The sequence below is a fragment of the Spirillospora sp. CA-108201 genome (assembly GCF_050936235.1).
Taxonomy (GTDB): Bacteria; Actinomycetota; Actinomycetes; order Streptosporangiales; family Streptosporangiaceae; genus Spirillospora.
Map to the genome: position 1 here is coordinate 4,712,063 of NZ_JBNJNE010000001.1, position 56,636 is coordinate 4,768,698.

At 73.5% G+C, this 56,636-nt stretch carries 54 protein-coding genes (2 of these 54 running past the window's edge); 24 read left to right on the plus strand and 30 right to left on the minus strand.

The features are described from left to right. Both ACQEU6_RS22710 and ACQEU6_RS22715 read left to right on the plus strand, forming a co-directional pair. A protein-coding gene (locus tag ACQEU6_RS22710; protein WP_499334742.1) for a glycosyltransferase family 4 protein crosses the window boundary here: on the plus strand, positions 1-1,113 show its 3' portion. It extends 3 nt beyond the left edge of the window; the window shows 1,113 of its 1,116 coding nt (coding positions 4-1,116); its start codon lies beyond the left edge, outside the window; it ends in the stop codon at positions 1,111-1,113. Further along, entirely contained in the window at positions 1,110-1,895 is a 786-nt protein-coding gene (locus tag ACQEU6_RS22715) for a hypothetical protein (RefSeq protein ID WP_499334744.1), read from the plus strand. Before ACQEU6_RS22710 ends, ACQEU6_RS22715 begins: the two co-directional genes overlap by 4 nt. Here the strand turns inward: ACQEU6_RS22715 and ACQEU6_RS22720 are convergent. The 5 genes from ACQEU6_RS22720 to ACQEU6_RS22740 all read right to left on the minus strand — a co-directional run bounded on the left by ACQEU6_RS22720 (position 1,886) and on the right by ACQEU6_RS22740 (position 6,724). Further along, complete coding sequence (locus tag ACQEU6_RS22720; RefSeq protein ID WP_499334746.1) at positions 1,886-3,157, minus strand: serine hydrolase domain-containing protein; 1,272 nt, start codon at positions 3,155-3,157, stop codon at positions 1,886-1,888. The two genes, ACQEU6_RS22715 and ACQEU6_RS22720, sit on opposite strands and share 10 nt — an antisense overlap. Before the next feature lie 105 nt (positions 3,158-3,262). Next, entirely contained in the window at positions 3,263-3,784 is a 522-nt protein-coding gene (locus tag ACQEU6_RS22725) for a YceI family protein (RefSeq protein ID WP_499334748.1), read from the minus strand. A 22-nt stretch (positions 3,785-3,806) separates the two neighbouring features. Next, entirely contained in the window at positions 3,807-4,664 is an 858-nt protein-coding gene (locus ACQEU6_RS22730; RefSeq protein ID WP_499334749.1) for a VanW family protein, read from the minus strand. Positions 4,665-4,689: 25 nt separating this feature from the next. Next, positions 4,690-5,067 (minus strand): DUF6158 family protein, encoded by a 378-nt coding sequence (locus ACQEU6_RS22735; protein WP_499334751.1) that lies wholly within the window; start codon positions 5,065-5,067, stop codon positions 4,690-4,692. A gap of 34 nt (positions 5,068-5,101) precedes the next feature. Then, the gene (locus ACQEU6_RS22740) at positions 5,102-6,724 is read right to left on the minus strand and encodes a bifunctional phosphatase PAP2/diacylglycerol kinase family protein (RefSeq protein WP_499334753.1); all 1,623 of its coding nucleotides are present in this window, start codon (positions 6,722-6,724) and stop codon (positions 5,102-5,104) included. 179 nt (positions 6,725-6,903) lie between these two features. Between ACQEU6_RS22740 and ACQEU6_RS22745 the strand changes: the two genes are divergently transcribed. The 3 genes from ACQEU6_RS22745 (at position 6,904) to ACQEU6_RS22755 (ending at position 9,294) form a co-directional block, all read left to right on the plus strand. After that, on the plus strand, positions 6,904-7,806 hold the full coding sequence (locus ACQEU6_RS22745; protein WP_499334755.1) for an ABC transporter permease: 903 nt from the start codon (positions 6,904-6,906) through the stop codon (positions 7,804-7,806). Beyond that, complete coding sequence (locus ACQEU6_RS22750; protein WP_499334757.1) at positions 7,799-8,590, plus strand: ABC transporter ATP-binding protein; 792 nt, start codon at positions 7,799-7,801, stop codon at positions 8,588-8,590. Before ACQEU6_RS22745 ends, ACQEU6_RS22750 begins: the two co-directional genes overlap by 8 nt. A gap of 182 nt (positions 8,591-8,772) precedes the next feature. After that, the gene (locus ACQEU6_RS22755; RefSeq protein ID WP_499340316.1) at positions 8,773-9,294 is read left to right on the plus strand and encodes a YbhB/YbcL family Raf kinase inhibitor-like protein; all 522 of its coding nucleotides are present in this window, start codon (positions 8,773-8,775) and stop codon (positions 9,292-9,294) included. A 51-nt stretch (positions 9,295-9,345) separates the two neighbouring features. On the opposite strand, the gene ACQEU6_RS22760 is transcribed toward ACQEU6_RS22755, so the two are convergent. Beyond that, a complete protein-coding gene (locus ACQEU6_RS22760) occupies positions 9,346-9,849 on the minus strand; it encodes a MarR family winged helix-turn-helix transcriptional regulator (protein WP_499334758.1) in 504 nt (167 codons plus the stop codon). A gap of 116 nt (positions 9,850-9,965) precedes the next feature. On the opposite strand from ACQEU6_RS22760, the gene ACQEU6_RS22765 reads away from it, so the two are divergent. After that, positions 9,966-10,496 (plus strand): hypothetical protein, encoded by a 531-nt coding sequence (locus ACQEU6_RS22765; RefSeq protein WP_499334759.1) that lies wholly within the window; start codon positions 9,966-9,968, stop codon positions 10,494-10,496. Between the two features lie 61 nt (positions 10,497-10,557). Here ACQEU6_RS22765 and ACQEU6_RS22770 read toward each other — a convergent pair whose 3' ends face one another. Then, on the minus strand, positions 10,558-11,532 hold the full coding sequence (locus ACQEU6_RS22770) for an ArsR/SmtB family transcription factor (protein WP_499334761.1): 975 nt from the start codon (positions 11,530-11,532) through the stop codon (positions 10,558-10,560). Between the two features lie 59 nt (positions 11,533-11,591). Here ACQEU6_RS22770 and ACQEU6_RS22775 point away from each other — a divergent pair, with 59 nt between their 5' ends. Further along, entirely contained in the window at positions 11,592-12,785 is a 1,194-nt protein-coding gene (locus tag ACQEU6_RS22775; RefSeq protein WP_499334763.1) for an MFS transporter, read from the plus strand. A gap of 46 nt (positions 12,786-12,831) precedes the next feature. Here ACQEU6_RS22775 and ACQEU6_RS22780 read toward each other — a convergent pair whose 3' ends face one another. Further along, positions 12,832-14,148 (minus strand): KamA family radical SAM protein, encoded by a 1,317-nt coding sequence (locus tag ACQEU6_RS22780; RefSeq protein WP_499334765.1) that lies wholly within the window; start codon positions 14,146-14,148, stop codon positions 12,832-12,834. A 371-nt stretch (positions 14,149-14,519) separates the two neighbouring features. Between ACQEU6_RS22780 and ACQEU6_RS22785 the strand changes: the two genes are divergently transcribed. The 6 genes from ACQEU6_RS22785 (at position 14,520) to argS (ACQEU6_RS22810) (ending at position 20,495) form a co-directional block, all read left to right on the plus strand. Then, positions 14,520-15,245: a DUF998 domain-containing protein gene (locus ACQEU6_RS22785; RefSeq protein WP_499334766.1), complete on the plus strand. Its 726-nt coding sequence runs from the start codon at positions 14,520-14,522 to the stop codon at positions 15,243-15,245. After that, positions 15,242-16,138, plus strand: coding sequence for an alpha/beta fold hydrolase (locus ACQEU6_RS22790; protein ID WP_499334768.1), 897 nt, complete (start codon positions 15,242-15,244; stop codon positions 16,136-16,138). Before ACQEU6_RS22785 ends, ACQEU6_RS22790 begins: the two co-directional genes overlap by 4 nt. Next, a complete protein-coding gene (locus ACQEU6_RS22795; RefSeq protein ID WP_499334769.1) occupies positions 16,135-16,506 on the plus strand; it encodes a hypothetical protein in 372 nt (123 codons plus the stop codon). Before ACQEU6_RS22790 ends, ACQEU6_RS22795 begins: the two co-directional genes overlap by 4 nt. A 102-nt stretch (positions 16,507-16,608) precedes the next feature. After that, complete coding sequence (locus ACQEU6_RS22800; protein WP_499340318.1) at positions 16,609-17,022, plus strand: hypothetical protein; 414 nt, start codon at positions 16,609-16,611, stop codon at positions 17,020-17,022. 286 nt (positions 17,023-17,308) lie between these two features. Beyond that, positions 17,309-18,697 (plus strand): phosphate acyltransferase PlsX, encoded by a 1,389-nt coding sequence (gene plsX / locus ACQEU6_RS22805; RefSeq protein WP_499334771.1) that lies wholly within the window; start codon positions 17,309-17,311, stop codon positions 18,695-18,697. 52 nt (positions 18,698-18,749) lie between these two features. Next, positions 18,750-20,495, plus strand: a complete 1,746-nt coding sequence (gene argS / locus ACQEU6_RS22810; RefSeq protein WP_499334772.1) for an arginine--tRNA ligase — start codon at positions 18,750-18,752, stop codon at positions 20,493-20,495. A gap of 27 nt (positions 20,496-20,522) precedes the next feature. Here argS (ACQEU6_RS22810) and ACQEU6_RS22815 read toward each other — a convergent pair whose 3' ends face one another. After that, positions 20,523-21,545: an LLM class flavin-dependent oxidoreductase gene (locus ACQEU6_RS22815; RefSeq protein ID WP_499334774.1), complete on the minus strand. Its 1,023-nt coding sequence runs from the start codon at positions 21,543-21,545 to the stop codon at positions 20,523-20,525. Further along, positions 21,542-21,787, minus strand: a complete 246-nt coding sequence (locus tag ACQEU6_RS22820) for a DUF2630 family protein (RefSeq protein ID WP_499334775.1) — start codon at positions 21,785-21,787, stop codon at positions 21,542-21,544. Before ACQEU6_RS22820 ends, ACQEU6_RS22815 begins: the two co-directional genes overlap by 4 nt. 2 nt (positions 21,788-21,789) lie before the next feature. On the opposite strand from ACQEU6_RS22820, the gene ACQEU6_RS22825 reads away from it, so the two are divergent. After that, positions 21,790-22,800, plus strand: a complete 1,011-nt coding sequence (locus ACQEU6_RS22825) for a hypothetical protein (protein WP_499334776.1) — start codon at positions 21,790-21,792, stop codon at positions 22,798-22,800. Between the two features lie 62 nt (positions 22,801-22,862). On the opposite strand, the gene ACQEU6_RS22830 is transcribed toward ACQEU6_RS22825, so the two are convergent. Genes ACQEU6_RS22830 through ACQEU6_RS22845 form a run of 4 tightly spaced genes read right to left on the minus strand, consistent with a single transcriptional unit; the run spans position 22,863 to position 26,587 of the window. Continuing rightward, positions 22,863-23,717 (minus strand): aldehyde dehydrogenase family protein, encoded by an 855-nt coding sequence (locus ACQEU6_RS22830; RefSeq protein ID WP_499334778.1) that lies wholly within the window; start codon positions 23,715-23,717, stop codon positions 22,863-22,865. Further along, positions 23,710-25,149, minus strand: a complete 1,440-nt coding sequence (locus tag ACQEU6_RS22835; RefSeq protein WP_499334780.1) for an aldehyde dehydrogenase family protein — start codon at positions 25,147-25,149, stop codon at positions 23,710-23,712. Before ACQEU6_RS22835 ends, ACQEU6_RS22830 begins: the two co-directional genes overlap by 8 nt. A gap of 6 nt (positions 25,150-25,155) precedes the next feature. Continuing rightward, complete coding sequence (gene deoC / locus ACQEU6_RS22840; RefSeq protein WP_499334781.1) at positions 25,156-26,085, minus strand: deoxyribose-phosphate aldolase; 930 nt, start codon at positions 26,083-26,085, stop codon at positions 25,156-25,158. A 52-nt stretch (positions 26,086-26,137) separates the two neighbouring features. Then, positions 26,138-26,587 carry an ATP-binding protein gene (locus ACQEU6_RS22845; RefSeq protein WP_499334783.1) on the minus strand — a complete coding sequence of 150 codons (450 nt, stop codon included), beginning with the start codon at positions 26,585-26,587 and terminating at the stop codon, positions 26,138-26,140. A gap of 297 nt (positions 26,588-26,884) precedes the next feature. Here ACQEU6_RS22845 and ACQEU6_RS22850 point away from each other — a divergent pair, with 297 nt between their 5' ends. Further along, complete coding sequence (locus ACQEU6_RS22850; RefSeq protein ID WP_499334785.1) at positions 26,885-27,640, plus strand: XRE family transcriptional regulator; 756 nt, start codon at positions 26,885-26,887, stop codon at positions 27,638-27,640. 10 nt (positions 27,641-27,650) lie between these two features. Here ACQEU6_RS22850 and ACQEU6_RS22855 read toward each other — a convergent pair whose 3' ends face one another. Beyond that, positions 27,651-28,220, minus strand: a complete 570-nt coding sequence (locus ACQEU6_RS22855) for an SRPBCC family protein (protein WP_499334787.1) — start codon at positions 28,218-28,220, stop codon at positions 27,651-27,653. A gap of 135 nt (positions 28,221-28,355) precedes the next feature. On the opposite strand from ACQEU6_RS22855, the gene ACQEU6_RS22860 reads away from it, so the two are divergent. From ACQEU6_RS22860 to ACQEU6_RS22870, 3 genes are all read left to right on the plus strand, one after another. Then, complete coding sequence (locus ACQEU6_RS22860) at positions 28,356-29,003, plus strand: TetR/AcrR family transcriptional regulator (protein ID WP_499334789.1); 648 nt, start codon at positions 28,356-28,358, stop codon at positions 29,001-29,003. Between the two features lie 92 nt (positions 29,004-29,095). After that, complete coding sequence (locus ACQEU6_RS22865) at positions 29,096-31,057, plus strand: acyl-CoA dehydrogenase family protein (protein ID WP_499334791.1); 1,962 nt, start codon at positions 29,096-29,098, stop codon at positions 31,055-31,057. Positions 31,058-31,255: 198 nt separating this feature from the next. Next, on the plus strand, positions 31,256-32,080 hold the full coding sequence (locus ACQEU6_RS22870) for a class I SAM-dependent methyltransferase (RefSeq protein WP_499334793.1): 825 nt from the start codon (positions 31,256-31,258) through the stop codon (positions 32,078-32,080). 293 nt (positions 32,081-32,373) lie between these two features. Here ACQEU6_RS22870 and ACQEU6_RS22875 read toward each other — a convergent pair whose 3' ends face one another. The 4 genes from ACQEU6_RS22875 to ACQEU6_RS22890 form a co-directional block, all read right to left on the minus strand. Next, complete coding sequence (locus ACQEU6_RS22875; RefSeq protein WP_499334795.1) at positions 32,374-35,262, minus strand: helix-turn-helix transcriptional regulator; 2,889 nt, start codon at positions 35,260-35,262, stop codon at positions 32,374-32,376. Positions 35,263-35,304: 42 nt separating this feature from the next. Then, a complete protein-coding gene (locus ACQEU6_RS22880) occupies positions 35,305-36,336 on the minus strand; it encodes a CaiB/BaiF CoA transferase family protein (RefSeq protein WP_499334797.1) in 1,032 nt (343 codons plus the stop codon). A 320-nt stretch (positions 36,337-36,656) separates the two neighbouring features. Beyond that, positions 36,657-38,441, minus strand: coding sequence for an arginine--tRNA ligase (gene argS / locus ACQEU6_RS22885; protein WP_499334799.1), 1,785 nt, complete (start codon positions 38,439-38,441; stop codon positions 36,657-36,659). A 97-nt stretch (positions 38,442-38,538) separates the two neighbouring features. Then, positions 38,539-39,279 carry a hypothetical protein gene (locus ACQEU6_RS22890; protein WP_499334800.1) on the minus strand — a complete coding sequence of 247 codons (741 nt, stop codon included), beginning with the start codon at positions 39,277-39,279 and terminating at the stop codon, positions 38,539-38,541. Positions 39,280-39,398: 119 nt separating this feature from the next. Here ACQEU6_RS22890 and ACQEU6_RS22895 point away from each other — a divergent pair, with 119 nt between their 5' ends. Both ACQEU6_RS22895 and ACQEU6_RS22900 read left to right on the plus strand, forming a co-directional pair. Continuing rightward, entirely contained in the window at positions 39,399-39,770 is a 372-nt protein-coding gene (locus ACQEU6_RS22895; protein ID WP_499334802.1) for a hypothetical protein, read from the plus strand. A gap of 97 nt (positions 39,771-39,867) precedes the next feature. Beyond that, complete coding sequence (locus tag ACQEU6_RS22900) at positions 39,868-40,353, plus strand: YcxB family protein (protein WP_499334804.1); 486 nt, start codon at positions 39,868-39,870, stop codon at positions 40,351-40,353. On the opposite strand, the gene ACQEU6_RS22905 is transcribed toward ACQEU6_RS22900, so the two are convergent. Continuing rightward, positions 40,330-41,439 carry a DUF6183 family protein gene (locus ACQEU6_RS22905; RefSeq protein WP_499334806.1) on the minus strand — a complete coding sequence of 370 codons (1,110 nt, stop codon included), beginning with the start codon at positions 41,437-41,439 and terminating at the stop codon, positions 40,330-40,332. The two genes, ACQEU6_RS22900 and ACQEU6_RS22905, sit on opposite strands and share 24 nt — an antisense overlap. Positions 41,440-41,477: 38 nt before the next feature. Here ACQEU6_RS22905 and ACQEU6_RS22910 point away from each other — a divergent pair, with 38 nt between their 5' ends. Then, positions 41,478-42,596, plus strand: coding sequence for a hypothetical protein (locus tag ACQEU6_RS22910; RefSeq protein ID WP_499334808.1), 1,119 nt, complete (start codon positions 41,478-41,480; stop codon positions 42,594-42,596). A gap of 21 nt (positions 42,597-42,617) precedes the next feature. On the opposite strand, the gene ACQEU6_RS22915 is transcribed toward ACQEU6_RS22910, so the two are convergent. From ACQEU6_RS22915 to ACQEU6_RS22930, 4 genes are all read right to left on the minus strand, one after another. After that, positions 42,618-43,424, minus strand: a complete 807-nt coding sequence (locus ACQEU6_RS22915) for an enoyl-CoA hydratase-related protein (protein ID WP_499334810.1) — start codon at positions 43,422-43,424, stop codon at positions 42,618-42,620. A 55-nt stretch (positions 43,425-43,479) separates the two neighbouring features. Continuing rightward, positions 43,480-44,625: an acetyl-CoA C-acetyltransferase gene (locus ACQEU6_RS22920; RefSeq protein ID WP_499334811.1), complete on the minus strand. Its 1,146-nt coding sequence runs from the start codon at positions 44,623-44,625 to the stop codon at positions 43,480-43,482. Positions 44,626-44,735: 110 nt separating this feature from the next. Next, entirely contained in the window at positions 44,736-46,772 is a 2,037-nt protein-coding gene (locus ACQEU6_RS22925) for an MFS transporter (RefSeq protein ID WP_499334813.1), read from the minus strand. Between the two features lie 107 nt (positions 46,773-46,879). Further along, positions 46,880-47,281: a hypothetical protein gene (locus ACQEU6_RS22930; RefSeq protein ID WP_499334814.1), complete on the minus strand. Its 402-nt coding sequence runs from the start codon at positions 47,279-47,281 to the stop codon at positions 46,880-46,882. A gap of 104 nt (positions 47,282-47,385) precedes the next feature. Here ACQEU6_RS22930 and ACQEU6_RS22935 point away from each other — a divergent pair, with 104 nt between their 5' ends. Both ACQEU6_RS22935 and ACQEU6_RS22940 read left to right on the plus strand, forming a co-directional pair. Next, positions 47,386-47,547, plus strand: a complete 162-nt coding sequence (locus ACQEU6_RS22935; RefSeq protein ID WP_499334815.1) for a hypothetical protein — start codon at positions 47,386-47,388, stop codon at positions 47,545-47,547. Between the two features lie 440 nt (positions 47,548-47,987). Continuing rightward, on the plus strand, positions 47,988-48,614 hold the full coding sequence (locus ACQEU6_RS22940; protein ID WP_499334817.1) for a class I SAM-dependent methyltransferase: 627 nt from the start codon (positions 47,988-47,990) through the stop codon (positions 48,612-48,614). A gap of 191 nt (positions 48,615-48,805) precedes the next feature. Here ACQEU6_RS22940 and ACQEU6_RS22945 read toward each other — a convergent pair whose 3' ends face one another. The 5 genes from ACQEU6_RS22945 to pdxH all read right to left on the minus strand — a co-directional run bounded on the left by ACQEU6_RS22945 (position 48,806) and on the right by pdxH (position 55,117). Continuing rightward, positions 48,806-49,801 carry a zinc-dependent alcohol dehydrogenase family protein gene (locus tag ACQEU6_RS22945; RefSeq protein ID WP_499334818.1) on the minus strand — a complete coding sequence of 332 codons (996 nt, stop codon included), beginning with the start codon at positions 49,799-49,801 and terminating at the stop codon, positions 48,806-48,808. 4 nt (positions 49,802-49,805) lie between these two features. Then, entirely contained in the window at positions 49,806-52,133 is a 2,328-nt protein-coding gene (locus ACQEU6_RS22950) for an ATP-binding SpoIIE family protein phosphatase (RefSeq protein ID WP_499334820.1), read from the minus strand. A 186-nt stretch (positions 52,134-52,319) separates the two neighbouring features. After that, complete coding sequence (locus ACQEU6_RS22955; RefSeq protein WP_499334821.1) at positions 52,320-53,021, minus strand: iron-dependent transcriptional repressor DtxR; 702 nt, start codon at positions 53,019-53,021, stop codon at positions 52,320-52,322. Positions 53,022-53,165: 144 nt separating this feature from the next. Next, a complete protein-coding gene (locus tag ACQEU6_RS22960) occupies positions 53,166-54,461 on the minus strand; it encodes an MFS transporter (protein ID WP_499334822.1) in 1,296 nt (431 codons plus the stop codon). Continuing rightward, on the minus strand, positions 54,458-55,117 hold the full coding sequence (pdxH, locus tag ACQEU6_RS22965; protein WP_499334823.1) for a pyridoxamine 5'-phosphate oxidase: 660 nt from the start codon (positions 55,115-55,117) through the stop codon (positions 54,458-54,460). Before pdxH ends, ACQEU6_RS22960 begins: the two co-directional genes overlap by 4 nt. Before the next feature lie 172 nt (positions 55,118-55,289). On the opposite strand from pdxH, the gene ACQEU6_RS22970 reads away from it, so the two are divergent. After that, positions 55,290-56,402: a citrate synthase 2 gene (locus ACQEU6_RS22970; protein WP_499334824.1), complete on the plus strand. Its 1,113-nt coding sequence runs from the start codon at positions 55,290-55,292 to the stop codon at positions 56,400-56,402. A gap of 109 nt (positions 56,403-56,511) precedes the next feature. Here ACQEU6_RS22970 and ACQEU6_RS22975 read toward each other — a convergent pair whose 3' ends face one another. Next, on the minus strand, positions 56,512-56,636 hold the 3' portion of the coding sequence (locus tag ACQEU6_RS22975; RefSeq protein ID WP_499334826.1) for a hypothetical protein. It continues 2,764 nt past the right edge of the window; only the last 125 of its 2,889 coding nucleotides appear in the window; the start codon falls outside the window, past its right edge; the stop codon is at positions 56,512-56,514.

Sequence of the window (56,636 nt, forward strand, 5' to 3'; positions counted from 1 at the left end):
CCCCGCGTCCTGTGGATCACCGAGCACTACCCGCCGGGCCGGGGCGGCATGGCGCAGTCGTGCGACCGGATCGTGCGGGGCCTGCGGGGCGCCGGGGCGGAGGTCGACGTCGTGCACCTGACCCGGCGGTCGCGGCCGTGGGGCGTGTCGCGCGAGCACGGCGGGCGGCTCGTCACCGCGCCGCTCGGGGACGACGCCGAGCACGCGCTGCGCCGCCTGTGGACGACGGTCGGCGCGGAGAACCTGACCGGGTACACCCATGTCGCGGCGTTCGGGGGCGTCCACGCGATGCTCGCCGCGCCCGTCCTGTCCGCCCTGCTCGGCGCGCCGCTGGTGACGCTGCTGCGCGGCAACGACATCGACGTCGGCGCCTTCTCGATGCGCCGGCGCGGCGTGCTGGCGGACGCGCTGCGCGCCTCGTCCCGCGTGTGCGTCGTCGCCCGCTCGCACGCGCCGCTGGTGTCGGCGCTCGCCCCGGACGCGGCGGTCGCGTTCGTCGCCAACAGCGTCGACACGGCGCACTGGCGGATGCTTCCGTCCGAACGGGAGCGGGGCCGGGCGTGGCGGGAGGAGAACGTCGCCCCCGGGCGCCGGACGATCGGGCTCATCGGCCAGCTCAAGGTCAAGAAGGGCGTCGGCTTCTTCCTGGAGGCCCTGGCGGCGTCGCGCCGCGCCGGCGCCTTCCACCTGCTGCTCGTCGGCGAGGTCGAGGAGTCCGTGCGGGAACGGCTCGCCGGCGGCGACGTCCCGCACTCGTTCCTGCCGTTCCTGGAGCGGTACGACCTTCCGGCCGTCTACGCGAGCTGCGACCTGGTGGCGCTCCCCTCGTTCTACGACGGGATGCCGAACGTCGCCCTGGAGGCGGCGGCGCTCGGCGTCCCGCTGGTCGCCTCGGACGCGGGCGGGCTGGCGGACGTCGCCGACGACGAGATCGGGTTCACCTTCCCGGCCGGCGACCCGCACGCGTGCCGCGCGGCGGTCGACCGGGCCGCGCGGGCGGGCGGCGAGGAGCTGGCCAGGCTCGGCGCGGCGGGCGCCGAGCGGATCCGGCGCGACTTCACCCCGGCCGCCGAGACCGCGGGCTACCTGGCCGTCCTCGACGAGACGCGTTGATCGTCTGCTACGCGGCCGGCGACGGGCTGGGGCATCTCACACGGCTCCGGTCCGTCCTGCACACCCTCGGACGGGAGGGGCCGGTCACCGTCGTGACCGGGTCGCGGTTCGCGGCCGACCCGCGCGTGGCGGGCGGCTGGGACGTCGTGGAGGCCGCCGGCCCGGCGGCCCCGCGGCCGGACGAGGTGATCGTGGACGCGTTCCCGGCCGGGCTGAGGGGCGAGCTGACGGGCTTCCCCCCGGGGGCGAGGACGACGCATCTGGCGCGCCTGCTGCGCTGGGACGCCTACCGGCCCCTGCTCCCCGCGGACCCGCCCCGCTTCGACCGGACGTTCGTCCTGGAGGAGCTCGACCCCGCGCACCACGCCTACCTGCGCGCGGTCTCGGACGAGGTCGTCCCGTTGACGCTCGTCGACCCCCCGTCGGAGCCGGTCGACGCGGACGGCTGGCTCGTCGTGCACAGCGGCCCCGACGCCGAGACGCTCCAGCTCGTCGCCTACGCGCAGGACATGGCGTCGCTCGAACGGGTCCGTCCGCCGATGACGCTGGTGTCGCCCGCGAGACCGGACGGCCTGCCCCCGGACGTCGTCCACCTGGACGTCTGTCCCGCGTGGGTGCCGGGCCCGAACGTCGAGCGGATCGTCACCGCGGCGGGGTTCAACGCCGTCCGCCAGTACGCGCCCTGGCGGGAACGGCACCGGATGATGCCGTTCCCACGCAGCCTGGACGACCAGTACACACGCGCTGCCCGCGCCAGAAGCGGGCACGCGCGTCAGAAGTAGGTGGAGGTCAGGTTGCCGGTCGGCCAGGTCTTCACCGCGTTCGCGGCCTTGTGCAGCAGCGAGTCGATGTCGCCGTAGTTCGCCGCGGTGCCCTCCTGGCGCTGGTCGAACAGCACCGCCCACGACAGCCCGTCGTACCGCCGGACCAGCAGCGTGTACGTCCCGGCAAGGCTCCCGTTGTGCCAGGTGTTGCGGCCGCCCGTGACCGGGCGCACCTGCCATCCGCAGCCGTAGTACCAGCCGTCGGCGTTGACGCCCGTCTCCGGCTTGGCGAACGCCCGGGTGATGGACGCCGACGCCAGGACGGACGTCCCGCCGTCGTAGACGCCCGCGAAGCGGGTGAGGTCCATGGCGGTGGCCAGCCAGCCGCCGTGCGCGTCCATGTTCTCCAGGTTGAACGCGCCGTTGGGGAAGGGGACCTTGGTGCCGCTGTTGTCGAACACGGTGGCGCCGGTATAGGTCGAGTAGTACGGGACCTCGCCGGTGGCCTTCGTGCGGGTCCTGCCCAGGCGCATCCGCGTGATGCCCCGGGGCGCGAGCACGGTCTGACGGACGTAGTCCTCGTACTTCTTCCCGGTGACCTTCTCGATGATCCGGCCGAGCAGCAGGTACCCGTAGTTGGAGTAGGCGTACCGCGTGCCGGGCGCGTGGTCGAGCGCGCGCGCCGAGGCGTACTTCATGATGTTCGCCTGCGACACCGGGAGCGCGACGCCGAGCTCCTTGGCGATCGCCGCGTCCCGGAACATCGGGTCGGGCGAGATGTCGCGGTCCCAGCCGCCGAGGTGCTGGAGCAGCCGCAGCACCGTGACGTCCCTGAGGCGCGGGTCGGCCGTCGTGGGCAGGCCCAGCAGTGTCGACACCCGGTCGGTGAGCTTCAGCTTCCCGTCCTGGACGAGCCGGAGCACCGCCGTCGCCGTGACGGGCTTGGAGATGCTGGCGATGCGGAACGGCGAGGTCGGCTGCGTCTTGAACGCGCCGCTCTCGGCGAAGGTGTAGCCGCGCGAGAGGACGAGCTTGCCCTTGCGGACGACGGCGAGCTGCCCGCACGGGATCTGCCGCGCCATCATGAAGCTCTTGAGCGTGGCGTCGAAACCGCCGAGGCCGGCGAGCGCCTTGCCGGTCACGCCCCACGTGCGGCCCGCCGCGGCAGCCCGCGCCGTCCTGGACGACCCGGATCCGCCGGACGCGCAGCCTGCGAGCAGCGCCGGCGCGGCCACCAGGCCCGCCGCCTTACCGAAGTTCCGCCTGCTCAGCTCTGCCACCGCGGCCCCCTGAAGATCGAATGTCCGGAATGCGGCGATCATGAACTCTAGTGCATTCGATCTTCAGACGCGGGGAAACGCGGTCGGCGCCCCTGGTCGCGGGGCCTACCCGGGCAGGCGGACGTCGAACTCGATCTCGACCTCGTCGGCGAGCCGGAGCGCCCCGAAGAACGCGGAGTAGGGCTTGACGCCCCAGCGGCTCTGCTCGACGGTCACCCCGCCGCGCACCCGGTCGCCGTCCCGGACGGCCGCGAGCCGCACCGGCTTGACCCGCCCCATGATCGTCAGGTCGCCCTCGACGGCGTCCTCTCCGATCGCGGTGGAGGCGAACAGGATCCGCGGATGCCGCCGGACGTCCAGGACATTCCGCAGGTTCTTCACGATCTCGGCGCGGTCCTGGTCGGTGAGCGGCTTCACGCCGCCGGCGCCCTCCCGCACCTCCAGCCCGTCCACCTCGACGGTCACCTCGATCGACGAGGCGTCCAGGGGCTCGCGCGCCTCGACCGCCGCCGACCAGCGCGTCGCCTCGATGGTCAGGTCGTGCCCCGCGCGCCGGCCGAGCCCGCTGCGCCCCGTCCGGACGAGCAGCCGCCCGTCCTGCGGCCCGAGCTCGAAGGTTCCCTCCATGCCCTCCACCCTGCCACGCGGGTCACAGGCACTCCACCTCGGGCTGCGCGCGGTACTCGGTGTGGAACCTCTCGCGGCGCACCTCGCGCCCGCCGGCGAGCAGCGTCCGCCACACGTCGACCTCGAAGCCCTCCCGGCCCGCCATGGGAACGCACTCGCCGTCGCGGCCGGCGCCGGGCCCGAACGGCCTGAACCCGTACCGCGCGGACGTCCGCGACCGCACCTCGTACCTGCGCCGGCCCCACAGGTTCACCGTCAGCGAAGCCGCCGAGGAGGACACCTGGATCCGCACGGGCTCGCCGGTGTCGTTCCTCCAGGTGAAGTCGAGCCGCGGATAGAACACCGCGGCCTCGCGGCCCTCCGGGTACTCCGGCATCCACAGGGTGTGGGCGCGGGCCTTCCGGATGTCCAGCCCGGCCAGGAACACCGCGTTGTACAGCGTCGTGGACACCTGGCAGATGCCGCCGCCCACGTCGTTCGCCAGCCGCGAACCCATGATCGCGGGCGCGGGCACGTACCCGCGGCTCCTCGTGCGGGGCCCGACGGCGTCGTTGAACGAGAACGTCGCGCCGGGCTCGACGACCAGCCCGTCCAGGGCCCGGGCGGCGAGCTCGATGTTGCGGACGCGGGGCTCGCCCGGCGCGAACCGCGTGGTGAACGTGCTCATCAGGCGGCCGGGCGGCAGCCTCCCGGGGCCGCCGCGCCCGGCCGCGTCGCGGTGCGGCACGGTGAGCGCCGCCGACACCCCCGACAGCCCGCGGACCCTCCAGGTACGCGCCCAGCAGGAGCCCCGCCGACGCGACGGCGCCCGCCGCGACGGGCCACCACCGCCGGACGCCGCGCCGCGGCCGCCCAGGCCCGATCCGCCCCACCCGACCACACCCCCGTGGATCCAACGTGATCCCTCACGGACCCTGCCGCTCACCCGCGGCGGGCGCCCGCGTCTTTACCCGAACAGGACGAACGTCCGAACAACACCGGCCCTGCGGGACGGCGGGCGCGAGGGGCGCGAGGGGGGCGAGGGGGGCGAGGGGGGCGCGCGCCGGGCGCCCGCAGCGGGCGCGGGCCCCGGCGCGCATCCGCTCGGGGTCGATCTCGCGGGCGGGACGCCGGCGCAGGTACTCGGCCTCCAGCTCGTTCATCCGCCGCGTGTGCTCTCCGTAGGCCTGGTCGGCGGCGTGCCGGAGCGCGTCCAGCCTCGTCTCGCACAGGTGGCCGAGCTCGCGGAACAGGTCCTCGTCGCTGAGGTCCCCGGGCGCGACTCCCAGGTCACGGCTCGTCATCGTGTGATCTCCTCCTTCGTGGGCGACCCGTGCCCTACCCGGTCACCGGGGCGTGAACCGTGAACACCCGGAGCGCGCGGGGGTGCTTGCCGAAGCGCACCGCGGGCGGCAGCGTCGCCACCTCCCCGTCGCGCGCCAGCCGCAGGTCGCCGGCCGGCGAGACGACCTCCATGCGGGTCGTGCGCCACGAGCGGTACCCGGGCGTGACGCGCAGGTGGCCCGCGATGATCGCGGCGACCGCCCGGACGCGGGGCGCGCGCCCGCCGGCGGTGACCATGCGGACGTCGAGCCTCCCGTCGTCGAGGCGCTCGCGCCAGGTGGGCGCGGCGCCCCACGAGCCGAAGACGCCGTTGCCGACGAACGCCAGCCAGACCCGCTGCCGCCTGCCGTCCACCATCAGCTCGACGGGCTCGGAGTGCCGCAGCGTGCGGACGGCGGCGACCGCGAGCGCGGGCCACTTGCCGATCCGCCCCTCCAGCCGGACGCGCCGGTCGACGATCTCGGTGTAGGCGCCGATGCTCGCGGTGTTGAGGAACACCCGCTCCGCCTCGTCCCCCTCCCCGGCGGAGAGCGGGGTCACGTAGGCGACGTCGGCGCGGCCGACCCGGCGCTCCCGGTAGGCCCTGACCGCCTGCGCCGCGGTCTCCACGCCGACCGCGCGGGAGAAGTGGTCGAACGTCCCGCCGGGGACGACCAGCAGCGGGACGTCGTGTCGGAGCGCGGCCGGCGCGGCCGCGCCCACGGTGCCGTCGCCGCCGACCACGGCCAGCACGTCGGCCCGCCCGGCGGCCTCGGCGCACGCCTTGCCGACGTCCGCGCCCGGCTCCAGCCGGACGATCTCCGCCGCGGGCAGCTCGGCCTCGACCAGCGCGAGCGCGATCTCCGAGCGCCTCGGGAGGATCGCGGCGTCGGTCTCGGCCGCGGGGCCCGCGCCCAGGTTGACGACGGCCACCACGCCGCGCCCGTCCCGGGCGACGCGCACGCTCCCCTCCCCGGACGGGGCCACGCGCGCCACCGGGGGGCGGGCGGGCCACACCATCCGCGTGCCCATCCCGGCGAGCGCGCCGATCCCCAGCCCGGCCAGGACGTCGCCCGGATAGTGGGCGCCGGTGTAGATGCGGGAGAAGGCCACCGCCGCCGCCGTCGCCGCGACCGGGACGGCCACCGCCGCCGGCGCCTCCAGCGCGACGCCCGTCGCGAACGCGGCGGCCGAGGCGGAGTGCCCGGACGGGAAGGCGTGCGAGGTCGGCGGCTTCCACCGGATCCGGATCGGGGGGACGAGGTCGACGACGGGGCGCCTGCGGCGGAAGGCCTGCTTGCCGACGAGGTTCACCGCGGGGCTCGCCACGGCGATCGCGATGGCCCCGCGCAGCGCCGCCCGCCGCAGCCGCGGCCGCCCGGCGATCCCCATCGCGCCGGCGGCCGAGAACCACAGCACCCCGTGGTCGGCGAACCGCGACAGCCGCGGCAGGACGTACTCCAGCCCGCGCAGCCGCGCCGCCGCCACCTGATCGAACGCCCAGCGGTCCAGCCGGCCGAGTCGGCGCAGGAGGGCGACGCGCTGAGGCCACGCGCGATGCTCCTGGAACTGCCGCGACCGGCGACGGGTGACGGTCCGTGACGGCACGCGGGTGCGCCGCGAATGGTTGACGCGCATCTCCCGGGTATCCCCAGGGAGGCCGACATGATTCCGTAAAGATCTCAAATCGGGGGTCACATGCGGGCGAACGTCACTCTGGACTCAGCAACTGCAATAGGCTTCGCGGCATGAGTCACCCGGAACGGCTCGGAACCCCGGGTGGCGAGTCGGTCGGGACGATCGCGGAGCCTCCTCACGTGAACGGAACCCTGGCCGACTACGCCGCACGATACGGGCTGAGGCAGAGCGCTGCGCGCCCCCCGCTGCGCAAGTACATCCAGGATGTGTGGGCTCGCCGGAACTTCATCTGGGCGTTCGCATCCGCCAAGAACATCTCGATGTACACCGACTCCCGGCTGGGTCAGGTGTGGCAGCTGCTGACCCCGCTGCTGAACGCCGGGGTCTACTTCCTGATCTTCGGGATGCTGCTGAACACCAAACGCGGAGTGCCCGACTTCATTCCCTTCCTGGTGACGGGCGTCTTCCTGTTCGGGTTCACCCAGCGGTCGGTCACGTCGGGGTCCAAGTCCGTCGGCGACAACCTCTCGCTGATCAGAGCCCTGCACTTCCCGCGCGCCACGCTGCCCCTGGCGATCGCGATCGTGGAGTTGCAGCAGCTGCTGCTCGCCCTGGTCGTCCTGTTCGTGATCGTGTTCGGGTGCGGCGAGCCGCTCAGCCTCCAGATGCTGCTGTTCGTCCCGGTGATGGCGCTCCAGCTCATGTTCAACGTGGGCATCAGCATGGTCATGGCGCGGCTCGGGGCGTTCAACCGCGACATCACCCAGCTGCTGCCGTTCGTCATGCGGACCTGGCTCTACATGTCCGGCGTGATCTTCAGCCTGCCGTCGCTGATGAAGCCGGGCACCCGGTTGGCCGACTACCCGTGGCTGGGCGAGCTGCTGCAGCTCAATCCGGCGTACGTGTACGTGGAGCTGAGCCGGCACGTCCTGCTCGGCGAGTACCGGAGCTATGTCGGGGGCCTCGCGCACGCCACCTCGACGGGGCAGCTGTGGCTCTACGCGGGCATGTGGGCCGCGGTGATGCTGGTGGGCGGGTTCCTGTTCTTCTACCGTGCCGAGGAGCGCTACGGCCGTGGCTGACACGAAGGTCCGCGGGACCGCCGCCATCGACCCGACCCGGGAGCCGATCGTCGTCGTGGACGATCTGCACATCGTCTACCGGGTGTACGGCGCGGGCGGCAAGGGCAACGCCGCGAGCGCGTTCTCGCGCGTCCTGCGCCGCAAGCACCGCCCGTCGATGACCGAGGTCCACGCGATCAAGGGCCTGTCGTTCGTCGCGTACCGGGGCGAGGCGGTCGGCATCATCGGCACCAACGGCTCCGGCAAGTCGACGCTGCTGAAGGCGATCGCGGGGCTGCTGCCCCCGCACAGCGGCGGCGTCTACACCGACGGGCAGCCGTCCCTGCTGGGCGTGAACGCGGCCCTGATGAAGGACCTCACCGGCGAGCGCAACATCGTGCTCGGCTGCCTCGCCATGGGCATGACCCCGGCGGAGACCCGGTCCAAGTACAAGGAGGTCGTCGACTTCGCCGGGCTGAAGGAGGGCTTCATCCAGTACCCCATGCGGACGTACTCCTCCGGCATGGGCGCCCGCCTCCGGTTCGCGATCGCCGCGGCCAAGACCCACGACGTGCTGCTGATCGACGAGGCGCTCGCCACCGGCGACGGCAAGTTCCGGGTCAAGAGCAAGCGCCGCATCGAGGAGCTGCGCAACGACGCCGGCGCGGTGTTCCTCGTCGCGCACCAGCTCGACACGGTCAAGGACATGTGCGACCGCGTCATCTGGATCGACGAGGGCCGCATGCACATGGACGGCGACCCCGAAGAGGTCATCGCCGCCTACATCGAGGCCACCGGCAAGTAGCCCGACCGGCGAGCGGCGCGCCCGGTCCAAGCCCGTACGGGACCCGAGAGCACATTGCGGCCCCACGTCACCACGGTGACGTGGGGCCACTGCTTTGCCGCCTGGTTCGCGACGGGCCGTCACGACGTGACGCCCCCTGGTAGAGATGGGGGGTCACGATGATCCTGATGGAGGAGGTCGCCATGCCCGGCAAGCCCCCGCTTCCGCACGAGCACCTGCCCGAGGTGCCCGCGTTCGCGGTCGCCAGCGACGACATCGCCGAGGGCGAGCGGCTCGCGGACCGGCACGTGTTCGACGACTGGGGTTTCAGCGGCGGCAACGAGTCGCCGCACCTGCGCTGGTCCGGGTTCCCGGAGGCGACGAAGAGCTTCGCGGTGACCTGCTACGACCCGGACGCGCCGACCGGCAGCGGCTTCTGGCACTGGTCGCTGTTCGACATCCCGGCGGGCGTCGCGGAGCTGCCCGCGGGCGCGGGCGCCGAGGACGCCGAGGTCGGCGTGCACGCCCGCAACGACTACGGGGTCAGGGCGTTCGGCGGCGCCGCCCCGCCGCCCGGCGACCCGCACCGGTACGTCTTCACCGTCCACGCGCTGGACGTGGAGTCGCTCGGTCTCGGCCCGGACGCCTCCCCCGCCGTCGTGGGCTTCACCATCACCGCCCACACCCTGGCGCGCGCCGTGATCGTCGCCGAGTACGGCGTCTGACGCCGCGCGCTCTCCGAGGCCGTCCCGGGCTCCGGGACGGCCTCGCGCGTCTCACCCCGGCCCGCGCCCCGGCCTGAGGCGCCGGAAGCCGGGGTGGACGCCCCTGCCGAGCCCCTGCTGCTCGGCGACGCGCTCCAGCAGCGTCTTCACCTCCTGGCGCTCGTCGTGCGACAGCGCCCGGCATATCTCTCTCTCGTGCGCGGCGGCCACCTCCGCGAGCCTGGTGAGCAGGATGAAACCCTTGTCGGTCAGGTACAGCGCGTAGAGGCGCCGGTCCTCGGGGTTGCGGCGGCGCTCGATGAGCCCCCGCTCCTCCAGCTCGTCCGCGAACGGGACGAAGCGGCTCGGCGGCATGCCGAGCTCGTCGGCGAGTTCCCGCTGGCTGCGGCCGGGGGCTCCGGCCAGCATGCGCAGCAGCCCGGCCTGCGGCGGGGTCAGGTCCAGCTCCGCGATCCGCTCGGCGAACCGGCCGGCCGCGTGCGCGCCCAGCTGGGCCAGCAGGAACGCCACCCCGATCTGGACCGGAGAGCGGACCTCCCCATCGTTCATACCCATGCGTACATGATAGCCGGTTGACAACCGTTCCACTTTGTAATCATTATCGGTCGTATAGCGATGAACCGACCGAGGAGAGCTCATGACCACCGCATCCGGACGCGACGGGCGCCGAGGTGCTGCGCTACGCGCGGGAGCACGGCACCGCGATCAGGGCGGGCTCGTGGCTGCTGCCGGCCTCGGCGATCCCGCCGGCCCTGCTGGCCGCCGTCCTGTACCGCAGGCTGCGCGCCCTCGGCATCACCGCGCCGGGCTCGGCGATCACGATGGCGGGCGGGCTGCTGGCCTCGGTCGCGCTGGCGCTGAGCGCGATGACCGCCTGGACGGGCGGGCGGCTGCCGGACGGCGCGAGCCCCGCGCTCGCCCGCGCGCTCGCCGACCTGTCCTTCCTGGCCGGCGGCCCCTTCTACGGCGCGGGCTTCGCGATGCTCGTGGCCGGGGTCTCGGTGACCGGCCTGCTCGCCGGGCTGCTGCCGCGCCCGCTGACCTGGATCGGGCTGGCGCTGGCCGCCGCCGGGATGCTGTCCACGCTGTCCCTGCTGGCCGAGGGGTTCGCGCCGCTGCTGCCGGTCATCCGGTTCGGCGGCCTCCTGTGGCTGGTCGCCGCGGCCGTCCTGCTGCCCCGCACCCGCCACGGGCGCGCGTGAGCGTCCGCGCCGAGGCCGTCCCGGCCCCCTCCGGGACGGCCTCGCCCGGTCCCGGTGAGCCTCAGCCGGTGCCGACGAGGACGTCTCCCACGGCCGTCCGTCGGTAGAGGACGGAGCGGCCGCTGCGCTCGCGCGTGACGAGCCCGGACTCCCGCAGCACCGCGAGGTGGCCGCCGATCCCGCCGACGCTCATCCGGAGCCGGGCGCTCAGCCAGCTGGTCGTGGCGGGCTCGGCGAGCAGGCGCAGCAGGTCGGCCCGCGTGCGGCCCACCAGCCTGGCCAGGGCGTCCTCACCGCGCGGCTCCCGGCTCTCCCAGAGCGCCGCCACCCCCCTGGCCCGGTACATGAGCGTGTACGGCCAGTCCTGTTCGAGCGCCGCGCCGAGCTCGGCGAAGACGACGGGCACGAACGTCAGCCCGGCGCCGCCGAGGCGGTAGGTGGCGTCGCCGTGGATGTCGGCCTCGATGACGCCGTCGCGCCAGCGCACCTTGCGGGACAGGCCGTCCAGCGCCGCCGCCCAGCCGTAGGCCGCCAGGCGCCCCGCGCGGTGGACGATGTCGCGTTCCAGGATCGAGCGCAGCACCGGCCAGTCCGGCTCCAGGAGGGCGCGCCAGGCCGTCTCCAGGCCCGCGGCGAGCCGCTCGACGACGTCGGGGGCCTCCAGCACCTCCCGGACGGCGGCGTCCGGCTCCGGCAGCCCCTGGAGGTTGCGGGCGAGCTCGCGGCGCGCCTGGCCGAGCGGGGTCGCCCGCACGGTCACCAGCTGGTCGGCGACCGTCAGGTTCGGCCGGGCGGGCGGCGGGACGACGAAGTCGGCCATGTACCCGTGCGGGCGGCGCAGGAAGGCCAGGGCGCGCAGGGCCGGGTCCCCGGCCACCCGCCGGTACGCCGGGCGGACCCGCTCCGCCCAGGGGCCGAGCGGCCCGACCGGCATCCGGCCGGCCACGACGCCGAGCGCGCTGTGCACCTCGATCAGGGGGGCGACCCCGAACCGGCTGGCCGCGAGGTCGCCGGGGCCCACCACGATGCGGTACATGTTTCGCTCCTCCCCGAAACATTGTCCAGGACGGGGCGGCCGCCCGCAGAGTCGCGGTCATGACCGCTCCTTCGACGACCGCCGCGCGGTACCGCGACGTCTTCGGCGTCTCCGAGTTCCGGACCCTGTTCTCCCTCCAGACGCTCCAGGTGGCGGGCGACTCGGTCCGCACGATCGCGCTGTCGGTGCAGACGTTCGAGCGCACCGGCTCGTCCGTCGCGGCGGCGCTCGTCTTCGCCGCCGGGATGCTCCCGTACGTGGTCGGCGGCGCCCTGCTGCTCTCGCTCGCCGACCGCGTCCCGGCGCGGCGGCTGCTCACCGGCTACCACCTGCTGCGCCTGGCGGTCACGGCCGTCCTCGCGGCGGGCGGGCTCCCGCTGCCGCTGGTCATGGCGCTGCTCGTCGCCGTGGGGCTGTTCGCCCCCGTCGGCGGCGCGACCGTCCAGGCCCGGCTGCCCGTCCTGCTCCCCGGGGACGGCTACGTGCTCGGACGGTCGCTGTTCACGATGACCAGCGCGGGCGCGCAGATCGCCGGCCAGGCCGCGGGCGGGCTGCTGCTGTCGGTCCTCGCCCCGTCCGGGACGCTCTGGCTCGCCGCGGCCGGCGCCGCGCTGGCCGCGGGCCTCGCCCGCTTCCGCCTCCCGGACGCGCCGGCGGCGGCCCGGGGCGCCTCCACCGGGACGGCGCGGGCGACGTGGCGGACCAACCGGCTCCTGCTCGGCCGGCGCACGACGCGCGGGCTGCTCCTGGCCGGATGGCTGCCGATCTCCCTGTCGGTGGGGGCGGAGGGGGTCGCGGTCCCCTACGCGGGCGGGCTGGGCCGCCCGGACGCGGCCGGGCTGCTGCTGTCGGCCGCCGCGGCCGGCATGTTCGCGGGCAATCTCGTGGCGGCCCGCTGGATCCGCCCGGACCTGCGGGAGCGCCTCGCGCTGCCGCTGGCCGCGCTGACCGGCGCGCCGCTCCTGCTGTTCGCCTTCGGGCCGGGCCTGCCGGCCGCGTGCGCGCTCATGGCGGCCGGGACGTTCGGGCTGGGCTACGAGCTGGTCGTCCAGCGCCGCCTCGTGGACGCGGGGCCCGAGGAGATCCGCGGGCAGGCGATCGGCCTCTACGGCAGCGGTCTCATGACGGGCCAGGCGGCCGGGATCGGCGCGGCGGGCGCCCTGGGCGAGGCGGTGGCGCCCGGCCAGGTCATCGTGCTGTGCGGCGCCGCGACGCTGGTCGCGTGCCTGTGCCTCCGCCGGTCCCTCCCGTGAGGGGTGTGGCGTGTTCGCCCGGCGGCGGGCGAACACGCCACGACGGTCACTTCTGCCAGGGGAACCGGTCGGCGAAGGCGGGCTTGAGGTCGTCCAGCCAGACGGCCTCAGGGTCGTACTGCGCGAAGAAGGGCTTGCCGACGAGATCGGCGTCGCGGCACTGGATGAAGTGCAGCGCCATGGCCTTCTGGCCCGCGATCTCCACGACGCCGTCCACGCAGACCTTGCCGGGCGTGGCCGACATGGACGGGCCGCGGACGGTCCGCGCCAGCCCGGACACGTGCTTGTAGGCGTCGCGGAAGATCTCGTGCGCCCGGACCAGGGGCACGGCGAAGTAGTCCTGCGGTCCCGTGTCGCGCTCGACGAACATGTAGTAGGGGATGAGGCCCATCCGGGTCTGGGTGCGCCACATCGCCTCCCAGGTGGCGGCCTCGTCGTTGATCGTCCGGATCAGCGGCGCCTGGGTGCGGATGATCGCCCCGGTGTCGCGGATGCGGCGGCACGCCTCGGCGACCATGAAGGGTTCGAGTTCGCGCGGGTGGGTGAAGTGCGCCATGAAGGCCAGGTTCTTGCCCGAGGCCACGACCTGCTCGAACAGCCGCAGCATGTCGTCGGCGTCGGGGTCGGTGACGAACTTCTGCGGCCAGTAGGCCAGCGACTTGGTCCCGATCCGGATGGATTCGAGCTGGTCGAGGTCGAGCAGCGGCTCGACGTAGCGGCGCAGTACCGGCTCGCCCATGATCATGGCGTCGCCGCCGGTGAACAGGACGCTCGTCACCTCGGGGTGCGCGAGGATGTACTCGCGCAGCGCGGTGGGCTCGTCGCCGGCCATCTTGAGGTCCGCCTCGCCGACGAACTGGGCCCAGCGGAAGCAGTAGGTGCAGTAGGCGTGACAGGTCTGCCCCTGCTTGGGGAAGTACAGCACCGTCTCGTCGTACTTGTGCTGCATCCCGGGGATCTTGCCGTCCCCGAAGCTCGGGATGTTGAGCTCCATCTGGCCCGCAGGATGCGGGTTCAGACTCATCCGCACCCGGTGGGCGGCGGCCTCGACCTCGGCCTTGGGCGCCTCGCGGCTCAGCAGGTCCGACAGGAGCGCGACGTCCTCGGCGGGAAGCATGTCCTCCTGGGGGAAGACCAGCCGGTAGATCGGGTCGTCGGGCGCGGCGGACCAGTCGATGAGCTCGTCGATGACGTAGGCGTTCGTCCGGAAGGGCAGCACCGTCGCCACCGCTCGGGTCGCGAGCCGCTGCGCGGGTGTCAACCCCGCGCGAGCAGTGAGCTCGTCGAGGTGCTTCGCCGTGAAGGCGCGGAACTTGCGACCTGTGGATCGCACTGCCGGAGCCGCGTCGTTCACCAGTGTCACGTGTTGGTACTCCTTGCTGTCAGCGGGGGGAGGCGCACCCGGGCGCCGTCACGAATCGTGATCAGAAGTGCTCGGGCCACCCCCATTCAACCGTTTGGGGAGGTCTCATACCGAATTGATACCCCCTGAGCGTCACTGACAAAGCCAAGGTCAGGACGATCCCGACAAATAGCCTCGTCATCATCGTGGACGCCCCATGTCTTGTCCAACGACTACGAGTCGTCAACCATGCCCTCGGCCCTCGTCAAGTCTCCGGCCAGCGAATACTCGGTAAAGACCGACCCAGGTCACACACACGCTCGCGGTTCGGAAATACTGGGGACGGGTAGGACCGACCGGCGCACGGGAGCGTGCGCGCGTGAGGGGGCCGGGTGAACGCTGACCAGCGGGGCGGGCCGGATGCCGTCCCCCTGCGCCTGATCGTCCTCGCGGGGCTGGCCTCGGTCACCTACGCGAGCTTCGCGCTGGAGAACCTCCTCAGCCCCAAGCTGGACTTCTTCAACGGCTACGTGAGCGAGCTGTCGGCCTCCGACCAGCCGTACCACTTCGTCTACAGCGCCGGCGACCTCGTCACCGGCGTGCTGTCGATCGTGGTCGCGGCCGGGACGCTCCGCAGGCTCACCCGCAAGCCCCTCGCCACCGCCGGCTGGGTGTTCCTCGGCCTGTTCGGCGTGTGCGCCATCGGCGACGCGTCGTTCCCGCTGGACTGCGCGCCGAGCCTGGAGACCTGGTGCGCCCTCCGGGAACGCTCCGAGAACGTGTCGTTCTCCCACGAGTTCCACTCGGTGACGAGCAGCGCCGTGATCGTCTGCGGGGTGGCGGCGCTGCTGCTGCTGTCCCTGGCCGCCCGCCGGTACGGCTGGTGGCCCGCCCTGGCCCGCTGGGGCTGGCTGCTGGCGCTCGCCGAGTCCGCGGCCGCGCTCGGGACCCTGGTGGCGATGTACATGGGGCAGTGGCTCGGGGTCGTCCAGCGCGTCCAGATCGGCATCCTGTGCCTCGGGCTCCTGACCATCGCGTGGGCGCTGTACTCCGACCGGCGGGACGCGGCGCGCACGGTCGGGGACGCGACGGCCGCGCGAGAGGAGGCGTGCCTGTGAGCCGCGCGAACGACGGTGCGGACCGCGGCCCCGGCGAGACCGTGAACGTGGGCCGCGAGCAGGTGCACGTCGTCGAGTCGGGCCCGGCGGACGGGCCGCCGCTGCTGCTCAGCTCCGGGCTGGGCGGCGCCTGGTTCGACTGGGAGCCGTCCGTCGCGCTGCTCCGGAGGCGGTACCGGGTGATCGTCTACGACCGTCCGGGCCTCGGGCTCAGCCCCGCCGCGGCCGCGCCTCCGTCGCTGCGCCGCGACACCGCCGTCATGGCGGCGCTGGCGGAGCGGGCCGGGCGGCCGGTGACCGTCCTCGCGCACTCGATGGCCGCGTTCGCGGCCGAGGCGCTGGCCAGGACGCGCCACGGGCTCGTGCGGGGCCTGGTGCTGCTCGACCCGAGCTACGAGGGCGAGGCGTGGGTGCCCGTGCGGCTGGCCGCCGCGCTGGCCCCGCTCGCCGCGGCGGCGGGCGCGGTGCTCGGCGCGACGCGGCTGGCGAGGGCCGCCGGGCCGGCCGGCCGGCGGATGATCCTCAGGCGCACCAGCCGGCGGGACGAGGCCGTCCCGGAGGAGGTCGTGCGGTCGGTGTACGGGCGCGGCACGGTGCTCGGCGCGGTCCTCGCGGAGGAGCTGGCCTACCGGGAGATGGCCGCCGACCTGGCGGGGCTGCGCGAGCGCCGCCCCTTCCCGCCCGTCCCGCTGGCCGTCGTGACCGCGCTGGGCGACGTGGACGGCGACGACCGCAAGCGCGCCTGGGCCGAGGCGCACGAGCGGCTCGCCGGGATGAGCCCGCACGGCAGGCGGATCGAGCTGCCGGACGCCCTGCACATGGTCCCGCTCGACCGCCCCGACGCGGTGGCCGACGCGGTCGCGGGCCTGCGGCTGCTGGAGGGAGCGGCATGAGGCGCGTCCCCGCCGTCGTGCTCGCCGTCCTGCTCGCCGTGACGCCGTCCGGCTGCAAGGTCATGCAGAGGATCTCGGACGGGGCGTACCGCAACGCCGTCACCGACGGGGTCGTGGACGAGCTGGACGCGCAGGGCATCGAGCTGGCGGAACGCCCGGAGTGCGAGTCGCCGGGGCGCGAGACCGACTCCGTGGTGCGCGTCGACTGCACGGCCCGCACCACGACCGGGGAGCCGGTCGTCGTGGAGGGGATCGCCCACGACGCCGATACCGAGAGCCCCCGCGAGTTCTACGTCGTCACCGTCGGCGGGCGCGAGGTCCTCCGCAAGGAATGCCTCGGCCTCGGCTGCGAGCAGCCGAACGGCTGACCGGGCAACGAATCCCCATACCGAACGGAAAAATCAAACACGCAGTGCATACACTCCTGTACCGTCGGTGACGTAGCGGGTGTGAAGATTCCCAGCGTGAAGATGCCGCGCTTCAGCATCGGCCGCAAGCAGGCCCTGATCCTGGGGTCCGCCGCGCTCCTCGTGATCGCCGTCGTCGGCGGCGGGGCGTTCCTGCTGCTGTCGGGCGGCCACGAGTTGCAGTACAAGACGCAGGCCGCCCTGCGCAGCGCGCTTCCCATGACCGCCGCCGCCGAGCTGAACAAGCACGGCGTGCGGCTGGGGGCGCCGCTGCGGTGCGCCGACCTGCCGGGCTGGACGAAGAAGAAGATGCGGGTGTCCTGCACCGGCATGACCTCGGACGAGAAGCCGGTCGAGGTCATCGGCAGCGGTGAGCAGGAGTCCCGCAAGAACTACTACACGATCCTCGTGGACGGCCGCCCAGTCGTGGAGAACGCGACCTGCCTAGGCGCCGACTGCCACAAGAAGGAGGGTTAGGGCCCGTCCCGAAGTGGCCGCGGCGATGCGCGCGAACGCGTGACCTGCCCGGTGAAGCGAAGCCGGAGGCGAGCGGAACCGGGCAGATCGCGAAGCGATGCCGCGTTCGCCCAGGCCCGGTCACGCAGCGAGCCGCAAGGCGAGCGAAGAGGGCCGGGACTTTGAAACACAGTGAGGATCGCCACTCCGGGCGTGGGGCGCCAAGGCAGGCGAAAGGACGCCATACGATGCGATGAGCTGCGTTCTTGCGGCCCACCGTGTTTCCTTCCGTCCTCCTGGAGCGGCCATGACCGGCACCGGCGAGCCGTCGCGGCCCGTGGCGCCTGGCCCGGCGGAGCCCGGCCCGCCGGCGTCTTCCGGCACCGAACCGTCCGGCGGCGCGCCGCCGCGGTCCGCCCCGCCGCCGCCCCGAGGCACCGCGCCGCACCCGGCGCCGCGCCGCCCGGCGACGGTGCGCCCGCTGCCGATCGCGGTCGACACGATGGGCGGCGACCACGCCCCCGAGGAGATCATCGAGGGGGCGGTGGCGGCGGTCCGCGAGCACGGCGTCCGGCTGGTGCTGGTCGGGCGGGCGGCGCGGATCCGGCGGGAGCTGGACCTGCACGGGGTCCTCGGAACGATCCCCATCGTGCACGCCGACGAGGCCCTGGACATGGGCGAGGGCGCGCTCGCGAGCTGGCGCAAGCCCCGCTCGTCCATCGCGATCGCCTGCCACCTGATCAAGCAGGGGCGGGCGTCGGCGCTGGTCTCGGCGGGCAGCACCGCCGGGGTGGTGGCGACGTCGCGGCTGCGGCTCAAGGGCCAGCAGGGCGTGATGCGGCCCGCGATCGCCGTGGCGCTGCCGACCCGGCCGCGCCCCACGATCCTGCTCGACGCGGGCGCCACCGCGGACGTCAAGCCGGAGGGGCTCGTCCAGTTCGCCGCGCTCGGCACCGCGTACGCGCAGATCCTGCTCGGGGTGGACCGCCCGTCCGTGGGCCTGCTCAACATCGGCGCCGAGCCCGGCAAGGGCAACAAGCTCACCAAGCGGGCGCACGAACTGCTCGCGACGGGCAGCCACGGCATCGAGTTCGCCGGGAACGTGGAGGGCCACGACCTGCTGAGCGGGCGCGTCGACGTGATCGTCGCCGACGGGTTCACCGGCAACATCGCGCTCAAGACCGTGGAGGGCACGATCGCCACCGCGTTCGCGGAGATCCGCGACGCGATGACCTCCACCGCCGCCGCGCGGATGGGCGCGCTGCTCCAGCGGCGGCGCCTCCAGGACCTGCGCGACCGCCTCGACCCCGACACCTACGGCGGCGGCGTCCTGCTCGGCCTGAACGGGACGGTCGTGATCGCGCACGGCGCCTCCCGCGCCCGCGCCATCACCTCGGCCTGCGACCTGGCGCACCGGCTGGCCGCCGGGCGGATCGTCGAGCGGATCCGGGAGCAGGTCGCCGCGACCCGCACCTCCCGGTTCGGGCGCTGGACGCACGGCGAGCGCGACGGCGACAGACCCGCCGACAGACCCGCCGACAGACCCGCCGACAGACCCGCGGACAGGCCCGCCGACAGGCCCGCCGACGGGCCGGCCGACGGGCCGGGCGACGGGCCGGGCGAGAAGATCCCGGAGATCCCCTCCCCCGCCGCCGACACCGTCCCGGACCGCAAAGAGCCGCCCGCCGCGCCCTAGCCTCGCGCCAAATCGATTCCGGGCCCCGGCGCGTCGCCGATAACCTTGGAACATGCCCGATCCGCAACTCGTACTCGCCGCCCGGGTCCAGGCCGCGCTGAGCGCCGCCTTCGGACCGTCGTACGCGGACACCGACCCGGTCATCCGGCCGTCGCAGTTCGCCGACCTTCAGGCCAACGTGGCGCTGCCGCTGGCCAAGAAGCTGGGCCGCAAGCCGCGAGACGTGGCCGAGGAGATCACGACGCACCTCGACACGGCCGGCGTGGTGTCGGACGTGCAGGTCAGCGGGCCGGGGTTCATCAACCTGACGCTCAGCGACGCGTGGATCGCCGGCGAGGCGCAGCGGGCCCTGGAGGACGAGCGGCTCGCCGTCCCCCTCGCGGACAAGCCGCAGAAGGTCGTCGTCGAGTACTCGTCCCCGAACGTGGCGAAGGAGATGCACGTCGGGCACCTGCGGACCACGATCGTCGGCGACGCCATCGCGCGGATCCTGGCGTTCCTCGGGCACGAGGTCGTCCGGGACAACCACGTCGGCGACTGGGGCACCCCGTTCGGCATGCTGATCGAGCACCTGCTCGACCTCGGGGAGGACGCCGCGGCGCGGGACGACTCGTCCGTCAGCGACCTCACCGCCTTCTACCAGGCCGCGCGGGAGAAGTTCGACGGCGACGAGGCGTTCGCCGACCGGTCCCGGCGGCGGGTCGTCGCGCTCCAGGCGGGCGACGCCGAGACGCTGCGGCTCTGGAACGTCCTCGTCGAGGTGTCGAAGCGGTACTTCAACTCCGTCTACGGGCGGCTCGGCGTCACCCTCACCGACGACGACATCAAGGGCGAGAGCTACTACAACGACCTGCTGGCCCCGACCGCGCGGGAGCTGGAGGACAAGGGCATCGCGGTGATCAGCGACGGGGCGCTGTGCGCGTTCCCGCCCGGGTTCGCCGGCCGGGAGGGCGAGCCCCTCCCGGTGATCATCCGCAAGAGCGACGGCGGCTACAACTACTCCACCACCGACCTCGCGACGATCCGGTACCGGGTCGACACCGAGCACGTCGACCGGATGGTCTACGTGGTCGGGGCGCCGCAGTCGCTGCACTTCCAGATGGTGTTCGCCGTCGCGCGGATGGCGGGCTGGCTGAACGACGAGGTGAAGGCCGAGCACGCGCAGATCGGCAACGTCCTCGGCACCGACGGCAAGATCCTGCGGACCCGGGCCGGCGGCACCGTCAAGCTGTCGGAGCTGCTGGACGAGGCGGTCGAGCGGGCCGGCGCCGTGTTCGACGAGATCCAGCACGACGAGCCGTTCGACGACGCCACCCGGGCGGAGATCGTCCAGGCGGTCGGCATGGGCGCGGTGAAGTACGCCGACCTGTCGGTGGCGCGCGACAGCGAGTACACCTTCGACCTCGACCGGATGATCTCGTTCAACGGCAAGACCGGCCCGTACCTGCAGTACGCGACCGCGCGGATCCGGTCGATCTTCCGGAAGGGCGGCGTGGCCCCGCAGGACGCGACCGGCCCGATCACGCTCACCCACCCGGCCGAGCGCGCGCTGGCGCTGGAGCTGCTCGGGTTCGGCGCCGTGCTGAAGCAGGCCGGCGAGACCGCCGAGCCGCACCGGCTGGCGAGCTACGTCTACGCGGTCGCCGACGCCTACACCACGTTCTACGAGAACTGCCCGGTGCTGAAGGCCCCCGACGAGGAGACGAAGGCGTCGCGGCTGGCGCTGTGCGCGGCGACGCTGCGCACGCTCGTCACCGGCCTCGGCCTCCTCGGCGTCCCCACCCCCGAGCGCATGTGAGGCGGGCGCCGGGCGCGGCGCCCCGCGTCACGGCACGCTGGTCCCGTGCGGCGAGGGCCGACCGGCCTGCGGCGGAGCCGGCGGCCGGATCTCCCCCTGGGCGAGGCCCTGTGCCGGGCCCTGTGCGGGACTCTGCGCGGGGCCCTGACCGGGGCTCTGTGCGGGTCCGGCCCGCTCGCGGGTGACCTGCTCCCGGACCGCCGGAACGATCTCCATGGCGAACACCGGGAGCTGCTCGGGATCGCCGCCGTACAGGAACGAGTCGACGCCGTGCCCGACGGCCAGCTCGGTCAGCTCGTAGATCCACTGGCGCGGCGGGCCGTGCAGGAAGCCCCGCGACTCCCGCCCGTCGACGTCCCCTTCGAGGACGTAGACGCGGCGGATCTCGCCGGGCCCCCGGCCCGCCCGCAGCGCGGCCTCGTCGAGGCGGCGCTGCCCGTCCGCGAGCCGCTTCGGCGGGACGAGCGACGACGGCGCGATCCAGCCGTCGGCGACCCTCCCGGCGAGGTCGAGGCCGCGCGGACCGGTGACGCCGAGCCAGATCCCGATCTGGTGCGCGGGGGCCGGGCCCGCCTGCGCCGCCGCGAACCGGTAGTGCTCGCCCGCGAACCGCAGCCCGTTCTGGTCGCTCCAGTGCAGCCGGATGAGCTGCACCGCCTCCTCCAGGGCGCGGCGCGACGCCGTGCCGTCCAGGCGCGGCCCGCCGTAGGCCTCGACGCCGCCCGGCTCCATCCCCGTGCCGAGCCCGAGCTCGGCGCGGCCGCCGCTGAGCCGGTCCATCGTCGCGATCGCCTTGGCGAGCGCGGCGGGCGGTCGCAGCGGCAGGCACGCCACCGCGGGCAGCACCCGGATCCGGGACGTGCCGGCCAGCACCGCCGCCATCAGCGCGAGCGCGTCGGCGGTGTCGCGCCGGTACGGCCGGTCGTGGATGCCGAGCAGGTCGAGCCCGTACCGGTCCGCCTCCTGGGCGGTGCGGACCAGCGGGACGGAGGCGTCCGGGTCGAGGGACAGGCCGAACCGCAGCGGGCGCCTCGACCGAGACGGCGTCACTGCAGGTAGCCTTCGACCTCGTCCGGCGGCCGGACCTCCGCGCCGCCGGGGTCCTCGCCCGCCTCCAGTCTGGCCCGGCGGCGGCGCAGCAGGTCCCAGCACTGGTCGAGCGCGACCTCCAGCCGCTCCAGCCGCCGGTGCTCGTCCTCGCGGTCGAGCTCGTCGCGCTGGTACCGCTCCCGGAGCCGCCGCTCCTCCCCGACGTAGGCGTCGATGCGGGCCAGGATGTCCTTCTCGTCCATCGGTGACTCAGCGCTCGCGGCCGACGTCGGTGAGCCCGCTCAGGAACCCGCCGTCGGTCCGCGTCGAGTGCTGGAGCGAATTGGTCTTCGGCTCCACGACGGGCGGCGGCGCGGCGGACGTCCGCGACGTCGTGGTCCGCGCGGGCGTCTTGCGGGCCGACGACGTGGACTTGGCGGTCCCCGATCTGGCGGCCCCCTTCGCGGTGCCCGACCTGGTGCTCGTGGTGGTCCGCGACGACGTCGACTTGCGGGCGGCGCTGGTCTTGGACTTGGGCGCGGCCGTCTTCCTGGCCGTGCCCGATGTCTTCGCCGTGCCTGATGTCTTCGCCGTGCCCGATGTCCTCGTGCCCGATGTCCTCGTGCCCGAGGTCTTCGCCGCGCTCGTCGTCCGCGACGTGGCCGCCTTGGACGTGGACTTGCGCGCCGTGGACGTCTTCGAGGAGCCCGTCCGGGCCGACGCCGCGGTCCTGGACCGGCTCGACGCCGCCGTGGTGGACTTGCGGGCCGTGGTCCGGCTCGTGCCGGTGCGGCTCGCCGGCGTGGTCTTCCTCGCCGTCGTGGTGCGGGTCCCGGTCGTCTTGGCGGTGGTGGTGATGACCTTCGCCGCCGCGTCCATCGCCTTGGCGGCGTCGGACATGGCCTTGGTCGCGCTGGTCATCGCCTTGGTCATCGCCGTCATGGCCTTGGCCGACGTGGACGCCTTGGTCGCCACCGACTTCATCTGCGTCGCGGCGGTCTTGGCCTGGCTCGCGGCCTTGGTGACCCGGGTCGCGGCGGCCGACGACGACGCCGTCCGGCTGGACGCCGCCGGTTTCCTCGCCGCGGCGCTCCTGGTCGTGGTCGTGCGGCTGGTCGTGGACCGCGACGGCGCCTTCGCCGCCGAGGTCCGCTTCGCCGCCGGTTTCCGGGCGGCAGTGGACTTGGTCGCTGATGTGCTCTTCGTACGCGCGGCCGACCCTCGGCTCGCCGTACGCGATGCTGTCTTGGTAGGCACTGATCTCCCCCCACTGTGATCAGTTACGGGGAGATCTATTCCACACTTCGTGACCCTCTACACACGCAGCGTCATATCAGCTCAGACGCCCACCGGATGCCAGACGGTCTTGGTCTCCAGAAACGCCGTCAGGCGGGCGGTTCCCGGCTCTTCGGACCAGCTGTCGTCCCCGGGGCGCAGAACGCGCTTGAGGTTCCCGGCCGCCTTGTCCTCCAGCTCCTGGACGTGCTCGGGCGGCGCGCCGGCGAGGTCGAGGGCGTTGACGTCCATGTGGGCGGCCAGCCAGGGCGCGATCTCGGTGCGGCGTCCGGTGAGGAGGTTCACGACGCCGCCCGGCAGGTCGGACGTCGCCAGCACCTCGGCCAGGGTGACGGAGGGCAGCGGCGCCGGTTCGGACGCGACCACCACGGCGGTGTTGCCGGACACGACGACCGGGGCCAGGACGGACACCAGGCCGAGCAGCGGCGAGTCGGGCGCGACGACGGCGACGACGCCGGTGGGCTCGGGCGTGGAGAAGTTGAAGAACGGCCCGGACACGGGGTTGGCGGCCCCGGCGACGGCGCTCAGCTTGTCGGCCCAGCCCGCGTACCAGACCCAGCGGTCGACGGCGGCGTCCACGTCCGTCCCGGCGGCGCCCTTGGACGCGCCGGCCTGGCGCAGCTCGTCCACGAACTGGTCGCGGCGGCCCTCCAGCATCTCGGCGATCCGGTACAGGATCTGGCCGCGGTTGTAGGCGGTGCGCCCGGACCAGCCGGGGAAGGCCTTGCGCGCGGCGACCACGGCGTCGCGGGCGTCCTTGCGGGACGCCTGGGAGGCGTTGGCGAGGAAGCGGCCCTTGGGGTCGGTCACGGGGTAGGACCTGCCGGATTCGGACCGGGGGAAGGCGCCCCCGATGTAGAGCTTGTAGGTCTTGCGCACGGAGAGACGGTCAGGCATTGAGGTAGGCCTCCAGTCCGTGGCGTCCGCCCTCGCGGCCGAACCCCGATTCCTTGTAGCCGCCGAACGGGGAGGCCGGGTCGAACTTGTTGAACGTGTTGGCCCACACCACCCCGGCCCGGAGCCGCTGCGCCGTCCACAGGATCTGCGACCCCTTCTCGGTCCAGATGCCCGCCGACAGCCCGTACGGGGTGTTGTTGGCCTTGGTGACGGCCTCCTCCGGCGTGCGGAACGTCAGCACGGACAGGACGGGCCCGAAGATCTCCTCGCGGGCGATCCGGTGCGACTGCGCCACCCCGGTGAACAGGGTGGGCGCGAACCAGAACCCCTGGGACGGCAGCTCGCAGGGCGGCGACCAGCGCTCGGCGCCCTCGGCCTCGCCCGCGTCCGACAGCTCCCGGATCCGCGCCAGCTGCGCGGCGGAGTTGATCGCGCCGACGTCGGTGTTCTTGTCGAGGGGGTCGCCGACCCGCAGCGTCGCCATCCGCGCCTTCAGCCGCTCCAGGACCTCCTCGGCGACCGACTCCTGCACCAGCAGCCGCGACCCGGCGCAGCACACGTGGCCCTGGTTGAAGAAGATCCCGTTGACGATGCCCTCGACGGCCTGGTCGAGGGCGGCGTCCGCGTAGACGATGTTGGCGGCCTTGCCGCCGAGTTCCAGCGTCAGCCTCCTGCCGGTCCCGGCGAGGGTGCGGGCGATCTGCCGGCCGACCTCGGTGGAGCCGGTGAAGGCGACCTTGTCGACGCCCGGGTGCGATACCAGGGCGGCGCCGGTCTCCCCGGCGCCGGTGACGATGTTGACCACGCCCGGCGGCAGGTCGGCCTGGCGGCAGATGTCGGCGAACAGCAGCGCCGTCAGCGGGGTGGTCTCGGCCGGCTTGAGGACGACGGTGTTGCCGCAGGCGAGGGCGGGAGCGATCTTCCAGGCCAGCATCAGCAGCGGGAAGTTCCACGGGATGACCTGCCCCGCCACCCCGACGGGCCTCGGGTCGGGGCCGAACCCGGCGTGGCGCAGCTTGTCGGCCCAGCCCGCGTAGTAGAAGAACCAGGCCGCCGCCAGCGGCACGTCGACGTCGCGGGACTCGCGGATCGGCTTGCCGTTGTCGATCGACTCCAGCACGGCCAGCTCCCGCGACCGCTCCTGGACGATCCGCGCGATCCGGTACAGGTACTTGGCCCGCTCGGCCCCGGGCATGGGGCCCCAGACCTTGTCGTAGGCGGTCCGGGCGGCCCGCACGGCACGGTCGACGTCCGCCTCGTCCGCGCAGGCGATCTCGGCCAGGACGCTCTCGTCGGCCGGGTTGACGGACTTGAACGGCTCGCCGTGCCCGCCCGTGAACGCGCCGTCGACGAACAGCCCGTAGGAGCCGCGGATGTCGACGACGGACCGGGACTCGGGCGCCGGCGCGTACTCGAACTCGAAAGCAGCCATGATCGCTCAGTCCAGGGTGAAGTAGTCGGGACCGGAGTACACCCCGGTGGCCAGCTTGCGGCGCTGCATCAGCAGGTCGTTCAGCACCGAGGAGGCCCCGAGCCGGAACCACTCGGGCGTCAGCCAGTCCGGGCCCGCGGTCTCGTTCACCAGCACCAGGTACTTGATCGCGTCCTTGGTGGTGCGGATCCCGCCCGCGGGCTTGACCCCGACCTGCCGCCCCGTGGCGGCCCGGTAGTCGCGGACGGCCTCCAGCATCACCAGCGTCACCGGCGGCGTCGCCGCGGGCGACACCTTGCCCGTCGAGGTCTTGATGAAGTCGGCCCCGGCCCGCATCGCCAGCCAGGACGCCCGCCGCACGTTGTCGTAGGTGGCCAGCTCGCCGGTCTCCAGGATCACCTTCAGGTGCGCGGGACCGCACGCGTCCTTGACCGCGGTGATCTCGTCGCGCACCTTGGCGTAGTCGCCGGACAGGAACGCGCCCCGGTCGATCACCATGTCGATCTCGGCCGCGCCCGCCGCCACCGCCGCCCGCGTGTCCGCCAGCTTGGCCTCCATCGGCGCCCGCCCCGACGGGAACGCCGTCGCCACGCTCGCCACGCCGACCCCCGTCCCCGACAGGGCCCGCACCGCGACCTCCACCATGTCGGGGTACACGCACACCGCGGCCACCTTCGGCACCGAGGCGTCCGCCGGGTCGGGGTGCGCGGCCTTGGCGCACAGGGCGGCCACCTTCCCCGCCGTGTCCGCGCCCTCCAGCGTGGTCAGGTCCACCATCGAGATCGCCAGGTCGATCGCCGCGGCCTTCGCCGACGTCTTGATCGACCGGGTGGCGAGCCGCGCCGCCCGCTCCTCGGCGCCCACCCGGTCCACCCCGGGCAGGCCGTGCAGGAAGGCGCGCAGCTCGGCGGCGCCGTTCAGAGTCTCCGTTGACACTCCCCCAGCATCGCCGAACTGCCCCCCAGGCACAAAACGGACGCTCAGCGCCTCACACGGCGACCCGGGCCCAGACCCACTTGCCGTGCGGATCGGTGGGGACCACACCGCACTCCACCGCCAGCCGCTCGACGATCAGCAGGCCGCGTCCGCCCATGCCGTCGTCGTCGCCGGGGTCGGGGCCCGCGGCGTCCAGCGGGCGCTCGGCGGACGGCGTCCCCGCCTCCCGCCTGCGCACCGGCCGCCGGTCGCAGGCGTCCCAGACCTCCAGCAGGACGCCGTGCGCCTCCCGGGTGAACCGCACGCGGACCTCTCCCTCGCCCGCGTGCCGGACCGCGTTCGTCACCAGCTCGCTGGCGATCAGCGCCACGTCCTCGGTGATCCCGGACATGCCCCAGGAGGCGAGGCGCAGCGACAGCTGCATCCGGACCTGGGCCGGGGCCGTCCACGCCGCCAGGAACGCCGTGTCCAGCCCGTGGTCGGCCACGGAGCCGGCGGTCACCTCGCCGCCCGCCGTCCCGTGCCCCGGACCGCCGCGCCGGCGCGGTGCCGCCGCCCCGGTAACGTTTCCGTCGATTCCTCCGGCAATTCGCCCGCAATATCCGCCATGGGCCCGGAATCATCCTTCCGATCAAGGGCCCGGCCGGCGGGGCAATCGCCGTGTCCGGGCCCGCCTCGTCTCGAAGCTTCGAGAATCGGTCACCGGGGGCGGACGACTGAACACCGTTTCCGAGACGTCCAGAACGTTTCCGCGTTACCTTGGAAAACGTCCCGCCCGTCCGTCAGAGGGGTTGCCGGCGTGGCCAATGACGCATTACGGCAGGCAATGATCCGTGCGAGACTGACGGAGCACGATCTCGCCGAAGCATGTCAGGTGGACGTCAAGACGGTGGCCCGGTGGGTCGCCGAGGAAGGTCGCACGCCCCACCCGCGTCACCGCTGGGCCGCCTCGGACGCCTTGGGAGTTGATGAGGGCATGTTGTGGCCGGATGCCATCCGCAGGCACATGAAGACCGGACCGGACCGCGAGGTCGTCGCGGTGTACCCCTACCGCTCCGCCTGCCCCAGGGCCGTCTGGCGCCGCCTCATCGGCGGAGCGACCAGGGAGCTGACCTTCGCCGGCTACACCAACTACTTCCTCTGGCTGGAGATCCCGAATCTCGGCGCCGTGCTGCGCCGCAAGGCCGAACGCGGTTGCGGGATCCGGTTCCTGGTCGGAGATCCGGAAAGCGAGGTCACCCGCCGCCGGGAGGAACTCGAATCCGTTCCGCTCACCGTGAGCACCCGGATCAAGGTCACTCTCGACGAGCTGGCCAAGATCTTGAAAACGCCCGGCATCGACATGCGCTTCGGTGACGAGCACATCGCCATGAGCGTCTTCGTCTTCGACGACGAAATGCTGGTAACGCCGCATCTGGCCTTTCTCGTGGGCCACGATTCTCCGATGCTCCACATAAAGCGGCAGCAGGAGGACGGATTGTACGACCGTTTCGCCTATCACGTCGCCGAACTCTGGAACGGCGGGCGCGCCACCACCGAACTGGCGGCCTCGTAGCGCCGTCACGTCACCGGCGGCGGCCGGCCCGGGCCTCGCCCGTGGCCTTGAGGTCGCCCAGCCAGGCTTCGAGGCCCTGCCCGAGGATCTCGGTGGCCCGGGGCACGTCCGCCTCGACCTGCTCGCCGGTCCAGGTCTCCTCGGTGTGCACCCGGACGCCTCCCCTGACCCTGGTGAAGGTCCACAGGTGGACGCCCTCGTCGATGCGGACCCCGTCGCCGACCGCGGGGCCGCTCCACAGGATGCAGGCGCCGGGCCGCAGCTGCCGGACGGCGGAGGTGATGGTCAGCGTCGTGGCGGGCGTCGTCGGGGTGGGGGGCGCCGGCGTGGTCCACCGGAACCGCGACCCCGCGCGGAGCGGCCCCGGGTCGAGGCGCTTCATGGACAGGACGGGCTCCTGCCAGTCCGGCCAGCGCTCCACGTCCGCCTGGAGCTCGAAGACGGTGCTCAGCGGCGCCTTGATCAGGATGTCGCTCCGGTAGCGGATCAGGGCGGCGGGATCGACGCCCTCTCCCCGGCACTGCGGCCGGCCGCCCTGGTGGAGCGAGGCGGGCGGGAGCGAGGGGCTGCTGCTGGACATGTCTTCCCTTTCGATAGAGGGTCCTGCTTTCGCTAGAAGCTATAACCAACTGCCCGAGCGGGCGTCAACCGGTTCAGTGATACCTTCTAACTAATTCTTGGCGGTGTAGCTTCGGCGGCGGAGAGGGGGCCCGTCATGGCGGAGCCGGACAGCGGGAGCCCGCGCGAGCGCTACCGGGCGCAGGTGCGGGCGGAGATCAAGGAACGCGCCTGGGAGCAGATCGCCGCGGCGGGCGCGTCCGCGCTCTCCCTCAACGCGATCGCCAAGCGGATGGGCGTGAGCGGGCCCGCGCTCTACCGCTACTACGCCGGGCGCGACGAGCTGATCACCGAGCTCGTCCGGGACGCGTACCGGAGCCTCGCCGGCGCGCTGCGCTCCGCGTCCGAGGCGGGCGCCGACCTGGCGGGCCTCGCGCACGCCGTCCGGGGCTGGGCCCTGGCGGACCCGCACCGCTACTTCCTGATCTACGGCACCCCCGTGCCCGGCTACCGCGCCCCGGACGACACCACGGCCGTCTCCGACGAGATCATGGCGATCCTGCTCGACGCCTGCGCGGAGCCGTCCCGTGAGGAGCCCGCCACGGCGCTCGGCGCGCACCTGGAGGGCCACCGCGACTGGGCGGGCGGCCGTCCGGCCCCGCCCGCGGCCCTGCACCGCGCCCTGACCTTCTGGACCCGCTGCCACGGCGTCCTGTCCCTGGAACTCGCGGGACATTTCGCCGGCATGGGCTTCGATCCGGCGCGGCTCTTCGCGGCCGAGGTGGACGGCCTCCTGGCGCGCTGACCGCACGGCTCCCGCGCGGGCGCGACCGCGGGCGCGCCCGCCCCGTGACCGGCACGGGGTTTCCGCCTCCGACCAGTGGAAACTTCGATCACATGAGCCAGCGAACCCACGAGCACGTCGACGAGCGGACGGCCCGCAAGGTGGCCGAGGAGGCCCGCGAGAGCGAATGGCGGCTGCCGAGCTTCGGCAAGCGGCTGTTCCTCGGCGACCTGCGCCTCGATCTGATCCATCCGCATCCCCGCCCGTCGCGGGAGCAGCGGGCGAAGGGCGAGGAGTTCCTCGGCAGGCTCTCCTCGTTCTGCACCGCCGAGGTCGACCCGGTACGCATCGAGCGCGAGGCGCGCATCCCCGACGAGGTCGTGCGGGGCCTGCGCGACCTCGGCGCGCTCGGCATGAAGATCCCGGAGAAGTACGGGGGGCTCGGGCTCAGCCAGCTCTACTACGGCCGGGCGCTGATGGTCGCGGGATCGGTCAGCCCCGCGCTCGGCGCGCTGCTGTCGGCGCACCAGTCGATCGGCGTCCCGCAGCCGGTCAAGATGTTCGGGACGCCGGAGCAGAAGGACGCCTGGCTGCCGCGCTGCGCCCGGGAGGTCAGCGCGTTCCTGCTCACCGAGCCCGACGTCGGCTCCGACCCGGCGCGGCTGCGGGCCACCGCCGTCCCGGACGGCGACGACTACATCCTCAACGGCGTCAAGCTGTGGACGACCAACGGCGTCGTCGCCGACCTCGTCGTGGTGATGGCGCGCGTGCCGAAGTCGGACGGGCACCGCGGCGGCATCTCCGCCTTCATCGTGGACATGGCCGAGCCCGGCATCACCGTCGAGAACCGCAACGCGTTCATGGGGCTGCGCGGCATCGAGAACGGCGTCACGCGGTTCTACGACGTGCGCGTCCCGAAGGCGAACCTGATCGGCGCGGAGGGGGCCGGCCTGAAGATCGCGCTGACCACGCTCAACACCGGGCGGCTGTCGCTGCCCGCGATCTGCGCGGCGGGCGGCAAGTGGGCCGCCGGGATCGCGCGGCAGTGGTCGAGGGAGCGGGTGCAGTGGGGGCGGCCGGTCGGCGAGCACGAGGCCGTCGCCACCAAGATCGCGTTCATCGCGGCGACCGCGTACGCGATGGAGGCGATGCTCGACCTGTCCGGGCAGCTCGCCGACGACGAGCGGAACGACATCCGGATCGAGGCGGCCCTGGCCAAGCTGTGGTCGTCGGAGATGGCCTGCCGCGTGGCCGACGCACTGGTGCAGCTGCGCGGCGGGCGCGGCTACGAGACGGCCGAGTCGCTCGCGGCGCGCGGCGAGCGGGGCGTGCCCGCCGAGCAGCTGCTCCGCGACCTGCGCATCAACCGGATCTTCGAGGGCTCCAGCGAGATCATGCATCTGCTGATCGCCCGCGAGGCCGTGGACGCGCACCTGTCGGTGGCCGGCGACATCATCGACCCGGACGCCTCCACCGGCCGCAAGGCGCGGGCCGCGGCGAAGGCGGGCGGGTTCTACGCGCGCTGGCTGCCGACGCTCGTCACCGGCGCCGGGCACCGCCCGAACGCCTACGCCGAGTTCGGCCCGCTGGCCCCGCACCTGCGCTACGTCGAGCGGGCGTCCCGCAAGCTGGCCCGGTCGACCTTCTACGCGGCGGGGCGCTGGCAGGGCGGCCTGGAGTACCGGCAGGGATTCCTCGGCCGCATGGTCGACATCGGCGCCGAGCTGTTCGCGATGAGCGCGGTCTGCGTCCGCGCCCACGCCGACGCGTCCGGGGAGGGGCCGCTCGGCGCCATGGGCTCAAACGGCATCGGGCCGGCCACGGCGCCCGGGAAGTCCGCCCTGCTGCTCGCCGACGCGTTCTGCCGGCAGGCGCGCGTCCGCGTCGAGGAGCTGTTCGAGGGGCTGTGGCGCAACACCGACGCGATGGACGTGAAGCTCGCGCGGGCCGTCCTCGCCGGCGACTTCGCCTGGGTGGAGGAGGGCGTCCTGGACCCGTCCATCCCGGGGCCGTGGATCGCGCCGTCCGAGCCGGGCCCGAGCGAGCGGGAGGACGTGCACCGGACCATCGGCTGACCTGACGGGAGATCGGCCATGACACGCCGGGCGCTCCGCCGCCGCGCAAGGGCGTCCCGCCGCCCCGGGACGCCCGGCTTCGGCGCGGGAGTAGACTGTCCCGACCTTCGCGCCAGAGATCGAACCGCCCCGAGGGGGCGGGGGAACGGTCCGGCGAACGAGAAGCCGAACGCCAACGCACCCAGCGAGCGGGAAGTAATGCAGTCATCTGGTCAGAAGAAGTCCATCGCAGGCACCCTCCTCAGCCTCGTCGGCAGCCGTCCGAAGAAGGCCGGGCCCACGGCCGCCGGGCCCGCCCCTGACGGGGACGTCGTCCAGCCCGCCGCCGGAGAGGGCGCGCTGGAGAACCACCTGGGCGGCGACGAGGCCCGCAACTACCGCGAGTACGAGTACCAGACCGTCGCCCCGCACGTCGGCCGCTCCATGCTGGAGGTCGGCTCCGGCCTCGGGCACTTCTCCGAGCAGTTCGCCGGGCGCCTCGACTACCTCGTCGTCAGCGACAACGACCCGTACTGCGTCGGCGAGCTGCGCAAGCGCCACGACGGCAACGAGGACGTCGAGGTCATCGACCTGGCCCTGCCCGCCGACATCACGATCCGGCGCAAGGTCGACACCGTCGTGATGATGAACGTCCTGGAGCACATCAAGGACGACGTCCAGGCGCTGCGCGACCTCGCCGCCGTCACCGAGCCCGGCGGCCGCATCGTCATCTGGGTGCCCGGCTACATGCAGCTCTACGGCGACTTCGACCGCAAGGTCGGGCACGTCACCCGGTACACGCCGGCCACGCTGGAGGCGTCGGTCCGGGAGGCCGGGCTCGTCCCCGAGGTGCTCAAGCCGATCAACTTCCTGGGCGGGATCGCCTGGTGGTTCGCGGTCCGCCGCGGCGGCGCCGGCTACCCCGACCCGAAGCTCGTCAAGATCTACGACCGGACGGTCGTGCCGCTCACCCGCACCATCGAGCGCTTCGTCAAGCCGCCGTTCGGCCAGACGGTCTTCTGCGTCGCGCGCGTCCCGCGCTAGCGCCGCCCTTCTCGCGCGGACGGGGACGGATCACCTCTGGTGGCCCGTCCCCGTCGCTTTTTTCTTGACGTCCCAACGGTATGTCCCGCCTCGCCGTACCGGCCCGGGAGCGCAAGACTGTGCAGTGGCCGGAACGGGTCCCGGTCCGCCTCTCCGGGCGGAGAAGCACCGCCTGCTTCCGCGGGCCGCGCCCCCGAAAGGCCAGCCACGAAGGTTCCCGTGTGGTCCGACGGTTCGCGGTGGGGAATCCGGGAGGGGAGGTTCCCCGCCGTGAATCAGGTGCGGCGCGCGGCTCAGGCGCCGACCTTCGGGGTGGCGAACAGGGCCAGCCGGTGCGCGGTCGCGGCGGCCTCGCCGCGGCTCGCCACCTCCAGCTTGCCGAGGATGTTCGACACGTGGACGCTGGCCGTCTTCACCGAGATGAACAGCGCCTCGGCGATGTCGCGGTTGCTGCGGCCCTCGGCGACCAGCCGCAGCACCTCGAACTCGCGGGGCGTCAGCCCGAGCGGCGCGGAGGCGTCGCCGCGGCGCGGCATCCGGGTGCGGCGCAGCAGGTCGGCGACCCGCTCCGCGAGCGGCCGGGCGCCCAGCCCGTCGGTGAGCGCCGCGGCGGTGTGCAGCGCCGCCGTGGCGGCCTCGTGGTCGCCCGCCGCGAGCGCGGCCTCCCCCGCGCGGGACAGGGCCCGCGCCCGGTAGTAGGGGTTGGCGAGCCCCTCCCACGCGTCCGCGGCCTCCTCCCAGGCGGCCCGGTCGAGGATGCCGCGCGCCCGGGACAGCTCGGCGGCGAACGTGAGGCAGTGCGCGCGCTGGAGCGGGCCGCTCGACGCCAGGCCGGCGGCGCGCTTCTCCAGGCGGCCCAGGCGCTCCTCGGCATCGCCGCCGAGCTCGCCGCAGGCCGCCGCGCCGACGATGAGCGCGGGCCACGCGTAGCGGGCGTCGTCCGGCATGCCGGAGTGTTCGAGGACGGGGTCCAGCGCCGCCAGCGCCGCCTCGGGGCGGCCCTCGGCGAAGGCGATGTTCGCCTCCAGCCAGAGGGTGCTGAAGTAGTCCTGCGTCTTCATCCACTTCAGCTTGAGCTTCATGATCTCGCGCGACCTGGCCAGCCGCGCCCCGGCCGTCGCGGTGTCGCCGCGCACGAGCGCCACCCAGCCGGACAGGACGAGCAGCGAGGTGCGGGTCGTGATGGCGGGATCCTGCTCCAGGGCGTGGTTCATCACGGCCAGGGCCTCGTCCCACCGGCCGAGCGAGACCAGCGGCTCCGCCTCGTTGATGGACAGGAACGTGCCCTGCGTCCGGGCCACGCCGTACTCGCGGGCCAGCTCCGCGCCGTGGCCGGCGACCGCGGCGGCCTCCTCGTGCCGCCCGGCGCCCTCCAGGAAGTGCGACCTGATCACGTAGTAGCGGAGCAGCACGCGGTGGTTGCCGCTGCGCTCGGCGGTCTCCCCGACCTCGGTGAGGCGGTCCTCGTCCTCGTAGTCGGTGTGCGCGCAGAACAGCGTGATCAGCGCCTCGGTCTCCGCGACCGGGTCGCCGAGGGCGCGCGCGATGGCCAGGGACTCCAGCGCCGCCTCGCGGGCCTCGTCCATGGAGGTGGTGATGCGCACGTAGTTGCCCAGCGTGGACAGCGCGCGGGCGCGCAGGATGGTCGGCGGTTCGGCCGGCAGCGCCTCCACCGCGGCGCGCAGGTCCTCGATGAAGCCGGGCCGCGCCACGTGGTAGAGCATGCGGCCGCGCTGTTCGAGCAGCGCCGCCCAGCGGGCGGTGTCGCGCTCGCCGTCGGCGGCCTCGACCTCCTTCAGCGCGGCGGTGGCCAGCTTGATGCCGCGGTCGAACTCGCCGGCCAGGTCGGCGGCGTTCGCGGCGTCCTCCAGGACCGAGACGTGGTCGGCGCCGATGCGCTCCGCCGCGTCCGGGACCTTGTCCCACAACTGGAGGACGCGTTCGAGCATCGCCAGGCACTCGGCGTAGGCGACCGCCTTGCGGGCCTCCCTCGCCGCGCGCCAGGACGCGACCAGCGCCCACGTGCTGTCGTGGGCCTGCGTCCAGTGGTAGCTCAGCTCGACCCAGAGCCGCCCGGCGGGGACGAGCCCGGGCTCCTTCTCCAGCGCCTCGGCGTAGCGGGTGTGGAGGCGCGTGTACTCGCCCGGCAGCAGGTCGTCGTGGACGGCCTCGCGGATCAGGGCGTGCCGGAACGCGTAGCCGTCGCCGTCCACGACCAGGACGTTGGCGGCGACCGCGGGCCGCAGGACGCGGGTCAGCGCGGCGTCGTCGAGCCGGGACACCGCCGCCAGCAGCGCGTGCTCGATGCGGGTGCTGCCGCCGCTGGCGTCCCGCAGGACGTCCTGCGTCTCCTCGGGCAGCCGCTGGACGCCCGCCAGCAGCAGGTCGCGCAGCGACTCGGGCAGCTCGCAGGCCAGCGTGCCGTCGTCGTCGAGCAGCGCCTCGATGAACAGGGGGTTGCCCTCGCTGCGGGCCTCGATCCGCTCGACGAGGCCGGGCGGCGGGTTCTGGCCGAGCAGCTCGGTGACGAGCGCGGCGACGTCGGCGCGCGCCAGCCGGCCGATCTCCGTCCGGCGGACGCGTTCGAGCCGCTCCAGCCCGGCGAGCAGCTGGCGCAGCGGGTGGGTGCGGTGCAGCTCGTCCGACCGGTAGGTCATGACGACCAGCAGCGGCGCCGTGCCGAGGTTGCGGATCAGGAAGGCCAGCAGGTCGCGGGTGGACCGGTCCGCCCAGTGGGCGTCCTCGATGACGAGCACGACCGGGCCGCGCTCGGCGAGCCGCTCCAGCAGCGTCAGCACGACCTCGAACAGCCGGGCGCGCTCCTCGCCGGACGCGGCGTCGCTCTCCGGCTCCCCGAACTCGGGCAGCAGCCGGGCGAGGGCGCCGGTGTCGCCGCGCGGGACGAGCCCGGCGACGCCCTCGATGCCGATGTCGCGGACGAGCCCGCGCAGGACGGTGGTGAACGGCGCGAAGGGAAGGCCGTCGGAGCCGAGCTCCAGGCAGCCGCCGACCAGCGTCCTGGCCTCGGCGGCCCGGCCGAACTCCCTGATCAGGCGGGTCTTGCCGAGCCCGGCGTCACCGCCGAGCAGCACGGCGCCCGGCGCGGCGGCGAGGGCGTCCCGCAGCTGCCGCAGCTCGGCCGACCTGCCGATCAGGACGGGACTCATCGCGCGCGCGTTCACGTCACAAGCATGCCAAATAGATCGGACAATCCCACCCGAATATCACTCCGTGAGACGCCAGGTCTGGCCCCGGTGCTCGTCCAGCTCCGGGACCGGCCCCCGGGGAAGCGGGGGGTGGACGGCCGTCCGCACCGGGCCCTCGTCCTGGACCCGGCGCGCCCTGAAGTGGTCGAGTTCGAGCATCTCGGCGCGGGACAGCAGGGGCGCCACCGGGGCCCCCGCCCGCGTGAGGCGCTCGATGGCCTCCTCCCGGGTGAGCCCGGCGACCGCGGCGGCGACCGCGCCGTCCAGCTCGCCGATGCGCTGGAGCCGCTCGGCGAACGGGACGGCGGCGTGCTCGCCGATGCCGAGCGCGTGGCAGGTCGCCGCCCAGAGCCCCTCCTCGGACACGACGCCGAGAGTGATCTTCTGGCCGTCCCGGGTGGGGTAGACGCCGTAGCCGGGCACCGGCCCCACGCCCGACCGCCGGGTCGCCTCCGGGACGGTGCCGACCCAGTGCGCCAGGACGTCCGCCATGCCGAGGTCGATGACGTCGCCGACCCCCGTCTCGCGGGCCCTGAGGCAGGCGGCGGTGATCGCGAAGGCGGCCATCGTCGCGGCGGCCATGTCGGCGAGGGGAAGCTCGTCGGCCTCCGGCGACACGGCGCCCGGCGGCAGCGCGGCCGCGTGGGCGCGGTAGTTGACGTCGTGCCCCGGAACGTCCCTGAGCGGCCCCTCCGCCCCGTACCCGGACAGGGAGCAGTAGACGAGCCGCGGGTTGAGCGCCCTGAGGGCCCGGTGGCCCACGCCCAGCCGCTCGGCGACCCCGGGCCTGAAGCCCTCGACGAAGACCTCGGCGTCCCCGGCCAGCTCCGTGAGCGCCGCGAGTCCGTCCTCGGACTTCAGGTCGAGCGCGATGCCGCGCTTGTGCCGGTTGAGGACGTCGAAATGGTCGCGGAACATCCGCATCGGCTCCCCGCCGGGCGGCTCCACCTTGATCACGTCGGCGCCGAGCTGGGCGAGCAGCTGCGTCGCGTACGGCCCGGGCCGCCACATCGTCAGGTCGAGGACGCGGAGTCCGTCCAGCGGCGCCATGGCGCTCCTCTCGGTGGAGGACCCCACCGTGCCGGTCACCCCGGCCCGCGGTCAAGCGAGCGCTTGGTTCATGGGGGCGCGAGGGTGGCCGTGTCCCCCGACGTCCACGGCCACCCTCATGATCAGACGTCCGGGGCCCGGCAGAGTTCGCGCGCCCGGAAAGGACAACGGGCCGCAGACCCGCTCCGGTCGCCGTGAGGCGACCGGAGCGGAGTGCGGCCCGTCAGTTGCTCGGGAAGGCCGGGCGGGCCTCCCCGTCGTCACGTCCGCCCGGCGCCGGAGCGCCGGACGGGCGCGATCAGGTGATCAAGGTGCGTCCCTCACATCCGGTCGGGCGAGGGGATGCCGAGAAGGTCCAGGCCGGTGACCAGCGTGCGCAGCGTGACCGCGCACAGGGCCAGCCGGGACGCCCTGGTCTCCTCGTCGACGCCCTCCTTGAGCACCGGGCAGGCCTCGTAGAAGGCCGTGTAGAGCGTGGCGAGGTCGTAGAGATACCCCGCCAGCAGGTGCGGCGCCGCCGCCGCGCCCGCCTCCTCCAGCGTGACGCCGAAGTCCAGCAGGTGCAGCGCCAGGTTCCGCTCCTCCTCGGTCCCGATCACGATCGGGCCCGTGGCCGACTCCGGCGTCAGCCCGGCCTTGCGCAGGACGGACTTCATCCGGACACCGGCGTACTGCACGAAGCTGGCGGACTTGCGGGTGAACGCGATCATCCGTTCGAGGTCGAACGGATACTTGCTGCTCCGCGCCACCAGCAGGTCGGCGAACTTCACCGCGCCCATGGCGACGTCACGGATGATCGCGGCGCGGGTCGCGGCGTCGAACCGCTTGCCGCGACCGCTCTCGTCGAACTTCGCCTCGGCCCGCGCGTACGCACCGTCCAGCAGTGCGGACAGCGTGGCCGCCTCGCCGGACCGGCTCTTCAGCTTGCCGCCGGTCGCGGGGTCGGTGACCATGCCGATCTTGGCGTGTTCGAGCACGGTCCCCCCGAGCAGGAAGCCCGCCCTCTCCGCGATGGCGATCAGCAGCTCGAACTGCTCGGTCTGCTCGTCGCCCACCACGTAGACGACCCGGTCGGCGCGCAGCACGTCGACCCGGTAGACGATCGTGGCGAGATCGAAGGCGGTGTAGTTGTACCCGCCGTCGCTCTTGCGGACGATGACCGCCTTGGGCTCGCCGTCCCTGCCCTTGCGATCCGGCTGGATGACGCACAGCGCGCCCTTGCTGGGCACCGCGATGCGGTCTTGCTCCAGTTCGTCGACGACATCGGGGAGGAACCTGTTGTAGAAGCTCTCCCCCTTGACGTCGTCGGGGGTGAGCTTGACGCCCAGCCGCTCGTACAGCGCGTTGTAGGAGCGCAACGAGACGTCCACGAGGAGTTGCCAGTACCGCAGCGTCTCCTCGTCGCCCCCTTGCAGGGCGACGAGACGCCGCCGCGACCGTCCGGCGAACTCCTCGTTCGACTCGAACTCCTCGTTGGCCGCCTTGTAGAAGGCGCCCGTGTCGCTCACGAACGCGTCGAGCCCGGCATCGGTGCCCCCCTCGAAGTCGAGGAGGTGCTCGATGAGCATGCCGAACGGCGTGCCCCAGTCACCGATGTGGTTGTCCCGGATCACCTCGTGCCCCAGGAACTCCAGGATGTTGGCGACGGCGTCGCCCACGATCGTCGTCCGCAGGTGACCGACGTGCATCACCTTCGCGACGTTGGGCGAGGAGTACTCCATCACGATCCGCTGCGGCTGCCTGGCCGAGAGCACCCGCAGGCGCTCGTCGGCCGAGATCCGCAGGAGCTGCGCGGTGATCCACTCGTCGCTCAGCGTCAGGTTGATGAAGCCGGGCTCGCTGATCTGGACCTCCGACACGACGTCGCCGACGTCGAGACGGTCCACGATCCTCTGCGCCACGTCCCCGGGGGCGAGGTGCAGCTTCTGGGCCAGCGTCAGCGCGACGTTGACCTGCAGATCCGCGAACTTGGACGGCCGGATGAGGGGGTCCGTCCTCCAGTGCTTCTGCCCGAAGGCGGCGGCGATCGCGTCCTTGAGCTTCCCGGTGAGCACGTCCACCGGCGACGGGCCGGTGAGGTTCAACCTGTCTTGATCAGGCTTCATCGCGTGTCTCTCCTGTTCTTGTTTGTCGTTTGCGGGTCGATCCCGCAACGGTTACCGTCCCCGTCCGCCGGGCCGCGTCAACCCGGGGCCCGCGCTCCTACGCCCTGGTCGACGGGCGTCCGGCGATCAGGTCGCTCAGCCGGTCCCCGAGGCGCTGGACGGGGAGGCGGTACCGGCGCTCCCGGGTCCGCGCCCGCCGCTCCTTGCGGGAGCCCTCCGCGTAGCGGCGCCGGGCCCACGGCGAGTCCGGCCGGGCCAGCCGGACCGCCCCGACGATCGCGACGAGCCCGATGAACAGGCCGATGACGCCCGTCCAGACCTTGCCCTTGAGCAGGGCGACCACCGCGACGCACAGGTTGAGCAGCAGGGCGCCCGCGATGCCCCACGCCCCGTCCCCGGCGGCGTCGTCCACGCCGAGCGGCCGCAGGCCCAGCAGCATCAGCCCGCAGAGCGCGATCATGATGAAGACGACCTCGACCGACAGCCGGCCCTGCTCGCTCCAGTAGACGTCCTGGAGGTGCAGCACCAGGGCGAACTCGTCCAGGACGAGGGCGGCGCCCGCCCCGAACACGGCCGCGGCGGCCGCCGCCCACCCGGACGAGTCGTCCGTGATCGCCAGCCCGCCCACGCCGCCGACGCACATGAACACGAGCCCGAACACGACGTGGTGGATGTGCCGCCCGCCGGGCGTCACGTTCCCGGGCCACCACCGCGCCTGCCGGCGGATCATCCGCACGCTGAACCTGATGAACAGGAAGGCCGCGATGAACGCCACGAGAAAGCAGAACAGCCGGAGCCGGCCGGCGTCCGCGATCTCGCGCGTGAACCACTCCCCCACACCCGCCCCCTTCCCTGGGACGGGCAAAGCCCACCTTCACCCCCGCCCGCGAGGTGCCGGCGACGACGTCCGTGATGTGCAGATGGCCGTGATGTGCAGAGCGTCGGGAGGAGCAGACCATGGCGGCACCGGCACCGATGATCTCCATGGCCTGCACCGAGGACGTCGACCCGCGCGACCGCATCGAGTTCTGGGAGGACTGCAACCGCCGCGCGCTGGTCGGGCTGTCCTGCACCTCCTACTCCGAGCGGGGGCTGCTGGCCCGGCAGGCCAACTTCCGGCTGGGGGACGTCCGGCTGGCCGTGATCAGCGGCAACGCCCACGCCGTGGAGCGCACCCCGCAGGTGGCCCGGTCGGCGCCGAAGGACTCGGTGTTCGCGTCGCTGCTGGTCAAGGGCGACGCGGTGTTCCTGCACGAGCACGGCTGCCTCGCCGCGACGGCCGGCGACCTCGTCACTTCGCCCGCCGCTTCCGCGCCCGCTTCGGCCTGACCCCCTCGGAGGCCCGCGCCTCCACCCGCTGACGTGCGGTTGCGCCGTTCAGCGCGTCCGGGAAGGATGATCCGCACGTTGAGGCAAAGGCGGCGATGTGGACATCACGGTCGGATACGAACCCACCCCGGACGAGGTGGTCCGGGCGTTCTCCCAGGGGATCAGGCGGCAACTCACGGCCGTGTACGCGATTCTCGTCGGCGTCCTGATCGCGGGCGCCGCGGTCATGTTCGTCACGCACAACCTGGCGATGGGCATCGGCATGCTGGTCGCATCGGTGGTGGCTCCCCTGGCAGGAAACTGGTGGCTCCGCAAGCGCGCGCGGAAGCAACTCTCGTTCCTCTGCGTACCGACGACGGTGCGGGTGACCGACGGCGGCTACGAGTGCCGGACGGAGGAGTCGACCACGACGATGCGCTGGACCATGTTCTCCAGCGTCGTCACCACGCAGGAGTTCTGGCTGCTGTTCGTGAACAAGCAGCCCGCCGCGTTCCTCCCCAAGGCCGCCTTCGACGCCGCCCAGCAGGCCGAGATCGTTGGTTTTCTGGCCGCCAGCGGGTCAGTCGGAGTCGGTGACGGCTAGGACGGCCACCGTCCGGCGGTCCGGGCGCAGGACGGCGACGCCCACGTCCAGCGGCGGGACGACCTGGAGATGCCAGTCCGAGCCGTAGAAGAGCCAGGCGCACCGGTCGGCGCCCTGCTCGATCGCCGCCAGGCCGGCCTCCCGGACGTCCGCCAGCGCCGCCAGCGACTCCCACGACGCCTTGCGCGCGTAGGCGCCGTGCATGCGGGGCCCGTACGCGCCACCGGAGGCGGCCCCGCCGAAGAGCGTCCCCAGGACGTCGACGGTGGTCGCCCGCCGCACTCCGGTCACGGTGGCACCGGTGCTGGCGGCCGGCAGGAGGCGGAGCAGCGAGGCGCCGAAGTCGGCGGGGGCCAGCGGGCGCTCCAGCCGGAACAGTCCGGTCTCCAGGGCATCGGCGCCCGACGGCCAGTTGCGGTAGGCGCTCGACGCCCGCCGCTCGGCGGGCCAGCCGACCGCCGTCACCGCGATGTCGAGACCGGTGGGGCCGGGCGCGTTCGGCGCCTCCTCACCGGGCGGACGCTCCGCCGGGCCGGGATACCGGGGCAGCCCGAGATGCCGCTCGGCCTCGACCGGACGAAGCGGCAGGTCCGCCAGCGGATGCCCGGCGGCCCGCAGCCTTCCGGCGAACTCCGCGGCGGGCGTCGCGTCGTGGCGCAGGGCCGTTTCCTGGAGGAGGCAGGCCGCGAGTTCGTCCGACGCCTCGGCGTCGTCGAACACCGCGAGGAGGTGCTCGGGGGGTTGGGCGCAGGCCAGCCATTCCGCGACCTCCGGGAGGCCGTAGCGGAGGTCGCCGCCCCACGTCCGTCCCTCGGCGGCGAAGGAGCGGACGCGCGCGACGCGCTCCGCGCCCCCGGGCGCGCTCGCCAGCCGCCGCAGCGCGACCTCGAAGCCGTACCGCATCGGATAGGTGGGCTTCCCGACCTCCAGCAACGCCGCCAGCAGGCCGTCGAGCCACTCGGGCCCCGCCTTCTGGACGGCGTTGTCGGTCACCTTGACGGCCCTGCCCCAGTGCCGGTCCTCATAGGCGTCCGCCAGCCCCATCCGCCGGACGGCCTCCTCGATCTCCACACCGCGCAGTCTCACACCCGAAATGTCGGAGGGCGACCTTTAGACTGACCCGGGTGATCACGGTTCCGCGGCATGCCACCACCTACAGCCTCTTCGTCCCTGGTGAGGAGGCCGCCCGCGCGGGGGCCCGGGCGCTCGCCGGACGCGGCCACGCGCTCGTGCGCGTCGCCCCCGACCCCACGGCCGACTCCGGGTGGCGGGTCGACGGCCTCGACGAGGGCCCCTATCCGGACGACGACGAGCGCTGGTGGACGGGCGCCGAGCATCGCGCCGTCGCGGAGCTGGCCGAGGAGCTCGGCGGCCGCCTCTCGTGCTCGATGGCCCTTCCCGAGACCGCCCGCCGCTTCTTCCCCGAGGGCGAGGACGTCTGCGACCGGAGCGCCGGCGACGTGCGCGACCTGCGGGTGGGCGTCCTGTCCCGCGAGCCCGCCCGCACGCCCGCACCGGCCGTCGTCCACGGTCTCGGCGAGTGGCGGCCGCCCGGCGCCCCCTCGGGCGAGCCGATCCTCCTGGACGGGGTGGACGACGTCGACTGGTCGTCTCTCACCGGCGCCTACGGACCGGCCGACGAGGTCCCGGGCATCCTGCGAGGCCTCGCCGCCAACGACGAGGGCTGGGGCGAGGCCGTCGAGGAGTACTTCAGCACGGTCGTCCACCAGGACACGTGCTACGACTGCACTCCGGAGACCATCGGGTTCCTCGTCCAGCTCGTCCGCGCGCCGCGGCTGTACCCCGGCTACCGGCTCCACCTGCTGATCCACCTGGCCTACATCGCCACGATCGACCCCGTCCCGGCCACCGGCGAGCCCGGCTCGGACGAGGCCGCCACCTGCCAGGCCGTCCTCGACCGCCTTCCCGACCTGCTGGCTCTCTGGCCGGACGCGCCCGCGACGATGCGCGCGTGGCTGATCGTCCTGGCGGCCGTCAGGCCCGGCGCGGCGCCGCGGCCCGAGTTCCACGGGTTCCGCGGGCGGTTGGACGGCCCGAGCCCCGCCCTCGACCTCGCGCTCGCCCTGATCTCCGGTGACGACGGCGCCGTCCGCGACCTGACGCTCGCCGCCTCCGCGTGGGACGAGGAGGTCTCCGCCATGCTGGAGGAGCCGTTCACCCGGCGCACCCGCGACCTGAAGGTCCTCTTCCACCTCGCCCTGGCCGAGCTCGCACCGCGCTAGGCGGCTCAGCGGCCCTGGAAGTCAGCGGCCCTGGAAGTCCGGGGGGCGGTTCTCCAGGAAGGCGGTGATGCCCTCCTTGGCGTCCTCGGTGGCGGCCAGCTCGACCAGCTCGGACAGCAGGTGGGCGACCTGGTCCTCCAGGGGGCGGCCCTCGACGGCGAAGAACGCGTCGCGGCCGCGGCGCAGGCCGACGGGGCTCTTGGACGCGATCACGCGGGCCAGCTCGTCCACGCGGGCGTCCAGCTCGGCGCGCGGGACGACCTCGGTGACCAGGCCGATGTCGCGGCCCTCGGCGGCGGTGACGCGGGCGCCGGTGTAGTAGAGCCTGAAGGCGTGCTTCGGGGCGACGTTCCGGTTGATGATCGCCATGATCATCATGGGCCAGAGTCCGACGTTGACCTCGGGGGTGGCGAGCGTGACGTCGTCCGCCGCGATCACCAGGTCGCAGGCGGCGGCGAGGCCGAGGCCGCCCGCGACGGCGTGCCCGGCCAGCCGCGCGATGATCGGCTTGCCGAGCTTCGGGAACGCCGTGAAGAGCCGGAAGGGGGTGCTGTCCCGGACGGCGCCGGCGTCGGCGACCGACCGGCCGTCCGCCTGCGCCCGGCCGAGGCCGCCGAGGTCGGCGCCCGCGCAGAACGCCCGGTCACCGGCGCCGGTCAGGACGATCACCCGGACCTCCGGGTCGGCCGAGGCCCGCCCGAACGCGTCGAGCAGCTCGCCGATCATCTCGTCGCTGAGCGCGTTGCGGGCGTCGGGGCGGTTCAGCGTGATCCGCGCGATCCGCTCGTCCGCCGAATACAGGATCGTCTCGTACATGTCCCCGGCCACCTCCGGACGGTACCGCCCCCTGGACCGGGTGCCAGGGGGCGGTTCCTCGACGGGCTCAGACGCGCTCGATGATGGTGGCGTTGGCCTGGCCGCCGCCCTCGCACATCGTCTGGAGGCCGTAGCGGCCGCCGGTGCGCTCCAGCTCGTGCAGGAGCTTGGTCATCAGGACGCCGCCGGTCGCGCCGAGCGGGTGCCCGAGGGCGATCGCGCCGCCGTTGGGGTTGGTCCTGTCCAGCGAGGCGCCGGTGTCGCGCGCCCACGCCATCGGGACGGGGGCGAACGCCTCGTTGACCTCGAAGACGTCGATGTCGTCGATCTTCAGCCCGGCGCGGTCCAGGGCCTTCTCGGTGGCGGGGATCGGGCCGGTCAGCATGTAGACCGGGTCGGACCCGCACACCGCGAGGGTGTGGATGCGGGCGCGCGGGGTGAGGTTGTACCGCCGGACGGCCTCCTCGGAGGCGATCAGCACGGCGGAGGCGCCGACGGAGATCTGCGAGGCGACGGCGGCGGTGATCCGGCCGCCCTCGCGCAGGGTCTTCAGGCCCGCCATCTTCTCCAGCGTGGTGTCGGCGCGGGCGCCCTCGTCCTTGGCCAGCCCGGCGATCGGGGCGATCTCGCGGTCGAAGTAGCCGGCCTCGATGGCCTTGGCGGCGCGCTGGTGGCTCTCCAGCGCGAACCTCTCCAGGTCCTCGCGGGTGAGGCCCCACTTCTCGGCCATCAGCTCCGCGCCGCGGAACTGGGAGATCTCCTGCATGCCGTAGCGCTCGGCCCAGCCCTCGCCGTACGGGAAGGGCATGCCCTTCTCCAGGGCCATGGCGACGGAGGAGCCCATCGGGACCATCGCCATCTGCTCGACGCCGGAGGCGACGACGAGGTCCTGGGTGCCCGACAGCACGCCCTGGGCGGCGAAGTGGATCGCCTGCTGGGACGACCCGCACTGCCGGTCGATGGTCACGCCGGGCACGCTCTCCGGCAGCCCGGCCGACAGCCACGCGGTGCGCGCGATGTCCAGCGACTGCGGGCCGACCTGCATGACGCAGCCCATGATCACGTCTTCGACCCCGGAGGGGTCGACCCCGGTGCGGTTGACGAGCTCCTTGAGCACGTGCGCCCCGAGGTCGGCGGGGTGGACGTCCTTGAGGGCGCCCTTCTTGGTACCGACGGGGGTACGGACCGCGCCGACGATGTACGCCTCGGCCACTACGCCTCCAAAATCTGGGGTTCCGTCCCGAAACCGAGTGTGATTCGGTTCGTCAGTATGAGATTACATCCCTCCCGGCGCAACGCGCTGTGAGGTGGGTCTCGGGGACCCTACGTCCCCCGCGCCGCGGGCCGCGTCCCGCGCCCGAGGACCTCGCCGTCCGCCTCGTCGCCGAGGGAGGCCTCCGCCAGCCGCGACAGGACGTCCGCCAGCTCAGGATGCTCCTCGGGCGCCCAGCCGTCCAGATGCCGGGCCAGCCCCTCGCGGCGGGCGGCGAACAGCCGCTCGGCGGCGACGCGCCCGGACGGCGTGACGACGAGGGTCCCCTCCCGCCGCAGGACGTAGCCGGCGTCCACGAGCCGGTCGACGTACGGGCGGCCCTGCTCGACCCGGACGCCCGCGCGGTCGGCGAGGTCCTGGCCGGTGACGGACTCGTCCTTGGCGATCCGGCACAGCGCCCACACGCTGCCCGCCGGCAGGGACACGCCCGAGAACGCGGCCAGCCGGTCGTACAGCTCGAAGGCCCGGGCGTCCCGGCGCATGAGCTCGCTCAGGGCGCGCTCCATCTCGTGCCGCGACGACCGGACGGTCGGCGCCGCGCCGAAGCCCTCCCCGTAGTCGGGCGTCTGCGAGGTCTCCCGCAGCGGGACCTCGCGCAGGAACCAGGTCAGCACGAACGCGGCCGCCGCCACCGGGACCGCCCAGAGGAACACCGAGTCGATCGACTCCGCGTAGGCGTGCAGGACGGCGTCCTTGACCGCGGCCGGGTACCGGTCGAGCAGCCTCGGGTTCCCCTGGACGGCCGCCGGGTCGAACCCCCGCGGCAGGACCCGCGCCAGGTCCGCCACATGGCCGGCGAGCTGGTTGCTGAAGATCGAGCCGAACACCGCGACGCCGAAGGACCCGCCGATCTGCCGGAAGAAGGTGACGCCGGACGTCGCGGAGCCGAGGTCCTCGTACGACACCGCGTTCTGGACGGCGATGACCAGCACCTGCATCACCAGGCCGAGCCCGAAGCCGAGCAGCGCGAACCGAAGGCTCATGGAGAGCGTGGTGGAGTCCTCGTCCAGCGCCGAGCACAGGTAGAGCGCCAGCGCGATGATCGGCGTGCCGACCATCGGATAGATCTTGTAGCGGCCGAACCGCGTGATCAGCTGGCCGGAGCCGATCGAGCTGATCAGCATGCCGAGCATCATCGGCAGCAGGTAGACGCCCGACAGCGTGGGCGAGACCCCGTGCACCACCTGGAGGAAGATCGGCAGGAACGTCAGCGCGCCGAACATCGCGAAGCCGACCGCGAAGCTGATCGCCGCACCGAGCGCGAAGACCGGGTGGCGCAGCAGCGCCGGCGGCATGACCGGCTCGGCGGCGCGCCGCTCGACCAGCAGCCACACCCCGATCAGTGCCACCGAGCCGACGGCCAGGCCGATGATCGGCGCGGACGCCCAGGCGTAGCGCGTCCCGCCCCAGGTCGTCATCAGCACCAGCCCGACGGCCCAGCCGACGATCAGAATCGTGCCGAGGTAGTCGATGCGGTGGCGCTCCCGCTCGCCCGTCGCGTGCAGGACGGCGGCGATCACCGCGAGCGCCACCACGCCGATGGGCAGGTTGATGTAGAACACCCAGCGCCAGGTCAGGTTGTCGACGAACCAGCCGCCGAGCAGCGGGCCGCACACGCTGGCCACGCCGAAGACCGCGCCGAACAGGCCCTGGTAGCGGCCGCGCTCGCGGGGCGGCACCACGTCCCCGACGATGGCGACGGCGAGCACCATCAGCCCGCCGCCGCCGAGGCCCTGGAGGGCGCGGAACACGATCAGCTGCGTCATGTCCTGGGACAGGCCGCACAGCGCCGACCCGACCAGGAAGATGACGATCGACGCCTGGAACAGGCGCTTGCGGCCGTACTGGTCGCCGAGCTTGCCCCACAGCGGCGTGGACGCCGTGGAGGAGAGCAGGTACGCCGTGACGACCCACGACAGGTGGTTGAGCCCGCCGAGGTCGCTCACGATCGTCGGCAGCGCGGTGGACACGATCGTCTGGTCCAGCGCCGCCAGCAGCATGGCGAGCATGAGGGCGCCGAGGACGACGTAGAGGTCCCTGCCCTTCGGCATGGCCCGCTCGTCCCGCGCCGTCGCCGTCGCCGTCATGCCGTCGTCGCCCTCCCGCCGCCCATGTGCCGGGTACGTGCGGAAAGATGCCTACCCACGAGCCGGGCGGGATCACGCGGCCCGGGCGGGCGGCCTGAGGGGACGGGTCAGCGCACCAGGTCGCGGGCGACCTTCGCGGCGCCGATCGAGGCGGCCCCGCCGGCGACCGCCACCGCGCCCGCGGTGACCCACAGCGGTACTCCCTTGCGGGTCTTCAGGCCGCTCATCACGTCGACCGAGTCGACGGCGAGGCCGATACGGGACCACAGCCGGCGCCCGGAGTCGTCGCCGCTGAGCATGTAGCCCGCGCCGAGCGCGATCTCCCGGGCGGCGAACATCCGCGCCACGTAGTCGCGGCCCGGGTCGGCGGCGCCGCCGAGGCCCATCAGCTTCACCGTCAGCCGCGGCGCGGCGAGCGCCGCGAGCCCGAGCGCGACCCGGCCGCGGGCCAGGCCGGTCGCCATCTCGTCCACCCTGTCCCGGCCGTCTGTTTCCTTCGCATCTGCCACGAAGGTGAGAGTAGCGGCCCGCCCCGGCGTGCCGACCGGCGGGTAACCCCCGCCTTACACGTCTAAGGTTCAGGGTGGCGGCACTCCCCCGGACGAAGGTGGCCATGGAAGGCATCCTCGCTCTCATCGTCGTGGCACTGCTCGCGGCGTTCTGCGTTCGCTGGGCGGCGGGGCGGCTCCGGCTGTCCGTCCCGGCCCGGGCCGCGGTGATCATCGTGTTCGTCATCGTCGTCCTGGCGCTGTACGGCGAGCACCTGCGGAGCTGACCGGCGGACATGCACGGCGGGTGAATTTTCGGAGCCGATCCCGAACCTCCCGGCCTCCCGGGGAGTCATAACTGGCGAAACCGGCTTCACGCCCGTTGCTGCCCGCCGGCGCCGACGCGCCCCGCCCGTTCCGGGCGGGATCCCCCCGGCACGCGCCTGCGCGGTGGACGCGAACGGAACCCCGTACGGCGAAGCCGGCCGAGCCGAGGGAGAGCACCCGTGCCGCATCCGGCGACCGCCGTCCAGGAGACCGGGGGCACGATCGCCCCGCATCTGAGGCGCCTGCTGGAGTTCGTCGAACCCCATGCCCACGACGTGTGCCTGGACGTCGCGCGCGGGCGCGGCCCGATGCCCGCCGCGCTCGGCCCGCACGTCCGCGGCGTGACCGCGGTGGACGCGACGCCCGCGGCGGCGTCCGCGCCGACCAGGCGGGGGGGCGGATGGAGACGGTGGAGTTCGGGACGGGCCCGGTCCGCATCACCGGCGGCGCCCCCGGTCCGGACGGCGGCGGGGCCCGCCCCCGGCCCCCGGCCGCCCCGACGCGCGAGGAGCCGCGGCCCGCGCCGCCCGCCCCGCGCGCCCCGATCAAGGCGGACGCCAGCGCGCTGCCCTACCGGAACAACACGTTCTCCCTGGTCACGGCACGCTTCTCGCTCTACACCCTGGGCGATCCGGGCGACGTGCTGCGGGAGCTGCTGCGGGTGTGCCGGCCGGGCGGGCGGGTGGTCGTCGCCGACCTCGTCCGCGGCAACCTCGCCGGGCCCGAGCGCGACCGGATCGAGCGCCTGCGCGACCCGGACCACCCCGGCACCCCGTCCATCGCCCGGCTCACCGAGATGATCACCTCGGTGGGCGGCAGCATCCGGCGGCTGGACGTGTTCACCGTGGAGCGCCCCGTCGAGCCGTGGCTCGCCGGGGCCCGAGACGACGCCGCGGCCGACCGCATCCGCGCGGCCCTGCTCGACGAGGTGGACGGCGGCCCCCGCACCGGCGCCAAGCCGCGCGTCATCGGCGGCGAACTCTGGTTCACGCAGTCCTGGGCGCACGTCGCCGCGGAACCCATCTAGCGCCGGGATCGCGGCGCGGGCCCGTCGTCGGCGTGCGGCCGTCACTTCCGGCGGACGGCCATCTCCGGGTACATCTCGGAGTACGCCTTGCCGCCGAAGGACGAGGTGAGCGCCGCGTGGTTCGCCCCGGACGCGGACGGCAGGCCCTTCGCGTTCGGCGGCGGCCGGTCGGAAACGCCCGCGAGTCGCCCCTAGGGGACGAGGACCGCGGCGCCGGTGAAGCGGTCGGCCGCGAGGTCGGCCAGGGCGCGGTCCGCGTCGTCGAGGCCGTAGGCGTGCGTCGTGACGGCGACGTCCAGGCGCGCGGCCAGCGTCAGGAACTCCTCGCCGTCCGCCCGCGTGTTCGCCGTCACCGACCGGACCTCGCGCTCCTGGAACAGGTGCCGCCGGTAGTCCAGGGACGGGACGTCGCTCAGGTGGATCCCCGCGACGGCGCACGTCCCGCCGCGGTCGAGGCGTTCGAGCGCGGCGGCGACCAGCTCGCCCGCCGGCGCGAAGACGATCGCCGAGTCCAGCGGGGCGGGGGCGGCGTCGAAGGAGTCGCCCGCCCAGGACGCGCCGAGCTCGCGGGCCAGCCCCCGGGCGGCCGGGCTGCGGGTGAACACGTGCACGTCGGCGCCCTCGGCGAGCGCGATCTGCGCGGCCAGGTGCGCCGAACCGCCGAACCCCCAGATGCCGAGGCGCCCACCCGGCGGAAGGGACGCGCGGCGCAGCGCCCGGTAACCGATGATCCCGGCGCACAGCAGCGGGGCGGCGCGCACGTCGTCCAGCTCGGGGGGCAGCGCGTAGGTGTAGGCGTCGACCGCCAGCGCGTACTCGGCGTAGCCGCCGTGCGCGTCCCAGCCGGTGTAGAGCGAGGACGGGCACAGGTTCTCGGCGCCCCGGCGGCAGAACCGGCACGCGCCGCACGTCCCGCGCAGCCACGCGACTCCGACGCGGTCGCCGGGCCCGTGCAGGCAGCCGGGGCCCGCGGACGCGACCTCCCCGACGATCTCGTGGCCCGGCGTCACGCCCGGCAGGTGGACGGGCAGGTCGCCCTCGGCGACGTGCAGGTCGGTCCGGCAGACGCCGCAGGCCAGCACGCGGACCAGCAGTTCGCCCGGGCCGGGGGAGGGCGCCTCGCGGTCGGCGCGCCGCAGCGGCCCCGCCTCGATCGGGGCCGGCCGCTCCACCGCCCAGGCGCGCACCGGCTCACCCCGGGTTCAGCGGCAGCTCGAACCAGACGGCCTTGCCGTCGGACGTCGGGCGCGCGCCCCAGCGGGTGGCGAGCTGGTCGACGAGGTAGAGGCCGCGGCCGCCCTCGTCGGTCTCGCCGGCGCTGCGGATGCGCGGCAGCCGCATGTCGGAGTCGAACACCTCGACCCAGATCGCGTCCGCGCCGCGCCGCAGCCGGAGCCGGAACTCCTTGGTGGACGGCTCGCGGCGGCCGAGGTCGGCGCCGAGGTTCCAGTCGTCCTCGTCGAACGCGCCGGCCTCGAACGGGTCGGTGTCCAGGGCGCCGAAGTCGGTGTTGAACTGGACGGCCGGCGGCGCGCCCAGCGGCTCGCCGCCGCGTCCGGGCTGCCCGGCCGGGACCGGGACGACCATCTCGCGGCGCGGCGTAGACGTGGCCGTGGCGTGCAGGACGACGTTGGTGACGACCTCCGACACCAGCAGGCACGCGAGCTCGGCCTGCTCGTCGAGCATGCCCCAGGTCGCGAACGCGTCGGCGGCCATCCGGCGCGCCTCCGACACCATGATCGGCTCGGCGGTGAAGGAGCGCTCCTCCACGGCCAGCTCCTCGCCGGCGGTGCGGATCACCACGATCGCGACGTCGTCGTCGATGTCGCCGGGCACCGCGTCGTAGGCGGCGTTGGCGATCGTCTCGACCCCTCCGCGCGCGACCTCGGCGACGGCGGCGCGGACCATCTCCCGCGCCTCCTCGCGCGTGTGGTAGTCGCCGTCGTCCTTGGAGCGCCGGTCGATCAGGCCGTCGGTGTAGAGGACGAGCGTGGAGCCCGGCTTCAGCTCGGCCGACTCCTCGTTGAACAGCAGCTCGCCGCCCATGCCGGGGGCGCGCAGGCCGAGCATGCCGCCCTCGCTCTCGAAGTCCAGCTCGCCGACCTCGCCGTCGACGATCAGCAGGGGCGGGTCGTGCCCGGCGTTGGCGAACTCCAGGACCCGCGACCAGGCGTCGTAGACGAAGTAGGTGCAGGACACCAGCGGCGGGCGGACGAGGTCGTCGCCGTTCCAGCCGGACCTCATCCGCTCGGGCCGCGTCATCGTGCGGACCCACTCGTCGAGCTTGCGCAGGATGTCGGCGGGCGGCTTGTCGTCCTGGGCGAAGGCGCGCAGCGCGGCGCGCAACTGGCCCATCACGGCGGCGGCGCGGGCCCCGCGCCCCTCGACGTCGCCGATGACGAGGCCGACGCGGCCCGCCGACAACGGGATGACGTCGTACCAGTCGCCGCCGACCTGCGTCTGGATGCCGTGCCCGTGCGACTCCAGCGGACGCGCCGGCTCGTACCGCCAGGCGATCTGCAGGCCGTCCAGCGGGGGCGGCCGGTCGCCGGGCAGCAGGTGCTTCTGGAAGGCGAGCGCGGTGTCGCGCTCCTCCTCGAACAGCAGCGCGTTGTCGACGGCGAGCGCGACCCGGCTGGCGATCGCCCCGAGCAGGTCGCGGTCGAAGCCGTCGTAGTGCGGGTCGGGCCGCTTGGACAGGTTCGACAGCGCCAGGCTCATCACGCCGAGCATCTCGCCGCGCACCAGCAGCGGCGCGGAGATCACCGAGGTGATGCCCATCTCGAGGCCGAGCCGCTGGGACGACTCGCTCGGCGCGGTGAACCGGTGCTGGACCATGTCCTCGACGAGGACGGCGTCGCGGCGGTCCATCGCCTTGGCGCTGAAGTGGCCGGGCGGGTAGGAGACGGGCTCGCCGATCTCCGCCCAGGTGCCCGGCGGCGGCTCCCAGCCGCCCGCGTGCCGCGACACCCGCCGGTAGAGGCGGTCGCCGCTGTAGAGGTCGATGAAGCAGTGGTCGGCGAACTGCGGGACGAGCGTGTCGGCGACGCGGCGCAGGGTGCTCTCCAGCTCCAGCGACCCGGCGAGCCGCTCCCCGATCCGCTCCATGAGGCCGTAGCGGTCCTGCTCGCGCTGGTTCGAGCGCAGCGCCTCGCGCGCGAAGATCACCACTCCGTCGACGGCGCCGGACGGATGCCGCAGCGGGACGGCGTGCGCCCGCGTGTACACGGTCGTGCCGTCGGCGCGCAGGTTGCAGAAGGTGCCCTCCCACACGCCGCCCTTGAGCACGTGCTTGGCCAGCTCGGTGGCCTGCTCGTGGTCCTCCTCGGCGATGCCGAGCGACAGGATGGAATGGCCGATGATCGCGTCCCCGCCGAAGCCGAACAGCTGCCGGGCGAAGGAGTTGCCGTAGATGATGTTGCTGAAGCGGTCGCAGACGATGACCGCCATCTCCATCTGCGCGAGAACGGTCTCGGGCGGCAGGTGCGCCTCGTCAGGCGCTTCCCCCCAGTGGCTCATCTCCCCATCCCGATACCAGTCCCGATCCTCGCCCCGATGATCACCGCGCGTCGCGGCACGGGCGTCCTTCGTGGTTGCCTCGTCGTATTGAACGACGAACCCGCCGCCGGGATACGCCCGAAAGACGCGATGTTATGGAGATCTTCGGTATAGACCGTCGAGGCGGGGGTGCACACGCCGACCGTGTCAGCGCCTGCTGACGAAGACGTGCTCGGCGATGCCGCGTGACAGCTCCGTCGCGGGACTGTCGTCCTCGTCGTCACCGATCACCCGTACCCCGTCGTCGGTCGCCCGGAGAATCACCTCTCGTCCCGGTTGTATCCCTATCTGCTTGAGTCTAAGCATCAGGTCGCTGTCGCTCTGCACCTGCTCGCTGATCCGGCGGATCACCGCGCCCGCGCCCTGGGGGCTCGCCACCGCGGTCATCACCGCCAGCGGCGCCTCCTCGGCGTCGTCGGCGTGGCCGCCGAGCTCGTCCAGACCGGGGATCGGGTTGCCGTGCGGGCAGGTGGTCGGGTTGTCCAGCAGCGCGACCAGGCGGCGCTCGACGTCCTCCGACATCACGTGCTCCCACCGGCACGCCTCGATGTGGACGTCCTCCCAGGGCAGTCCGATGACGTTGACCAGGAGGCACTCGGCGAGGCGGTGCTTGCGCATGACCCGCGTGGCGAGGCCGCGCCCGCTGTCGGTCAGCTCGAGGTGCCGATCGCCCTCGACCCGCAGCAGCCCGTCGCGCTCCATGCGCGCGACCGTCTGGCTCACCGTCGGGCCGCTCTGGGAGAGCCTCTCGGCGATGCGCGCGCGGAGAGGGATGATCCCCTCTTCCTCCAGCTCGAAGACCGTCCGGAGATACATCTCCGTCGTATCGATCAGGCCGTGTGAGGTCACAGCTCCCTCCAGTCTTATGGGCAAGAGTCTACTTGCTCGGACCCCACGTCGCCGGGTCCTGCGAATATCCCCCGAAGCCGGGTACTGGGGAACGCAAGATGGACGCGAAAGCTTCCCGCCGCCGCGGCCCTGGGCTGACGGCTCTCAGTCCCCCAGCGGCAGCGGCTCGGCCGGGACGGGTTCCGCGATGCGGGCGTCGTAGCGCAGCAGGGCCGGGACGGCGAACCCCGCCACGATGACGAGCGCGGCGCAGGCCAGGCCGCCTCCGACCCAGGAGGCGGTCGCGCCCACGACGCTCGCGGTCGCCCCCGCCCGGACGTCGCCCAGCCGGGGGCCGCCCGCGACGACGACGGTGAAGACGCCCTGGAGCCGCCCCCGCATCTGGTCGGGCGCGTACGTCTGGAGCATGGACTGGCGGAAGACCGACGACACCAGGTCGGCCGCGCCGCCGACGGCGAGCAGGACGACCCCGAGCCAGAGGCTGCCGGCCAGCCCGGCGCCCGCGACGGCGAGGCCCCAGACGATGATGGCCGCCACGAGCGCGATCCCCTGCCGGCGCACCCGCCCGATCCAGCCGGACGACAGTCCGCCGAGGAAGGCCCCGACCGCGATCGCGGCGAACAGGTAGCCGACCGCGCCCTCGCCGCCGAACCGGGTCTCGGCCACCTCGGGGAAGAGGGCGCGCGGCATGGCGACCGCCATCGCGATGACGTCCACCACGAACGACATCAGGAGCACCGGCTGCGTGGCCAGGTAGCGGAGCCCGTCGAAGACCGACCGCAGGCCGGGCGTGCCGGTGACGTCGTCGAGCGGCGGGACCGGCGGGAGCCTGAGCGCCGCGTACAGCACGACGGTGAACAGCACGGCGTCGAGCGCGTAGGCCGCCGCGTAGTGCCAGTGGGCCAGCAGGACGCCGGCGAACAGCGGCCCGGACAGCATCCCGAACTGGCTCGCGGTGAAGGTGAGGGTGTTGGCGGCCGGGACGAGCGGCCGGTCGATCAGCCGGGGGATGATCGCGCTGCGGGTGGGCGAGGACACCGCGAAGCCGATCGCCTGGACCGCCACCACTCCCATGATCAGCGCGAGGCTGCCGACGTGCAGCAGCGCCTGGACGAGGAGCAGCAGCGTCGCCGCCCACATGACGCAGGACGAGGCGAACAGCAGCCTGCGCCGGTCCATGTGGTCGGCCACCGCGCCGCCCCACAGCCCGAACACGATCAGCGGGACGAGGTTGACGACGCCGAGGGCGCCCACCCAGAACGACGACCGGGTCATGTCGTAGACCTGGACGGGGACGGTGACGGCGGTGACCTGGAACCCGACGAACGACACGCCCTGCCCCAGCCACAGCCGCCGGTAGGCCGGATGGCGGAGCGGCCGGGCGTCGATCGCGAGCCCCCGCAGCCGCCTGCGGCGGACCGTTCCAACCGGCGGCGTCACGGAGCCAGTCTCTCGACCGCCCATCCCTGCGCGGTGCCGGGGGCCGCCCGCCGGTAGCGGATGCGGTCGTGGAGCCGGTCGCGGCGGCCCTGCCAGAACTCGATCGACTCGGGCTCGACGCGGTAGCCGCCCCAGAAGTCCGGCAGCGGGACGGCGCCGGCCGCGTCCCCCTCCGGCGCCTCCGCCTCCCCGGAGGCCGGATCCGGCCAGCGCTCGGCCGCCTCGGCGTAGCGGCGCTCCAGCACCTCGCGCCCCGGGATGACGCCCGACTGGTTCTCGCTGGCCCACGCGCCGATCCGGGACCCGTACGGGCGGGTCCGGAAGTAGGCCGCCGCCTCCTCGCGCGGGAGCTCGGACACCGCCCCCTCGACCCGCACCTGCCGGTGGAGGGGATGCCACGGGAACACCAGCGCCGCGCGCGGGTTCCCGGCGAGGTCGCGGGCCTTGCGGGAGGTCAGGTTGGTGAAGAACCGGAAGCCCTGCGGTCCGTAGCCCTTGAGCAGGACCGTCCGGGCGCTCGGGATCGCGTCGCCGGAGGCGGTCGCGAGGATCATCGCGTTCGGCTCGGCCAGCCCCGACGCGTGCACCTCGGCGAACCACGCGGCGAACAGGGCGAGCGGGTCGACGGGGAGCGCCGACTCGGACAATTCGCCCACCTCATAGGATCTGCGGAGCCGTGCGGGGTCCGGCGTTGGGGAATCCACAGCGTCAGAGCCTCTCACTTCGGGTCCTGTGCAACTTGCAGGACCCCGGGGTACTGGTCAGTAAGGCGGGCAGGGTTCAATGGCACGGCACCGCCTTATCACACGGGACGAAAGGCAGGACGACATGTCCGACTTCAAACCCGGTCTCGAAGGGGTCGTCGCCTTCGAGACGGAGATCGCCGAACCGGACAAGGAAGGCGGCGCCCTCCGCTACCGGGGCGTCGACATCGAGGAACTCGTCGGGCGTGTCTCCTTCGGCGACGCCTGGGGCCTCCTCGTGGACGACAGCCTCTCCCCGGGCCTGGCCCCCGCCGACCCGCACCTGCTCCCGGTCACCTCCGGCGACGTGCGGGTCGACGTGCAGAGCTCCCTCCCCACCCTCGCCACCGCGTACGGGATGAGGCCGCTGCTCGACATCTCCGACGAGGAGGCCCGCGCCGACCTCGCCCGGGTGTCGGTGACGGCGCTGTCGTTCGTGGCGCAGTCCGCGCGCGGCGTCGGGAAGCCGATGGTCCCGCAGCACCGGATCGACGAGTCCGGAACCATCACCGAGCGGTTCATGGTCCGCTGGCGCGGTGAGCCCGACCCCAAGCACGTCAGGGCCATCGACGCGTACTGGGTCTCGGCCGCCGAGCACGGCCTGAACGCCTCCACCTTCACCGCCCGCGTCATCGCCTCCACCGGCGCCGACGTGGCGGCCAGCATCTCCGGCGCGATCGGCGCCATGTCGGGCCCCCTGCACGGCGGCGCCCCCGCCCGCGTCCTGCCGATGATCGAGAAGGTCGAGCAGCTCGGCGACGCCCGCAAGGTCGTCACCGACATCCTCGACTCCGGCGAGCGGCTGATGGGCTTCGGGCACCGCGTGTACCGCGCCGAGGACCCCCGCGCCCGCGTGCTGCGCCGCACCGCCGAGGAGCTCGGCGCACCCCGCTTCGAGGCCGCCAAGGCCCTGGAGGACGCGGCGCTGGCCGAGCTGCGCGAGCGCCGCCCGGACCGCCCGATCGAGACGAACGTGGAGTTCTGGGCCGCGGTCATCCTCGACTTCGCCGAGGTCCCGACCGCGATGATGCCCGCGATGTTCACCTGCGGCCGCACCGCCGGCTGGGCGGCGCACATCCTGGAGCAGAAGCGCACCGGCCGCCTCGTCCGGCCGAGCGCCCGCTACACCGGCCCCGGCAGCCGCTCCCTCGACGAGGTCGCCGGCGCGGCGGAGGTCCTCAAGCGCAAGGCCGGCTGACCGGCTAGCCCCCGCACCGACGCGCCTGAGGCCCCCGGGTGAACCGGGGGCCTTTGCCGTGCCCGCGGGTACTCGCCGTGCCCGGGGTCTCGCCGTCCGCCGGGCGGGGCTACTTCGCGGTGGCGCCGTCGCTCCCCTCCGCCGGAGGGCAGTCGGCCCTGCCCTGCCCGCCGGCGACGAGGCGGCCGCACACCTGCCTGACCTCCGTCGTCCCGTCCTGCCGGATCGTCGCGA

Coding starts and splice junctions, on each gene's coding strand:
- ACQEU6_RS22755 (WP_499340316.1), top strand. CDS start 8,773: ATGCCCGGCAAGCCCCCGCTTCCGCACGAGCACCTGCCCGAGGTGCCC.
- ACQEU6_RS22865 (WP_499334791.1), top strand. CDS start 29,096: ATGAGCCAGCGAACCCACGAGCACGTCGACGAGCGGACGGCCCGCAAG.
- ACQEU6_RS22935 (WP_499334815.1), top strand. CDS start 47,386: ATGGAAGGCATCCTCGCTCTCATCGTCGTGGCACTGCTCGCGGCGTTC.
- ACQEU6_RS22970 (WP_499334824.1), top strand. CDS start 55,290: ATGTCCGACTTCAAACCCGGTCTCGAAGGGGTCGTCGCCTTCGAGACG.
- ACQEU6_RS22800 (WP_499340318.1), top strand. CDS start 16,609: ATGCCGCGCTTCAGCATCGGCCGCAAGCAGGCCCTGATCCTGGGGTCC.
- ACQEU6_RS22895 (WP_499334802.1), top strand. CDS start 39,399: ATGGCGGCACCGGCACCGATGATCTCCATGGCCTGCACCGAGGACGTC.
- ACQEU6_RS22760 (WP_499334758.1), bottom strand. CDS start 9,849: ATGGGTATGAACGATGGGGAGGTCCGCTCTCCGGTCCAGATCGGGGTG.
- ACQEU6_RS22740 (WP_499334753.1), bottom strand. CDS start 6,724: ATGCGCGTCAACCATTCGCGGCGCACCCGCGTGCCGTCACGGACCGTC.
- ACQEU6_RS22830 (WP_499334778.1), bottom strand. CDS start 23,717: ATGCCTGACCGTCTCTCCGTGCGCAAGACCTACAAGCTCTACATCGGG.
- ACQEU6_RS22940 (WP_499334817.1), top strand. CDS start 47,988: ATGGAGACGGTGGAGTTCGGGACGGGCCCGGTCCGCATCACCGGCGGC.
- plsX (WP_499334771.1), top strand. CDS start 17,309: ATGACCGGCACCGGCGAGCCGTCGCGGCCCGTGGCGCCTGGCCCGGCG.
- ACQEU6_RS22775 (WP_499334763.1), top strand. CDS start 11,592: ATGACCGCTCCTTCGACGACCGCCGCGCGGTACCGCGACGTCTTCGGC.
- ACQEU6_RS22870 (WP_499334793.1), top strand. CDS start 31,256: ATGCAGTCATCTGGTCAGAAGAAGTCCATCGCAGGCACCCTCCTCAGC.
- ACQEU6_RS22820 (WP_499334775.1), bottom strand. CDS start 21,787: ATGGACGAGAAGGACATCCTGGCCCGCATCGACGCCTACGTCGGGGAG.
- ACQEU6_RS22735 (WP_499334751.1), bottom strand. CDS start 5,067: ATGACGAGCCGTGACCTGGGAGTCGCGCCCGGGGACCTCAGCGACGAG.
- ACQEU6_RS22725 (WP_499334748.1), bottom strand. CDS start 3,784: ATGGAGGGAACCTTCGAGCTCGGGCCGCAGGACGGGCGGCTGCTCGTC.
- ACQEU6_RS22835 (WP_499334780.1), bottom strand. CDS start 25,149: ATGGCTGCTTTCGAGTTCGAGTACGCGCCGGCGCCCGAGTCCCGGTCC.
- ACQEU6_RS22880 (WP_499334797.1), bottom strand. CDS start 36,336: ATGGCGCCGCTGGACGGACTCCGCGTCCTCGACCTGACGATGTGGCGG.
- ACQEU6_RS22795 (WP_499334769.1), top strand. CDS start 16,135: ATGAGGCGCGTCCCCGCCGTCGTGCTCGCCGTCCTGCTCGCCGTGACG.
- ACQEU6_RS22950 (WP_499334820.1), bottom strand. CDS start 52,133: ATGAGCCACTGGGGGGAAGCGCCTGACGAGGCGCACCTGCCGCCCGAG.
- ACQEU6_RS22925 (WP_499334813.1), bottom strand. CDS start 46,772: ATGACGGCGACGGCGACGGCGCGGGACGAGCGGGCCATGCCGAAGGGC.
- argS (WP_499334799.1), bottom strand. CDS start 38,441: ATGAAGCCTGATCAAGACAGGTTGAACCTCACCGGCCCGTCGCCGGTG.
- ACQEU6_RS22860 (WP_499334789.1), top strand. CDS start 28,356: ATGGCGGAGCCGGACAGCGGGAGCCCGCGCGAGCGCTACCGGGCGCAG.
- argS (WP_499334772.1), top strand. CDS start 18,750: ATGCCCGATCCGCAACTCGTACTCGCCGCCCGGGTCCAGGCCGCGCTG.
- ACQEU6_RS22770 (WP_499334761.1), bottom strand. CDS start 11,532: ATGTACCGCATCGTGGTGGGCCCCGGCGACCTCGCGGCCAGCCGGTTC.
- ACQEU6_RS22855 (WP_499334787.1), bottom strand. CDS start 28,220: ATGTCCAGCAGCAGCCCCTCGCTCCCGCCCGCCTCGCTCCACCAGGGC.